General features: G+C 52.8%; 56 protein-coding genes and 1 other RNA gene (1 of these 57 running past the window's edge). 31 read left to right on the top strand and 26 right to left on the bottom strand.

The window, feature by feature from the left end; translation table 11 throughout:
* The 4 genes from sdhA to FFS57_RS15530 form a co-directional block, all read right to left on the bottom strand.
* A protein-coding gene (gene sdhA, locus FFS57_RS15545) for a succinate dehydrogenase flavoprotein subunit (protein ID WP_137938724.1) crosses the window boundary here: on the bottom strand, nucleotides 1-1,132 show its 5' portion. Its footprint begins 635 nt before the window's first position; only the first 1,132 of its 1,767 coding nucleotides appear in the window; its start codon is at nucleotides 1,130-1,132; its stop codon lies off the left edge, out of view.
* Nucleotides 1,132-1,479 carry a succinate dehydrogenase, hydrophobic membrane anchor protein gene (sdhD, locus tag FFS57_RS15540; protein ID WP_137938723.1) on the bottom strand — a complete coding sequence of 116 codons (348 nt, stop codon included), beginning with the start codon at nucleotides 1,477-1,479 and terminating at the stop codon, nucleotides 1,132-1,134. The genes sdhA and sdhD overlap by 1 nt, the downstream gene beginning before the upstream one ends.
* Complete coding sequence (sdhC, locus tag FFS57_RS15535; protein WP_137938722.1) at nucleotides 1,473-1,847, bottom strand: succinate dehydrogenase, cytochrome b556 subunit; 375 nt, start codon at nucleotides 1,845-1,847, stop codon at nucleotides 1,473-1,475. Before sdhC ends, sdhD begins: the two co-directional genes overlap by 7 nt.
* Nucleotides 1,848-2,081: 234 nt before the next feature.
* A complete protein-coding gene (locus tag FFS57_RS15530) occupies nucleotides 2,082-2,798 on the bottom strand; it encodes a GntR family transcriptional regulator (RefSeq protein ID WP_171013983.1) in 717 nt (238 codons plus the stop codon).
* Nucleotides 2,799-3,113: 315 nt separating this feature from the next.
* Here FFS57_RS15530 and FFS57_RS15525 point away from each other — a divergent pair, with 315 nt between their 5' ends.
* The 4 genes from FFS57_RS15525 (at nucleotide 3,114) to FFS57_RS15510 (ending at nucleotide 6,153) form a co-directional block, all read left to right on the top strand.
* Entirely contained in the window at nucleotides 3,114-4,100 is a 987-nt protein-coding gene (locus FFS57_RS15525) for a malate dehydrogenase (RefSeq protein WP_137938720.1), read from the top strand.
* A 148-nt stretch (nucleotides 4,101-4,248) separates the two neighbouring features.
* On the top strand, nucleotides 4,249-5,115 hold the full coding sequence (locus FFS57_RS15520) for an MBL fold metallo-hydrolase (protein ID WP_137938719.1): 867 nt from the start codon (nucleotides 4,249-4,251) through the stop codon (nucleotides 5,113-5,115).
* Nucleotides 5,116-5,275: 160 nt separating this feature from the next.
* Nucleotides 5,276-5,374: signal recognition particle sRNA small type (ffs, locus tag FFS57_RS15515), an RNA gene on the top strand.
* 458 nt (nucleotides 5,375-5,832) lie between these two features.
* Nucleotides 5,833-6,153 carry a helix-turn-helix domain-containing protein gene (locus tag FFS57_RS15510; RefSeq protein ID WP_137938718.1) on the top strand — a complete coding sequence of 107 codons (321 nt, stop codon included), beginning with the start codon at nucleotides 5,833-5,835 and terminating at the stop codon, nucleotides 6,151-6,153.
* A 95-nt stretch (nucleotides 6,154-6,248) separates the two neighbouring features.
* Here the strand turns inward: FFS57_RS15510 and FFS57_RS15505 are convergent, their stop codons facing one another.
* Both FFS57_RS15505 and FFS57_RS15500 read right to left on the bottom strand, forming a co-directional pair.
* Complete coding sequence (locus FFS57_RS15505; protein ID WP_137938717.1) at nucleotides 6,249-7,112, bottom strand: radical SAM protein; 864 nt, start codon at nucleotides 7,110-7,112, stop codon at nucleotides 6,249-6,251.
* A 102-nt stretch (nucleotides 7,113-7,214) separates the two neighbouring features.
* A complete protein-coding gene (locus FFS57_RS15500; protein WP_137938716.1) occupies nucleotides 7,215-7,661 on the bottom strand; it encodes a universal stress protein in 447 nt (148 codons plus the stop codon).
* A gap of 253 nt (nucleotides 7,662-7,914) precedes the next feature.
* Between FFS57_RS15500 and FFS57_RS15495 the strand changes: the two genes are divergently transcribed.
* The 8 genes from FFS57_RS15495 to FFS57_RS15460 all read left to right on the top strand — a co-directional run bounded on the left by FFS57_RS15495 (nucleotide 7,915) and on the right by FFS57_RS15460 (nucleotide 14,037).
* Nucleotides 7,915-8,358: an acyl-CoA thioesterase gene (locus FFS57_RS15495; protein WP_137938715.1), complete on the top strand. Its 444-nt coding sequence runs from the start codon at nucleotides 7,915-7,917 to the stop codon at nucleotides 8,356-8,358.
* Nucleotides 8,355-8,771, top strand: coding sequence for a hypothetical protein (locus FFS57_RS15490; protein WP_137938714.1), 417 nt, complete (start codon nucleotides 8,355-8,357; stop codon nucleotides 8,769-8,771). The genes FFS57_RS15495 and FFS57_RS15490 overlap by 4 nt, the downstream gene beginning before the upstream one ends.
* 97 nt (nucleotides 8,772-8,868) lie before the next feature.
* A complete protein-coding gene (locus tag FFS57_RS15485; protein ID WP_137938713.1) occupies nucleotides 8,869-9,717 on the top strand; it encodes an AAA family ATPase in 849 nt (282 codons plus the stop codon).
* 12 nt (nucleotides 9,718-9,729) lie between these two features.
* Nucleotides 9,730-10,233, top strand: a complete 504-nt coding sequence (locus FFS57_RS15480) for a DNA-deoxyinosine glycosylase (RefSeq protein ID WP_137938712.1) — start codon at nucleotides 9,730-9,732, stop codon at nucleotides 10,231-10,233.
* 133 nt (nucleotides 10,234-10,366) lie between these two features.
* A complete protein-coding gene (locus tag FFS57_RS15475) occupies nucleotides 10,367-11,302 on the top strand; it encodes a DMT family transporter (RefSeq protein WP_137938711.1) in 936 nt (311 codons plus the stop codon).
* A gap of 166 nt (nucleotides 11,303-11,468) precedes the next feature.
* Nucleotides 11,469-12,326 (top strand): HDOD domain-containing protein, encoded by an 858-nt coding sequence (locus tag FFS57_RS15470; protein WP_137938710.1) that lies wholly within the window; start codon nucleotides 11,469-11,471, stop codon nucleotides 12,324-12,326.
* On the top strand, nucleotides 12,323-12,814 hold the full coding sequence (gene mobB, locus FFS57_RS15465; protein WP_137938709.1) for a molybdopterin-guanine dinucleotide biosynthesis protein B: 492 nt from the start codon (nucleotides 12,323-12,325) through the stop codon (nucleotides 12,812-12,814). Before FFS57_RS15470 ends, mobB begins: the two co-directional genes overlap by 4 nt.
* Entirely contained in the window at nucleotides 12,811-14,037 is a 1,227-nt protein-coding gene (locus FFS57_RS15460) for a molybdopterin molybdotransferase MoeA (RefSeq protein ID WP_137938708.1), read from the top strand. Before mobB ends, FFS57_RS15460 begins: the two co-directional genes overlap by 4 nt.
* Before the next feature lie 121 nt (nucleotides 14,038-14,158).
* Here the strand turns inward: FFS57_RS15460 and FFS57_RS15455 are convergent, their stop codons facing one another.
* The 4 genes from FFS57_RS15455 to FFS57_RS15440 all read right to left on the bottom strand — a co-directional run bounded on the left by FFS57_RS15455 (nucleotide 14,159) and on the right by FFS57_RS15440 (nucleotide 20,132).
* A complete protein-coding gene (locus FFS57_RS15455) occupies nucleotides 14,159-14,362 on the bottom strand; it encodes a hypothetical protein (protein WP_137938707.1) in 204 nt (67 codons plus the stop codon).
* A gap of 156 nt (nucleotides 14,363-14,518) precedes the next feature.
* Nucleotides 14,519-16,726, bottom strand: a complete 2,208-nt coding sequence (locus FFS57_RS15450) for a RelA/SpoT family protein (RefSeq protein ID WP_137938746.1) — start codon at nucleotides 16,724-16,726, stop codon at nucleotides 14,519-14,521.
* 180 nt (nucleotides 16,727-16,906) lie between these two features.
* The gene (locus tag FFS57_RS15445) at nucleotides 16,907-17,473 is read right to left on the bottom strand and encodes a phasin family protein (RefSeq protein WP_171013982.1); all 567 of its coding nucleotides are present in this window, start codon (nucleotides 17,471-17,473) and stop codon (nucleotides 16,907-16,909) included.
* A gap of 271 nt (nucleotides 17,474-17,744) precedes the next feature.
* Nucleotides 17,745-20,132 (bottom strand): serine/threonine protein kinase, encoded by a 2,388-nt coding sequence (locus FFS57_RS15440; protein ID WP_137938705.1) that lies wholly within the window; start codon nucleotides 20,130-20,132, stop codon nucleotides 17,745-17,747.
* A gap of 304 nt (nucleotides 20,133-20,436) precedes the next feature.
* On the opposite strand from FFS57_RS15440, the gene FFS57_RS15435 reads away from it, so the two are divergent.
* Entirely contained in the window at nucleotides 20,437-21,231 is a 795-nt protein-coding gene (locus FFS57_RS15435; protein WP_137938704.1) for a CsgG/HfaB family protein, read from the top strand.
* A gap of 89 nt (nucleotides 21,232-21,320) precedes the next feature.
* Here the strand turns inward: FFS57_RS15435 and tssA are convergent, their stop codons facing one another.
* The 10 genes from tssA to FFS57_RS15385 form a co-directional block, all read right to left on the bottom strand.
* Complete coding sequence (gene tssA / locus FFS57_RS15430) at nucleotides 21,321-22,388, bottom strand: type VI secretion system protein TssA (RefSeq protein WP_137938703.1); 1,068 nt, start codon at nucleotides 22,386-22,388, stop codon at nucleotides 21,321-21,323.
* Between the two features lie 66 nt (nucleotides 22,389-22,454).
* Entirely contained in the window at nucleotides 22,455-23,021 is a 567-nt protein-coding gene (locus tag FFS57_RS15425; RefSeq protein ID WP_137938702.1) for a hypothetical protein, read from the bottom strand.
* Between the two features lie 90 nt (nucleotides 23,022-23,111).
* On the bottom strand, nucleotides 23,112-25,808 hold the full coding sequence (gene tssH, locus FFS57_RS15420; RefSeq protein WP_137938701.1) for a type VI secretion system ATPase TssH: 2,697 nt from the start codon (nucleotides 25,806-25,808) through the stop codon (nucleotides 23,112-23,114).
* Nucleotides 25,809-25,868: 60 nt separating this feature from the next.
* Nucleotides 25,869-26,918, bottom strand: coding sequence for a type VI secretion system baseplate subunit TssG (gene tssG / locus FFS57_RS15415; RefSeq protein ID WP_137938700.1), 1,050 nt, complete (start codon nucleotides 26,916-26,918; stop codon nucleotides 25,869-25,871).
* Nucleotides 26,891-28,726: a type VI secretion system baseplate subunit TssF gene (tssF, locus tag FFS57_RS15410; protein WP_137938699.1), complete on the bottom strand. Its 1,836-nt coding sequence runs from the start codon at nucleotides 28,724-28,726 to the stop codon at nucleotides 26,891-26,893. The genes tssG and tssF overlap by 28 nt, the downstream gene beginning before the upstream one ends.
* Before the next feature lie 6 nt (nucleotides 28,727-28,732).
* Nucleotides 28,733-29,221 (bottom strand): type VI secretion system baseplate subunit TssE, encoded by a 489-nt coding sequence (gene tssE / locus FFS57_RS15405; protein WP_137938745.1) that lies wholly within the window; start codon nucleotides 29,219-29,221, stop codon nucleotides 28,733-28,735.
* A 74-nt stretch (nucleotides 29,222-29,295) separates the two neighbouring features.
* On the bottom strand, nucleotides 29,296-29,799 hold the full coding sequence (locus tag FFS57_RS15400) for an Hcp family type VI secretion system effector (RefSeq protein WP_137938698.1): 504 nt from the start codon (nucleotides 29,797-29,799) through the stop codon (nucleotides 29,296-29,298).
* A gap of 39 nt (nucleotides 29,800-29,838) precedes the next feature.
* Nucleotides 29,839-31,329, bottom strand: a complete 1,491-nt coding sequence (tssC, locus tag FFS57_RS15395; RefSeq protein WP_502705919.1) for a type VI secretion system contractile sheath large subunit — start codon at nucleotides 31,327-31,329, stop codon at nucleotides 29,839-29,841.
* The gene (gene tssB / locus FFS57_RS15390; protein ID WP_137938697.1) at nucleotides 31,326-31,841 is read right to left on the bottom strand and encodes a type VI secretion system contractile sheath small subunit; all 516 of its coding nucleotides are present in this window, start codon (nucleotides 31,839-31,841) and stop codon (nucleotides 31,326-31,328) included. The genes tssC and tssB overlap by 4 nt, the downstream gene beginning before the upstream one ends.
* A 39-nt stretch (nucleotides 31,842-31,880) precedes the next feature.
* Nucleotides 31,881-32,540 carry a tetratricopeptide repeat protein gene (locus FFS57_RS15385; RefSeq protein ID WP_137938696.1) on the bottom strand — a complete coding sequence of 220 codons (660 nt, stop codon included), beginning with the start codon at nucleotides 32,538-32,540 and terminating at the stop codon, nucleotides 31,881-31,883.
* 303 nt (nucleotides 32,541-32,843) lie between these two features.
* On the opposite strand from FFS57_RS15385, the gene tssJ reads away from it, so the two are divergent.
* From tssJ to icmH, 3 genes are all read left to right on the top strand, one after another.
* Nucleotides 32,844-33,485: a type VI secretion system lipoprotein TssJ gene (tssJ, locus tag FFS57_RS15380; protein ID WP_137938695.1), complete on the top strand. Its 642-nt coding sequence runs from the start codon at nucleotides 32,844-32,846 to the stop codon at nucleotides 33,483-33,485.
* 76 nt (nucleotides 33,486-33,561) lie between these two features.
* Entirely contained in the window at nucleotides 33,562-34,911 is a 1,350-nt protein-coding gene (gene tssK, locus FFS57_RS15375) for a type VI secretion system baseplate subunit TssK (RefSeq protein ID WP_137938694.1), read from the top strand.
* Nucleotides 34,908-35,693: a type IVB secretion system protein IcmH/DotU gene (gene icmH / locus FFS57_RS15370; protein ID WP_137938693.1), complete on the top strand. Its 786-nt coding sequence runs from the start codon at nucleotides 34,908-34,910 to the stop codon at nucleotides 35,691-35,693. Before tssK ends, icmH begins: the two co-directional genes overlap by 4 nt.
* 160 nt (nucleotides 35,694-35,853) lie before the next feature.
* Here icmH and FFS57_RS15365 read toward each other — a convergent pair whose 3' ends face one another.
* The 3 genes from FFS57_RS15365 to FFS57_RS15355 all read right to left on the bottom strand — a co-directional run bounded on the left by FFS57_RS15365 (nucleotide 35,854) and on the right by FFS57_RS15355 (nucleotide 38,925).
* Nucleotides 35,854-36,681 carry a substrate-binding periplasmic protein gene (locus FFS57_RS15365; protein WP_137938692.1) on the bottom strand — a complete coding sequence of 276 codons (828 nt, stop codon included), beginning with the start codon at nucleotides 36,679-36,681 and terminating at the stop codon, nucleotides 35,854-35,856.
* Nucleotides 36,682-36,819: 138 nt separating this feature from the next.
* Nucleotides 36,820-38,319, bottom strand: a complete 1,500-nt coding sequence (locus FFS57_RS15360; RefSeq protein WP_137938691.1) for an aldehyde dehydrogenase — start codon at nucleotides 38,317-38,319, stop codon at nucleotides 36,820-36,822.
* A gap of 51 nt (nucleotides 38,320-38,370) precedes the next feature.
* On the bottom strand, nucleotides 38,371-38,925 hold the full coding sequence (locus FFS57_RS15355; RefSeq protein ID WP_137938690.1) for a cupin domain-containing protein: 555 nt from the start codon (nucleotides 38,923-38,925) through the stop codon (nucleotides 38,371-38,373).
* On the opposite strand from FFS57_RS15355, the gene FFS57_RS15350 reads away from it, so the two are divergent.
* The 7 genes from FFS57_RS15350 to FFS57_RS15320 all read left to right on the top strand — a co-directional run bounded on the left by FFS57_RS15350 (nucleotide 38,924) and on the right by FFS57_RS15320 (nucleotide 46,420).
* Nucleotides 38,924-39,274: a hypothetical protein gene (locus tag FFS57_RS15350; protein WP_137938689.1), complete on the top strand. Its 351-nt coding sequence runs from the start codon at nucleotides 38,924-38,926 to the stop codon at nucleotides 39,272-39,274. The genes FFS57_RS15355 and FFS57_RS15350 overlap by 2 nt on opposite strands.
* The gene (gene ald, locus FFS57_RS15345; protein WP_137938688.1) at nucleotides 39,237-40,355 is read left to right on the top strand and encodes an alanine dehydrogenase; all 1,119 of its coding nucleotides are present in this window, start codon (nucleotides 39,237-39,239) and stop codon (nucleotides 40,353-40,355) included. The genes FFS57_RS15350 and ald overlap by 38 nt, the downstream gene beginning before the upstream one ends.
* Before the next feature lie 36 nt (nucleotides 40,356-40,391).
* Nucleotides 40,392-41,165 carry a gamma-glutamyl-gamma-aminobutyrate hydrolase family protein gene (locus FFS57_RS15340; protein WP_137938687.1) on the top strand — a complete coding sequence of 258 codons (774 nt, stop codon included), beginning with the start codon at nucleotides 40,392-40,394 and terminating at the stop codon, nucleotides 41,163-41,165.
* 95 nt (nucleotides 41,166-41,260) lie between these two features.
* Complete coding sequence (locus FFS57_RS15335) at nucleotides 41,261-42,595, top strand: glutamine synthetase family protein (RefSeq protein WP_137938686.1); 1,335 nt, start codon at nucleotides 41,261-41,263, stop codon at nucleotides 42,593-42,595.
* 119 nt (nucleotides 42,596-42,714) lie between these two features.
* Nucleotides 42,715-44,094, top strand: coding sequence for an aspartate aminotransferase family protein (locus tag FFS57_RS15330; protein WP_137938685.1), 1,380 nt, complete (start codon nucleotides 42,715-42,717; stop codon nucleotides 44,092-44,094).
* Nucleotides 44,095-44,195: 101 nt separating this feature from the next.
* Entirely contained in the window at nucleotides 44,196-45,128 is a 933-nt protein-coding gene (gene speB / locus FFS57_RS15325) for an agmatinase (protein ID WP_137938684.1), read from the top strand.
* Nucleotides 45,129-45,130: 2 nt separating this feature from the next.
* Nucleotides 45,131-46,420: an NAD(P)/FAD-dependent oxidoreductase gene (locus FFS57_RS15320; protein WP_137938683.1), complete on the top strand. Its 1,290-nt coding sequence runs from the start codon at nucleotides 45,131-45,133 to the stop codon at nucleotides 46,418-46,420.
* 13 nt (nucleotides 46,421-46,433) lie between these two features.
* Here the strand turns inward: FFS57_RS15320 and FFS57_RS15315 are convergent, their stop codons facing one another.
* Complete coding sequence (locus FFS57_RS15315) at nucleotides 46,434-46,730, bottom strand: hypothetical protein (RefSeq protein WP_137938682.1); 297 nt, start codon at nucleotides 46,728-46,730, stop codon at nucleotides 46,434-46,436.
* A 5-nt stretch (nucleotides 46,731-46,735) separates the two neighbouring features.
* On the opposite strand from FFS57_RS15315, the gene argS reads away from it, so the two are divergent.
* The 5 genes from argS to FFS57_RS15290 all read left to right on the top strand — a co-directional run bounded on the left by argS (nucleotide 46,736) and on the right by FFS57_RS15290 (nucleotide 52,895).
* The gene (argS, locus tag FFS57_RS15310; RefSeq protein WP_137938681.1) at nucleotides 46,736-48,460 is read left to right on the top strand and encodes an arginine--tRNA ligase; all 1,725 of its coding nucleotides are present in this window, start codon (nucleotides 46,736-46,738) and stop codon (nucleotides 48,458-48,460) included.
* 281 nt (nucleotides 48,461-48,741) lie between these two features.
* The gene (locus tag FFS57_RS15305; protein ID WP_137938680.1) at nucleotides 48,742-49,839 is read left to right on the top strand and encodes an extracellular solute-binding protein; all 1,098 of its coding nucleotides are present in this window, start codon (nucleotides 48,742-48,744) and stop codon (nucleotides 49,837-49,839) included.
* A gap of 85 nt (nucleotides 49,840-49,924) precedes the next feature.
* Nucleotides 49,925-51,052, top strand: coding sequence for an ABC transporter ATP-binding protein (locus tag FFS57_RS15300; protein WP_249384011.1), 1,128 nt, complete (start codon nucleotides 49,925-49,927; stop codon nucleotides 51,050-51,052).
* Nucleotides 51,049-52,005, top strand: coding sequence for an ABC transporter permease subunit (locus FFS57_RS15295; protein ID WP_137938678.1), 957 nt, complete (start codon nucleotides 51,049-51,051; stop codon nucleotides 52,003-52,005). Before FFS57_RS15300 ends, FFS57_RS15295 begins: the two co-directional genes overlap by 4 nt.
* Nucleotides 52,002-52,895, top strand: a complete 894-nt coding sequence (locus FFS57_RS15290; protein ID WP_249384010.1) for an ABC transporter permease subunit — start codon at nucleotides 52,002-52,004, stop codon at nucleotides 52,893-52,895. Before FFS57_RS15295 ends, FFS57_RS15290 begins: the two co-directional genes overlap by 4 nt.
* 167 nt (nucleotides 52,896-53,062) lie before the next feature.
* On the opposite strand, the gene FFS57_RS15285 is transcribed toward FFS57_RS15290, so the two are convergent.
* Nucleotides 53,063-53,503, bottom strand: a complete 441-nt coding sequence (locus tag FFS57_RS15285) for a hypothetical protein (protein ID WP_137938677.1) — start codon at nucleotides 53,501-53,503, stop codon at nucleotides 53,063-53,065.
* A 407-nt stretch (nucleotides 53,504-53,910) separates the two neighbouring features.
* Here FFS57_RS15285 and FFS57_RS15280 point away from each other — a divergent pair, with 407 nt between their 5' ends.
* The gene (locus FFS57_RS15280; RefSeq protein WP_171013981.1) at nucleotides 53,911-54,306 is read left to right on the top strand and encodes a DUF4430 domain-containing protein; all 396 of its coding nucleotides are present in this window, start codon (nucleotides 53,911-53,913) and stop codon (nucleotides 54,304-54,306) included.
* On the opposite strand, the gene FFS57_RS15275 is transcribed toward FFS57_RS15280, so the two are convergent.
* The gene (locus FFS57_RS15275) at nucleotides 54,303-54,527 is read right to left on the bottom strand and encodes a hypothetical protein (protein ID WP_171013980.1); all 225 of its coding nucleotides are present in this window, start codon (nucleotides 54,525-54,527) and stop codon (nucleotides 54,303-54,305) included. The genes FFS57_RS15280 and FFS57_RS15275 overlap by 4 nt on opposite strands.
* Nucleotides 54,528-54,612: 85 nt before the next feature.
* On the opposite strand from FFS57_RS15275, the gene FFS57_RS15270 reads away from it, so the two are divergent.
* Nucleotides 54,613-55,941 carry a surface lipoprotein assembly modifier gene (locus FFS57_RS15270; RefSeq protein WP_137938674.1) on the top strand — a complete coding sequence of 443 codons (1,329 nt, stop codon included), beginning with the start codon at nucleotides 54,613-54,615 and terminating at the stop codon, nucleotides 55,939-55,941.
* An 18-nt stretch (nucleotides 55,942-55,959) separates the two neighbouring features.
* Nucleotides 55,960-57,671, top strand: a 1,712-nt coding sequence (locus tag FFS57_RS26120; protein ID WP_137938673.1) for a FecR family protein, incomplete at its 3' end; no start/stop codon positions are given.

Here is a 57,671-nt window from a genome sequence, read left to right as displayed (position 1 = left end):
GCGCTTCCGGATTTTCACCCTTTGGCACAATCACTTCACCCAGATAATTGGTTGGGATACCACCCATCTGGTAGTGACAAGTCGGGATAACGGGGATCGGTTCTTTGATCGGATCGACGCCAGCGAATTTGATCGCGATTTCACGGATCGAAGGCAGACGCTGCTTGATGATGTCCGGGCCCAGGTGATCCAGTTTCAGCAGTACGTGGTCTTTTTCCTTACCGGCGCCACGGCCTTCCAGCACTTCCAGTGCCATACAGCGGGAAACGAAGTCACGTGGTGCCAAGTCTTTCAGGTTTGGCGCATAACGTTCCATGAAACGTTCACCATTGGCATTCAACAGAATACCGCCTTCACCGCGCACACCTTCAGTGATCAATACACCTGCACCTGCCACACCGGTTGGGTGGAATTGCCAGAATTCCATGTCTTCCAGTGGGATGCCTGCACGGGCAACCATACCCAAGCCATCACCAGTGTTGATGAATGCGTTGGTCGATGCCGCGAAGATTCGCCCCGCACCACCCGTTGCAAACAACACAGCCTTGGCATGCAGGATCATGATTTCGCCGGTTTCCATTTCCAGCGCAGTCACCCCCACCACGTCACCTTCGCTGTCGCGGATCAGATCCAATGCCATCCACTCGACAAAGAACTGTGTCTTGGCACGAACGTTACGTTGATACAGGGTATGCAACATGGCATGACCAGTCCGGTCAGCAGCAGCACAGGCGCGTTGAACTGGGGTCTTGCCAAAATTGGCGGTATGACCACCGAACGGGCGCTGATAAATTCGGCCGGAATCAACACGATCAAACGGCATGCCGAAGTGTTCCAGCTCAATGACCGCGTCAATCGCATTACGGGTCATGAATTCGATGGCATCTTGGTCACCCAGCCAGTCCGATCCTTTCACGGTGTCGTACATGTGCCATTCCCATTTATCCTCCTGCACGTTACCCAAAGCGGCAGAGATACCACCTTGTGCAGCAACGGTATGGGAGCGAGTAGGGAATACCTTGGACAAGACAACGGTCTTCAGACCGGCCTCAGACAGTTGCAGCGCGGCGCGCAGGCCAGCACCACCACCGCCAACGATGACTGCATCAAATTGACGAATAGCGACGGCCATTACACACCCCACAATACTTTAACGGAATACACAAAACAGCCCACCAGCCACAGGATGGTCAGCACATGCAGTGTCAGACGAACACTGACAGGCTTGACATAGTCCATCCAGATATCGCGGACACCCACCCAGGCATGGTAAAGCAATGCCAACATGGTGACCGTGCTAAACAGGCGTACCCAAGTCTGCTGGAACAAGGCCTTCCAGCCGTCATAGCCCTGACCATTTGCACAGAACAGCAGTACGATCAAAAGCGCCACATACGCCAGCATCAATACCGCAGTAATGCGTTGTGCCAGCCAATCCTTCAGGCCGTAATGTGCCCCCACCACCACACGATTTACCATAGTAAGCCCCCCACAACCACGGTCAGCACCAAGCTGATGCCAATCACCGTCTTGGCTGTATTACGTGCGGTGTGCAGCTCCGTTCCCTTGTGCATATCCAGCAACAGGAAACGTACGCCAGCACAGGCATGATGAATGAAAGCCCACAACAGACCGATCAACATGATTTTGATCAATGGGTGAGCCACTGCAGCTTTGTAAGCTTCAAACTGATCCGCCGAACTTAGCGAACCCTGAAACAGGCAGATGACAAATGGAATGGCAAGGAACATGGCTGCACCACTGATGCGGTGCAAAATCGACACGATCCCCGGGATTGGCAGCCTGATCTTCGGTAGATCGAGGTGCTTGGGTCTTTGTTTTTGCATCGTTGATTCCCTTTTCAACGGCACGCAAGATGCGAACCGAGCTTCCCTCTTAAGTAACGGCGGTGCCGGAGCGACACTGCACCGTTGCCTGCCCCAATGTCATTCGCCTTTGAAGCAAAAACAACCAACAAAAGCAACCTGCATTAAGGCCAAACTATGCAAGTTTAGCAAAAAACGCCATCCCCATTCACCCGGCAGACGGCAATATTTGATGCACCGCATCAATAGAGATTGCTAACTCCCGCTTCCATAAGCATATTTATTCGTACTCATCCAACTCCTGCGCCACTCAACGGGGCGGCGTTCGGCCGCGTACGCCACACGGGTAACACATAACAACGGTGAACCACGCTCCACCCCCATCAACCGCGCCTCATCTGCAGTTGCCGATTCAGCACGAACCTGCTCTGCCGTGCCCACTACCCGGACGCCAAATACACGATGATAAAGCTCATACAAAGCACCGCCGGCCTGCCGAATCTTGCGGCTATCCAAACCGTCAAACAGCTCGGCAGGCAACACCACATCATCCATAGCCATCACCTGACCACCCAAGCGCAGCAACCTTTTGACAAATATGACCGGCGCACCCCGACGAAGCCCCAACGCCATTGCCACCTCTTCACTCGCATTCGCGCGCATGCAAGTCAGCAATTCAGCCGAGACTTGTTCAACCAGCACCTTGCCGCCAAACCCAGGCAACACGAATCCGGTCCGCTCCCATTCATCCTGATAGACAGAAACAAATGTCCCCTTCCCTTGGCGCCGGTACAACACGCGCTCTGCCACTAGCTCGTTCAGTGCTTTTCGGACAGTTCCCTGACTGACACCGAAGCGATCTGCCAACTCAAACTCGCTTGGCAGCATGTCATCATGTAACCACTCACCTGACTCCAATGCCTCTATCAGTAAACCTTTGATCTGCTGATAAAGTGGCAATTTGCGCGGCATGTTTGATTTCATACTGTATGCTTTTTACCATTAGCCATATTTACCGTCTATACAAGTCTTATATAAGATACAAGATAAACCACACCCGCAGTGCAACATTTTGAGTGTGTGCGGGTTTTCCTTTATGTTAGACTTTGATAGATTCCGCACAGCAGGGCCAAGGCGCCCCGCGAAGCAAATCTCCGCTTCGGTATTGAAGTTTGCTGGCTATCAGGCGATTTCCATGCTATGCATCGAAGTAGCCCATGCCGAGCCCCTTACCGCGCAGGACAACTCCCAACCCCACGTTGCCATCTTGTTATCTCAGGAGTAAACATGAAGCGTCCTATCCGTGTTGCCGTCACCGGCGCCGCCGGCCAGATCGGCTACAGCCTGCTGTTCCGCATTGCCAGCGGCGAAATGCTGGGCAAAGATCAACCCGTCATTCTGCAACTAGTCGAAGTTCCGGTCGAGAAAGCCCAACAAGCACTGAAAGGTGTGATGATGGAGCTCGAAGATTGTGCATTCCCACTACTGGCCGGCATGGAGGCCTTCGACAACCCTCGCGAAGGCTTCAAGGACGTTGAAATCGCGCTATTGGTTGGCGCCCGCCCGCGCGGTCCCGGCATGGAACGCAAGGATCTGCTACAAGAAAATGCCAAAATCTTCACGGAACAGGGCAAGGCACTGAACGACGTTGCAGATCGTAATGTCAAGGTTCTGGTTGTCGGCAACCCCGCCAACACCAACGCTTACATTGCCATGAAGAGCGCACCGGATCTGCCAGCCAAGAACTTCACCGCCATGCTGCGCCTGGACCATAACCGCGCGCTGTCGCAACTGGCAGCCAAGGCCAACGTGCCCGTTGCTGACATTGAGAGGCTAGTCGTTTGGGGCAACCACAGCCCGACCATGTATCCCGACTACCGCTTTGCTGCTGTCAACGGCGAGTCGCTGAAGACCAAGATCAACGACGAAGTCTGGAACAAAGACACCTTTATCCCCAAAGTGGGCAAACGTGGTGCCGCCATCATTGAAGCACGCGGCCTATCATCCGCCGCATCAGCAGCCAACGCCGCCATTGACCACATCCGTGACTGGGTACTGGGCACCAATGGCAAGTGGGTCACCATGGGCATTCCGTCTGACGGCTCCTATGACATTCCCGAAGGCATCATGTATGGCGTACCCGTAACATGTGAAAACGGCGAGTACACGCGTGTTGAGGGCTTGGAAGTCGACGCGTTCTCCCGCGAGCGCATGGATTTCACACTGAACGAACTCCTAGAAGAACGCGACGGCGTGAAGCACCTACTACCTTGATCAACAGGTAAGCCGACAAAGCAAAGGCGGATCCAACGATCCGCCTTTTTCTTTGCATTCATCCGCATTTAGTTAGCTGAAACATCAACCGACCTAATCCTGCACAATCCCGCTAAACTAGTCACCATCAACACTTACCGAGGCATCCATGACCGCCAATCCGGCTATTGAGGCATTCTTCGACCCAACCACCTGGACAATCAGTTATGTTGTTTTCGACCACACCAACGGACATGCAGCCATTATCGATCCAGTGCTTGATTTCGATGCCCGCACCGGAAGGATCCACACAACCAACGCTGACAAAATCATTGCCTTCATCCACGAACAGCAATTGACTGTAGACTGGTTACTGGAAACGCACGCACATGCAGATCACCTCTCCGCCAGTCATTACCTGAAGAGTAAACTTGGCGGCAAAACAGGCATTAGCAAACACATCGTCGAAGTTCAGTCGATTTTCAGCCGCCTATTCAATCTACAAACCACCCTGCCCTGCGATGGGAGCCAATTCGATTACCTATTCAACGATGCAGAGCGGTTCTCCATCGGAATATTACAAGCAGCTGTAAGATTTGTCCCTGGACACACCCCAGCCGATCTAGCCTATCACATTGGCGACGCCCTATTCGTTGGCGACACGCTATTCATGCCCGATATTGGCACCGCTCGCTGCGACTTCCCCGGCGGAAACGCCAAGACACTTTATCACTCGATTCACCGTCTGCTCGCCTTACCAGAAGATACTCGCCTATTCATGTGTCACGACTACCCACCAGCAGGCCGATCACCAAAGTGGCAAACCTCCGTGGCAGAACAACGCAAGAGCAATATTCACGTCAACAGTCAAATCACCGAAGCACAGTTTATCGCTATGCGCGAAGCACGTGACCGAACACTGGATGCCCCTGCACTTCTTCTCCCCGCCATCCAGGTCAACATTCGAGCCGGCGAGCTCCCACCCGCAGAATCAAATGGAACGCACTACTTGAAGATACCACTCAATGCAATCTGACCGCATGCAAAATCAGCAAGTTAGGCATCCCCCATCAACACCACCCCGCACTTTTTTGGAAACAAGCTGCAATTCTCACGATTGTTATTGTCCGGATGCGCTACCTCTGGCATAATCCGGCCCTCGTTGCGCAATGCATCAAGCGCGGCGAGCTTTCAATGGCGGGCCTCCCCGCATTGCAAGATGGTGAACTTGGTCAGGTCCGGAAGGAAGCAGCCACAGCCATTTATTGCAAGTGCCGGGGGTCAGGCTCGCCACCCTTCTCTTGTTGCTTATACCCTGACACGCTCAGTCACGGATAGTCATTGACGTTGATTCATCCGAATTAATGTGCACTGACATGGCGCAAGTACTTGCTTTCAAAGCAAGCTCGACAGTGCGAATAGCCAAGGCGCATAATTCTCTGCAGCCAGACAAGTACTTGGCAATTAATTTTTCATATTAAAATTGCTGCTTTCCCTAGCTTTAATTAGAATATTACCAAGTTGGTCATAGCGACGACATCAGATTATGGAATCTGCATAGAAATGCTTGAATCAACTGGCATGCCATATTATCATATGGCAATAAAGGGACATTCAGGCAGGTATATGGCAGATCGGAATACCTGCCCAGTCGGCGTGAGCTGGGTGTTACCTATAAAAAATCCGGTCTGGCAATTTTTGGGAAGCTGTGGCTAGTTTTCCTCATACTTGGATCAACAGGATTGGGCCTACCATGAAACTCTTCGAGAAAATCGTCAACCCGCGCGAGATCCGCCGCAAGCTCGGGCTGAACCAACAAGAATTCTGGACAAAAATCGGCGTTACACAAAGCGGTGGCTCTCGTTACGAGAGTGGCCGCAATATGCCGAAGCCGGTACGCGAATTGCTTCGTTTGGTGCATGTCGAGCAACTGGATCTGACCAAGGTCAGAAAAGAAGATTTCGACATCATCGACTACTTACGCGAAACACATCCGGATCTCTACAAGAGCCTGAAAAAAGCAGTTAAGGCACGCGAGAGCCAACAACCAGTTGCAACAGAAGAGAGTAATTGATTCTGATGTAGCCTGGGCAGAATAGCCGGCACCCAGCCGGCTATTTTATTTGGCCAAGGTAAATTAGCATGCTATCGCCCAGATCAAAAAGTGGATTACACACTCAATCGAACTGATAATCCCAATCGCTCAATCCGGTCAGCCAATACGGCCATCCACTCGACCGGGCACGGGGACAACCGTGCCGCTTCAGGCTGCATCGAAGACCGTGCCAGTCCGTACAATAAAACACCTTTCAGCTGCACCCCATTTTCTTCAACAGCAGACTGGAGCAACGCCAAGTACGAACTTAGCATCTTCTCATCTGGCGGTTCACCATCCATGCAGAACATACAGGTTTGCACCCAGGTCGAGCACCGTTCTGCCGCCAATTTCAAGTGACGTCGCACACGGTCAGGTGACAAATTGATCTGATTGATCGCGGCCATATCAACTGCGCTACCACGGTCGATTTTGAACCACACCTCCCCACCTAGGGTCTGCATGGCCTCCAAACCACGCTGGACAGACAGTCGACTCATCAAGCTGCCATTTGTAATCAACACCAGCTTGATCTGACCAATGAGCCCAAAATCACTCATTACCCGGCCAACCAGCTGCACAACCTGCTCAAAACATGCAGCACTGGTTGGCTCACCATTCCCCGACAAGGCAATGTCATTCAAACGCCTCGCCTCGGGTGGTACCTGAGCCAGCATGAAATCGCCATTCAGAACGTAATCCACGAAATCCCGCAACTCACGCTCCAGCAAAGCTAAATCAATTTCAGGCGCCGCCCCACGCTGCAAGTCCGGCACCTGACAGTACACACAACGCCAATTACAGGCATTATTCGGATTTAGATTGATCCCGATAGAGACCCCTCCGGCACGACGAGATACAACAGGATAGACATATGTCAAGCCAGCCACATTACGATCATGCTGCCTGATGGATAACACAACAGGTTGCTTATTCACACCCGATCAACTCTTTTCTAAATGTTTTCTTAAATCTTCAGAACCATTGAATTCAATTCGCACGCACCAGCATCAACCATATGCGAACCCTACAAGACCGGCTCAATGGTGCGTGCGAATCAGTAATATCGGAATCTGAGTAATTCGGACCACCCCTTCAGCCACACTACCCAGGATTAAGTGATCCAGGCCACTCCAACCATGTGTTCCCATCACAATAATATGAGCCTGCCAACGCGTAGCATCCTCCACGATCAAATTCGCAATACGGCCGCCCCACGTCTCGATCAACCCCGTTTCGGCCTCTATCCCTTGTTTCCTCAACCGATCTTGCGCATCAGCAAGGGTTCGATGACCTGCTTCCCGCAACGAACTTTGCAAGTCAGACGTATCCAGAAACTCCGTACCGCCCCAGCTGAACTGCGCAAGATCCACCACACTGATCAGCCTTACCTGTGCATGCTGATCATTAGCAAATTTGATCGCCTCATCCAATGCACGATGAGAAGTCTCACTATCATCGACCGGAACCAGAATTCGTTGGTACATGACCATCCTCCGGATGAAACATTACATGACATGACTGGACGAATCAGACGTCCCCGCTATGACAGCTTAGCAAACCATTATGGCGCCTGATCACAGGTTGGGGTCAAGCGAGGCCAGCATACCCGCTTAAGCATACGCGCTGCAACGTCAGAATCTCATAAGTCTGCGGTAAATCAACCTATCCTACCTACTGTTGAAAAATGCATGCGCAACTAATACACTGCCAGCATTAGTTCGACTCAGTACCAATCCCATGGCCCGAATCAAGCTGACGCTACCTGAGCGGTTTCAATTTGAGACCCGCGTTAAGTTGCGTATTGGCGACATCAACTACGGCGGCCATCTAGGCAATGATGCTCTACTTGGTTTGATCCACGAGGCTCGAGTACAGTTCATGGCCTCAATGGGCTACACCGAGCTGGACATAGAAGGCTACGGCATCATCCTGGCGGATGCAGCAATCGTCTACCGGGCAGAAGCCTTTTATGGTGACGAACTGGCGATCAAGCTGGCGCTGGATGATTTTAACCGGTATGGATGCGACTTTTTCTATTGCTTGACGGAAACCCGATCCAACAAAGAAATCGCACGCGCCAAAACCAACGTGGTATTTTTTGACTATGCGGCACGCAGACCTGTTGATATTCCGGCTGCGTTCCTAAGCAAACTTTCCCAATCCAAAGGCGAATCAGCATGACCCCTTTCCCGCAAAACAGCCCAGAGGCAATGGCCCGCATCCTTGCCATGCTTATGATTGCCGATGGCAATATGGATGACCGTGAGCTGGAATTGCTCGAAAAACTCAAGCTTTATGATGTACTAGGTCTATCCCGCAAGCAGTTCATCGAAGTCCTGCATCAGTACTGCGAGGAATTGGAACAGTCTGCAGATCCAGATGGCACAATCCACCTTGTGGATCGAGTACGTATCGATGAATTGCTGGATGCTGTCGACGAGCCAAAAAAACGGCTGCTGCTATGCGCCATGGTATTGGATCTATCCAAGGCAGATGCCGATTTCAGTGATGTGGAAATGGCGATATTCACGCACATGCTCGATCATTGGCATTTGACATTGGAAGATCTGCAAACCGCCTTTGCAGACGAATAATCCTGTCTGGGCTACATTCAGTAGCCCTGATGGTTTCTACTTGCTTTACCCTACGCTACAATCAAGCGCTTGTTCGTTTTTTAGATGAAAATCTGCCATGACACGTTTTACCGGTACTGATTCCTACGTTGCAACGCCCGATCTGATGATGGCTGTCAATGCTGCTATTACCCTTCAGCGGCCATTGCTCATCAAAGGTGAACCAGGTACAGGGAAGACCATGTTGGCAGAAGAAGTCGCAGCAGCATTGGGCCTGCCTTTGATTCAATGGCACATCAAATCCACCACCAAGGCACAACAAGGCCTGTATGAGTATGACGCTGTTTCCCGTTTGCGCGACTCTCAACTAGGTGATGAACGGGTCAAAGACATTGGCAACTACATCATCAAAGGTAAGTTGTGGGAAGCCTTTGAAGGAAACCAACAGTCGGTGCTACTGATAGATGAAATTGACAAGGCAGACATTGAATTCCCCAACGACCTGCTGCGCGAACTCGACCGGATGGAGTTCTTTGTCTATGAGACGCGACAGACCGTTGTTGCCCGTACACGCCCGGTCATCATCATCACATCCAATAATGAGAAAGAACTACCGGATGCCTTCTTACGCCGCTGCTTCTTCCATTACATCCGCTTCCCAGACAAGCTCACCATGCAGCAGATCATCTCGGTACATTACCCGCACCTGAAGCAGGATCTACTTAAAGAGGCCCTGGAACTGTTTTTCGCGATTCGTGAGCTGCCAGGCATTAAAAAGAAACCCTCAACATCCGAGCTGCTGGATTGGCTAAAACTATTGATGGCTGAAGATATTCCCGCCGAGATACTGAAAAGCCAGGATTCCGGAATGATCATCCCGCCGTTGGCTGGCGCGCTACTGAAGAACGAGCAGGACGTGAGCCTGTTTGAACGACTGATTTCCATGGTCAAGTCCCGAAAAGGCTGATGCGTTCATTCAGTGCAACGCAAATCTAGCTTCCCGCCCATAATCACATCCGACGCACGACTGCTAATACTTGGCAGTCTGCCCGGTGAAGCCTCGTTGGCGGCCGGGCAGTATTATGCCCACCCACGCAATCAGTTCTGGCTATTGATGGGCGAAGTATTGAGCATACCCCTCCATGAACTTACCTACGCGGACAAGCTGGCAACCCTTCAAGTCAGCCAGATTGCCATATGGGATGTCATCGCAGACGCAATGCGCCAGGGTAGCTTGGACAGCCAAATTCGCGACCATCGCCACAACAATCTGGACACGTTGATTGACCAACTTCCGCAACTCGCCCTAGTGGCCTTCAACGGCAAAACCGCTGGCAAGCAAGCCAAACAAGTCAGTGCTCGCGGGCTGCCTACGCTGATTCTCCCATCTTCCAGCCCTGCCTTGACCATCTCTTTTGAAACAAAACTGAGGCAATGGTTGTTATTGAGAGATGCACTCAGGTCGCCAGTGGCCAGCATTTGACCTCAAGAGTTTTCACTCAATCTGCGAAAGATACTGCATTCAGCATGAATAAACGATAGGCTAATGCCCCTGTCCCACAAAGGGTACAACATGAGCCCGATACCAGGCCATCTGATTGCTACGCAGTATGCACATGAACTCACCCACCTCTGACACCCCCCATCCAACCAACTGGCTACATCAAGTTGATGGCCGCACCTGGGCGATCCTGGCGGCATTTGGATTCTCCATGAAAGCTATCTTCGTAAAACTTGCATATCTGGCAGCATCGATTGATGCCACCACGCTCTTGGTGATGCGCATGATGATTGCTTTCCCATTTTTTGCGTGGATGACGCAGGCGGGCCACTCACCGAAAGCAAGCCCACTCACTTGGCAATTGATGTTACAAATTGCAACTTTGGGTTGCCTGGGCTATTACCTGTCCAGCTGGTTTGATTTTCAAGGCTTGAGATACATCTCAGCTGCCTTGGAACGCTTGATCCTTTACCTATACCCAACCATGGTGTTGTTGATCCAAGCCGTATGGCTCAAGCAGCCACCCAGTAAACGCGCTTGGCAAGCGATTGGACTATGTTACCTGGGCCTGACCATCGCATTTGGCCATGACCTGCAAGCTGGCTCGCTGGAAAAGGCTTGGATTGGTGGCGCCTGGGTGCTGGCCAGCGCCATCACCTATGCTTTCTATTATGTGGGCACCGGTAAAGTGGTCGCCCAGCTTGGCGCCATGAGACTGACCGGCCTAACTGGCGGCACATCCTGCATCATGGTTCTGATTCATTGGGCAGCAACATCATCAAGCCAGTCGCTTACCGACCTCCCACCCATGGTTTGGTGCTATGCCGCAGCAATGGCGATATTCTCCACCGTATTGCCTATCTGGGCACTAGCCCAGGCCATTCGCCGCATGGGTACTTCAGAAGCCGCATCTATTGGCTCACTTGGGCCAGCCTTGACCATGCTGTTTGCGTGGTGGTGGCTGGGAGAGTCATTGTCATCTTGGCAGATCATCGGCATGGTGCTCATCATGGCTGGCGTGTTCAGACTGAAGCCAGCACAGACCAAGTAGACTTGCATCAGCTACACATAACCAAGCGCCAATGACCAAGGTCATGGACTGGCAACACCAAATACGACCCACCTCTTGATGCACCGCAATAAAACGTGCCCTGACATACCCTTTGCGGCATCGATTATGCGTTAGAATTCAACATAGACCATTCGCTGAGCCTGCCATGCAGATTTCGCCCCAAGAATCCGACCAGTTATTGCGAGGTATCGTCATTCCGCCCAGACCCAGCATCATGCTGGCGTTGCTGGAGGCTCAACAATGCAATGATCCGGAACCGACCAAGATTGCCGACATTATCTGCCAGGATGTCGGCCTGTCTGCCGCTATGCTGAAAACCGTGAATTCACCTTTTTTTGGTTTACCACAGCGAGTGTCCTCTGTACCCCATGCAGTGGTATTACTGGGTGTTGACAATGCCGTACAACTAGCATCCAACCTGGCTTTGCGCAATACACTCAGCTACCAAGGCAACTACCATGTCGAGCGTTTTTGGGATATGGCAGCGCTGGATGCTCAAGTCACCGCGTTTCTGGCTACCCAGCTCAACCTATCGATTCGAGAACAAGCCTATACCTTCGGTTTGTTCCAAAACTGTGGCATACCTTTATTGCTGGCGCGTTTCAAGCACTATCGGGATACTTTGGACTTGGCCTATGCTTCACGCAACAAAGCGTTTACTACAGTTGAAATGGAACGACATGGTACGCAACACGCTGCCATTGGGTATCTGGTAGCCCGCTGCTGGTACTTGCCAGATACGATTGCCCAAGGGATTCTGACCCATCACGACGCCACCCTGTTCAGTGAACCCAGCAATGAGATATCTGACGAGGTAAGGACCTTGGTAGCATTGGCAAAGCTGGCGGAGCAGATTGCCCATGGCTTTCTAAATCTGCCACGGGATCAGGAATGGCCACGGATTGGTCGGGCAGTATTGGATCACTTGCATCTGATGAATGATGAATTTGAAGATCTGGGTGATGCCATCCAACAAATGCTGGAACAACAAGGACAGGAATGAAGGTATTTGGCTTTGCCGGCTGGTCCGGCAGTGGCAAAACCACGCTGATTGAGCAATTGCTCCCGCAGCTTGTTGCTTATGGTCTTCGAGTTTCGCTGATCAAACATACGCATCATGACTTTGACCTAGATCAACCTGGCAAAGATAGTTGGCGGCACCGTCAAGCGGGTGCTTCAGAAGTGCTACTCAGTGGAGGCCAACGTTGGGCCTTGTTACATGAACTACGGGAATTCCCTCCCCCTACACTGCAAGAGTTGGTCTCGAAGCTATCTCCCTGCGACTTGGTACTGGTCGAAGGATTTAAACTGGAGCCCATTCCCAAGCTGGAAATCCACCGCGTCAGCCTTGGGAAACCGCTACTACACCCGAACGACCCCAATATTGTGGCGGTCGCAACTGACAGTCGGATCACAATTTCATTGCCACTTTTCGACCTGAATCAGGCAGAAACCATCGCTGCCTTCATCTATTCACAGGTTCAACCATGACACCGAACCCGACATTCCTCACTGTAGACGAAGCACTGGATACCCTGTTAGCTAGTGCTAGGCCGATTCAAGTAGTTGAATCGATACCATTGCAACTGGCAATTCAACGCGTGCTGGCGCGAGACCAAATCTCACCTTTGGATGTCCCCCCTCATGACAACAGCGCCATGGATGGGTTTGCTGTCAGAATGAGCGACCTGACTGCACAAACACTGCCACAACTGCAAGTCACCCAGCGTATTCCCGCTGGCAGCCAAGGCCAGATGCTGCAACAAGGGACAGCAGCGCGTATTTTTACTGGTGCCCCAATACCGGACGGCTGCGATGCAGTTGTAATGCAGGAAGATACGGTCAGCGACGGTGAAACAATCAAGATCATGCAACCAGTGAGGCTGGGTCAACATATTCGCCGACGGGGTGAAGACATATCCCAGGGCAGCATCATTCTGACAGCAGGCACACGACTAGGAGCAGCCCAACTTGGCTTGGCAGCATCGGTTGGCTTACCTAATTTGCCAGTCACAAGTCGCCTGAAGGTGGCCATGCTGTTTACTGGTAATGAACTGGTTACCCCAGGCCACCCCCTGACCGAAGGCCAGATTTACAACTCCAATCGCTATGTACTACATGGCTTATTGACCCAGCTGGGTTGTGAAATTACCGATCTCGGTAATATCCCCGACAATCTGGAAGCCACCCGAGGTGCTTTACGTCAGGTAGCTACCGGGCATGATCTGATCTTGACCTGTGGTGGTGTATCAGTTGGTGAAGAAGACCATGTCAAAGCAGCGGTTCAAGCAGAAGGGAACCTCGCACTCTGGCGCATCGCCATGAAGCCCGGCAAACCCCTTGCCTTCGGCCACATTGGTGACACGCCTTTTATCGGCATGCCTGGCAATCCTGTTTCCACTTTCGTCACATTCTTGCTATTTGTACGGCCATTTATTCTGAAACGCCAAGGCGCCACCGATTACCTCTGTTCACCACTCAAGGTAACCGCGGGTTTCGATTGGCTGAAACCCGATAAACGCCGTGAATTCTTACGCGCTCAACTTAGCACATCTGTTACAGGAACACCCGAAGCAACCCTTTACCCACACCAAGGCTCAGGTGTACTGACCTCTTGCGTATGGGCCGATGGACTAGTAGATGTGCCTTCCGGGCGGGCAATCCAAGCTGGCGACTTGGTGTCGTTCCTACCCTTCAGTACTTTATTGGGGTAAGTGGTGATAGGGATGGTTTTAGGACGAGCAATAGCCCTCCCCTCCACCGAAGAGAGCTGATTACGTTACCTGCCCAGCAGGGTGATGGCAGCACCTTACCAAGGTACATAGATCTCAAGGGTCACACGTAAATATCAATCCGCCCGCGCTGCTCAGCACGGGCGGCCTGATCTTGCAAACGCTGCAGACTGGCATCGGCGATCTGCTGCTTCTTGGCGTCGACCCGATCTGCACCATTTCGAACATCACTGAAAATCTGACTGGTAACCTGTGTCAAGGTTTGGGACATTGATGCATTGAAGCTCTTAAGTCCATTGATATCCATCCATCGCTCTCCTGCCTATTCAAGATTACTACTTGACCTGATTGCCATCATGGGCTGGCATGATGACCGAACAGTCAATCCAATCAGTTACTTCCGATATAGCGCAACCCTACTCAAATCACCAATACATACTGACTATGACGCAAAGTTCAGTCATCAACGGCGGGTTACATCAATGACACCCGGAACATCACGAATCAGCGTGGTAACGCGGCGTAATTGCTCTGCATCGCGGATTTCCACAGTGAAACGCATGAAAGCACGATGATCTTTTGACATGGTATTGGCTGCTGTGATGTTGACCTTGTCCCGCATGATTGCATCCGAGATATCACGTAACAGGCTTTGACGATCGTGCGCTGCCACCTCGATCTCCACCGGGAACACCGTATCCTGTCGCGCGCCCCAACTGGCTTCAATCAGCCGCTCCGGTGCGTTGACCGACAAGCGCTTCAGGGTCAGGCAATGACTACGATGGATACTGATACCACGGCCACGCGTCACAAAACCAATAATGTCATCCGGCGGAACAGGCTTACAACATTTGGCCAACTGAGTCATCAACTTGTCGACACCGACAATCAACACTCCTTGACCATGTCTTGGTGCACGTGGCTGCCGAACCAATTGCGCAGGTTCAACGGGTGCTTCCTGTACCGGTTCTACACAGCTATGTAAGACTGTTGCTAATTGACGAAGACCAATTTCATCATGTCCAAGGGCTTTAAAAAACTCGTCGACATTCGGGTACCCCAACTTATCGGCAATTTGCTCTTGCTTAGGCTGGGTAATTCCTTGGCGAGCCACTTCGCGCTCGAAAACCTGACGCCCTTCATTGATGGCCACATCAATATGCTGAGCACGTATCCACGCCCGCACCTTCTGCATGGCACGCGGGCTTTTCAGGAAGCCACGGTGCAACCAATCGACACTGGGCCCACCTTGTTTGGCGGCCAGGATCTCAATACGCTGGCCGTTCTCCAACGGGGTATCCAGAGGGATGATTTTACCGTCAACCTTAGCACCACGGCAGCGGTGGCCCAGATCGGTATGGACATGGTAGGCAAAATCAACAGGTGTTGAACCCTTGGGCAATGCCACCACCTTGCCTTGCGGGGTTAGCACATAGACACTGTCCTGGAACAGCTCTGTACGGAACTGATGGGCCAAATCACCCACGTCCGCCACTTCATCGCGCCATTCCAGAATCTGCCGTAGCCAAGCGATCTTTTCTTCGTATTTTGGATCCTGCTTGCCACCTTCTTTGTAGCGCCAATGTGCCGCCACACCCAATTCGGCATGGCGGTGCATGTCGAAGGTCCGAATCTGCACCTCAACGGCTTTATCATTTGGACCCACCACAGCGGTATGCAAAGACCGATAAAAATTGCCCTTGGGCTGGGCAATGTAGTCATCAAACTCGCCAGGAATCGGTTGCCAGAGATTATGTACCATGCCCAGCACGGTATAGCAGTCCTTGATGTCCTCCACCAACACACGCACTGCACGCACATCATAGACTTCGGAGAAATCCAAGTTCTTTTTCTGCATCTTTTTGTAGATGCTGTAAATATGCTTGGGACGTCCGGTAACCTCACCATTGATGCCAGCCTTCGCCAATTCCGAGCGCAAGGTAGCCAGCACATCTGCAATGAACTGCTCACGATCCAGTCGCTTCTCATCCAGCAACTTGGCAATTTTCTTGTAAAGCTGCGGCTCCAGATAACGGAAAGCCAGATCCTCCAGCTCCCATTTTATTTGCCATACACCCAAACGATTCGCCAACGGCGCAAACACATCCAGGGTTTCGCGCGCAACCATGCGAGCGGTATCGGCGTCAACTTCGGACAGATAATGCATGGTCTGGGTCCGCCATGCCAGTTTGATCAGTACTGCCCGAATATCCTCCACCATCGCCAGCAGCATTTTGCGCAAAGCCTCAGCCTGTGCGTGGCGTTCATCCTGCTTCAATGACGGAGTATCCAGACGCTGCAATTCCTGGATTTTGCGAACCCGACCAATACCATCGATCAGCTTGGTAACTGTTTCACCAAAAACCTCAATGCATTGCTCACGCCAATTTTCTTCACAATCTGGCCAGGCAAACAGCATAGACGCCACCACGGCATCTGCATCCAGTTTCAGCTGTGCTGTGATCGCTGCCGTACCAAGCGCGTGTGGTAACAAAGCCTCGCCTGTTTCGACAAGGCACATGCCAGCGTAACGCGGGGTAATGATCTCCAGCGCACGATCCAGTTGCGTCAAATCAGTCAGACCATATTGTGCCGACAATTGGGACAGAAACGCCTGGCGATCAGGCTGGACATCCTTGGAAGGAGTAATCGGGCGGGTAACGGAAACCATGCCCGGCATTATGCCACGATTGGGGCCAGAAGAGATTCATGTAGCCAAGGCAGTATGCCGCATCAATGAATCACAGCACTGGCCACCTATTAACCCGACAATACATTCACACAGAGACATGTTAAAAACAATAAACCGGGCTTACGCCCGGTCTATTGAATCATATCCAATCAGCCTAACTCACGCTTCGACCGTCGCGGGTGCTTTCTTACGTGATGCTGCGGATACTTCCTTGGCAGAAGATGTTGCTGCCACCACCCCTGCTTCAGTCAGATCTGTTGTTACACGTTGTGCTGCCTTGGTAACATTGTCGTAAGTCGCAGCAGCAGCAGCAACAGCGGTCTTGATGGCATTGATTGCCACTTCCGAACCAGCCGGAGCGTATTTCTGCAGATTGTCGATCATTTCAGCGACATTCTTGTTGGCGTTGACCACTTCCTCTTCAATGATCTTGGCAAACTCAGCCTGCGTCACAGAAGCGGCTTCGTAAAAGCTTTTGGCCACATCCAGCGCTTTGTCCAACGACGGCTTGGCGGTTTCTTGTTGCAATGATGCCAAGCCTTGTACGTCTTTGATTTTGCCAAGTGACTTGGCCTGTTCGCTAGTTTCGGCGATCAGATTCTTGGTCACTTCCAATTGCAGACTCACCAAACGTTCAATGCCGCTCAGTGCGATGTTTGATACGCGAATCGCCTTGCCCAGATTGATCTCTTGTAATTCGGCTAACTTCTCGGGGGTCATAAACATTGTTAAACCTCTTCCTGTTTCGTTAATCGAAGACTTCTTATTTTGCACTGCATCATCATGCATTCTAAGAGCACTGTGCTTGGTGTCAAGTGCTATTGTGCGATGCACAATAGAAAAACAGAATCAATTTCCCATATCAAAGATTCGCATAGAGTAGTGACAAGATGATGAAGAAACAGTGAAATCCCATCCACACAGGAAGCCACGACAGATTTCAGATATGGCAAACTTGAGATATAAATGCTGCAACGCAACCTAACTAGCTTCTCATTCAGCCAAGTTGTTTTTGACGAATTGCCAACACGGCCTGATTGCGCAAGGTCTTGAGCAAATTTAATTCCTGCGGAGCAATCTTCAACTGATTAGCCGCCGCCTTATCACCGTAGAACAAACCAATGATCTTCTTTTCGATGGCCAACGGCAGCAATATGAAAGTCTGGGCAGGTACCAAGTTACGGTACCATTCCGGAATCCGGTCTCGAATGTTGTCTGCGTCAATGTCTGCTAGAAATACGTCCGCCTGCTTCTCCAACGCTACTTGAAACACATCATGCGATTTGGCCACGGGAACGATGAAGCGCTTCAGCAAGCTATCAACACCTGGGCCAAACCCAATTCGTGCCGGCAAAGTATTGGTGCGAACATCCCGTGTGCACAACATCACCCGATCAAACCCTATTCCACGGTACATGGTTTCAAGAATAATGCGTAGCAGATCATTGAGATTGTATTGCTCTACCAATGAGTTGGTAATGTCTTGAATGCCCGCCAGCAGAATAGCTTTAGCATCTTGCTCCTGAGGGACCTGCATTACCTCAGCAGCTGAATTCTGCGTGGCCTGGAATTGCTGATCGAGTGTATCCTGCACGGCCACCTTGCTGCTGGATGGATCATGACCTGTTCCAACCCACTGCCGAGCATGCCGCAAAGGCTCACTTTGATTGGCATTGATGCCAAACAAGGAAGCTTCGCGCAAGAACTCTTTGATCGTCTCATCCACCAGGCGCGTCATTTCTCCAGCACTGATCGGCACAGCCACGGAAAAATGATCAGCCAACCCAGTCAACGCTTTCCCACGTTCGCCAGCCGGCAAATCCCCGGTAGCCATCATAGTCAACCGATTCGCCAGGCCAGACACCGCGCGCAAACGTTCTTGCCCATTTCTCGGTACTTTGAGCTTGCCCGGCAAAGGTGCCATCGCGTCGATTATCTTGTCTGGAAAGTTCCAGGCACGAGCAATCCCCATGCCCAGCTCAGCATAGGTCAACCCCAATACAGCGATTTCTGCCCGTTCAGAGACCTGACCGTCCTGCCTCACTGCCCGCTGGATTTCCATAGCCTCATCAAACAAGTAAAACGTCCCAAGCAATCGACCCAGATTCTGGAACATTGCACCGATGAAGCTTTCCTCGTGGCTGCGCGAGCCCAGCTTTTGTTCAAGCATACGAGCCATCAGCCCACTGAAAAACGTTCGAATCACTTCATCACGCAGTTGTACTGCTTGGCTGCGATTCTGCAAATGCTCGAACAGAATCAATGTAATCGCCAAGTTACGGACAACCTCGAACCCCAGGATGATAACTGCCCTAGAAATCGTGCTGATGGTGCCGCCAAAATTGCCATAGCTGGCAGAATTGACCAATCGAAGCAACTTATTGGTCAATGAGAAATCCTTCAAAATCACTGCTGACAACGCATGGAGACTTTCTTCATCCGCATTGCTGATCTTGTTGATGGCAGAAATGGCTTGCGACAAGGCAGGGAAGTCACTTTTCAGGCGAATACGCCTGAGTAGAAATTCCAAAGTACCTTGCCCCCCTCCCTCTCCTTCAACCGCTTCCGTCTGAGTGGGGCGGCGAAATTGTTGGAGTGCCATGCGCATTTCATCGGCACTGGCAAAACGATCCGTTGGATCTTTCAGCAACCCTCGCATGACGATATTGTCCAACATTTCGGAAATACCCGTGACTAGTTGAGATGGCGGCTCAAAAGGCTCACTGGCAATGGCATGCATTACCCGAAAGATGTTGTCACCCGTTACAGCAGGGTGACCCGTCAGCATTTCATACAGCACCATGCCCATTGCAAACACATCAGCCGCTTTACCCTGCGCACTGCCTGCAATGGTCTCGGGTGCCATATACGCGGCGGTCCCGGTGGGAAAAGTAGCAGCATCGCCCACGGCACGGGCTATGCCAAAATCCATCAGGCGGGCTACCTTGTTGCTGTCCAGCATGATGTTGGCTGGCTTGATATCACAATGGACAATTTGCTTGCCATGGGCAAAAGCCAAACCATCGAGTATTTGCAATGCAATCTCTACAGCTTCATCAGGCGGCAGTGATTTACTGGTTTTCAATCGCTGCGCCAGTGTCTCGCCTTCGACGTATTCAAACACCAGATACCATTTATCACCCTGCTCCAACATGTCATACAACGTGACGATATTCGGGTGTTGGACTTGACTGACAATCCGCGCCTCATCTAGCAATGCTTGAGTCGCCTGTTGGGACTGCCTTTCGAGCCGAATGGTTTTGATTGCAACCGGTCGCTGCAGCTGTGGATCATGTGCAAAATAGACAGCCCCCTGCCCACCCTTGCCTAACAAGCGAATCAGTTGATAACGGCCCACTTTCGCAGGCATGCCCACATCAGCCATGCTTTATCCTTATTGGCTAGCCGTGGGATCAGCGTTCCCGGGTGCGCAAGCCTATGACTTAGTTATAGCTACAATCGAACAAGCACGATGATGAAAGGGGAACCGCTCATTGCTTGAATAGCAAGCCAAGCAGGCTAAAACATGCAGGCCAACATCATGACAGCCAAGACCATCACAGTACATTGATTAATCAAGTGGATAGCTACTTACGAAACCATACCCAACACTGACTCGCACAGGCATCGATTAATCGCTCGTCATGCGATAGTATTGTCGGCAATCATCACCTTGGAATTTGATCAAAATGACTTTTCGCACTCCCTTGTTTTATCTGTTTTTGGCCAGCGCTTTGGTTGGCTGTAACAAATCGTCGATTGAAACCGGCAATGCCGGCGGGCTGGTAACCGGCGCGGCAGGTCAAAAAGGCTCGTCTGGCGAAACCCGACAGATAGAAAAATGTGATCAGCCGATTGCGACCGTTGGTGTCATCGAAAACCCCAATGGGTATACATATACCGCCAGTCGGGGAAATTTACCTGAATCACCATTGCCATTGGTACGCCTGATGCTGCAGCAAAGTGGCTGTTTCAGGGTAGTCGATCGCAGCCAAGGTCTGCGCGGCACACGTCAGGAACTGGATTTGAAGGAAGAAGGGTTGATTCGTGAGGGCACCACGGTCAATCCACGTAAAAATGTGCTGGAAGCACAGTTTGTCATGACCCCTACGCTGGTCTTCTCGGAGAATGATGCAGGAGGAAGTGTCGGAGGTTTGATGAGCCAGATCCCCATACTGGCCAAGTTTGCCGGTGCGGCCGAGCATGTCAAATTCAAGGAAGCCCAAGTGGTATTGACCATAACCGATGCCCAGACAACAGAACAGCTGGTCATTGCAGAAGGCTCGTCCAAAGCGACTGATCTTGGGGCCGGGGCTATTCTGATTGGTGCGGCAGGTGGCGCGGGTGGCGCAGGTTGGAGCCATACCAATGAAGGAAAAGTAATTGCTGCGGCGTTCTTGGATGCCGTCAACAAATTGATCCCACACGTACGCAATTTGCAAGCCAAATCACTACCACCGGCACCTGCTGTCAAAAAGGGATAATCCCAAACAAAACACAAAAGCCAGCTCAGCTGGCTTTTGTGTTTCTACGATGCGTTGATTGGGATGTCTGCTCGCTTGAGCAACTGTACTCAGCTACGTATACCTAGCAATTCCTGTACCTGGCTAAGTGTCGTACCATCTTTGACCACTTCCTGTAACCATTCATGTAATGGCATATTGCCCCAATCTGCTGCCTTTTGTGCCAGATACGTTACCGGACTATGTGGCTCCGTACGGCGGAAGTACTCCGCAACAGATTCCAGCATCTGGATCGCCTGCTCACGACTCATGATCTGACCTTGCCAATTCCCCTGATATGGCATGGGCTGATGAATTACTTGGTTCGTCATCACAGGTTCTTCTGGTTGAGTAGCAGGACGCTGTTCCTTACCAGAATCATTTGGTAGACCAACACCTGCGTTACGCGTAATACGGGTAAGCAGATTACCCACCTTGTCAAACGCATCTTCCAGCACACCAAAAGAGGGACCATCCACCCCTAAGTGGGCATCAATGCTCCCCGCCAACAATTGCCAGGATTGACGACTAGTGCGAAAACCATCGATCAGGCGTTGATAGAAAGACGTTGGAGTCGCCCGCTGCGCCTCCTGTAGCTGTTCCAACGTAAACTTGCCGGCCGGCATCGAATCTCGCAGATCAGGGTCCTTATCCAGTCTGGACTGAAAAGCAATGGCTGCTTCCTGATCAACATAAGAAAACTTACCTTGTGGGGATTGACACAATGGCATAGTCCGCACCAGCTCAGCCAATTGGCTGACAAAATAAGCCAGCGTACCGATACGCAACTCCATGTCACCGTCGTCCGGTACAGGATGTAATTGATCCCAATAACGGTCCTGCAACTCACGGATGACATCGCAACCTTTGGCCAATCCGGCAAAGCCATCTGTTTTGGCCAACGCTTCGGCATACCAGGCAGCTACCCGCAGATCTTTGGAATAACGTGACAACACCTCTTCACAAATTCGACGTACTTCGTCCCAATCTGCCCTTTTGACATCAGCGACCCAGTCACCTTGCGCCAATGCAGGATCTTCATCACGACGGGCTTCCTTGATCTGGTCGAATTCTGTTGAAAACGACATGTCCTCGCCACATGGGGCATTATCGGAAATGGGGCTGAGCAGTTTATCCATCTCGGCTTTCAATTGGGCATTGCCTTCGTTCTAGGAAAATGCCCTGGTTTTTCGACCAGGGCATGACTACTTCATGCCAGTAATGATGAACTCAATCACATTGGCAAAATCATGTGCCGCCGCCGCGGGCATGATACGGATTCGAGTAGGTTTGTTTGGCAGCAATAACGCCGAGCTTAATTCTCTCGAATCCAGCAAGACAGGTAACCGGACCAAAGCAGGTCCTGTACCAACTTGCTGATCCAGCACCACACACATGCCATGCTCGACCCCTTCAGCACCGCGCAAAGTGGCAATGACGTCCGGCTCCCGCTCCAATGCCGCGGTCAATAATCGCCCCAATACACCTGCAAAACGGCGCAACTGCAACACTTCCTGTTGTACCGATTCCATCATGGGCCGATTGGGAAACACATGCTGCTCCACCAGTCGCAGCGCGCCAGCGTCAACCGACCCGATAGCCATTGCCAGTTGTTCGGCAAACTCCGCAATATCATCACGAAACAGGCGAGCCACCGTTGTTGCAGAACACAACACCACGAAAACCGGGCTCAGATGCTCTCCGGGGCGGGGCTTACGACGAACTGCAAATACTTCGATTGGATGGGTCTGGCGAATGCTGGGGATTCGCATGAATACACTCTTGGTTGTAAGCCTTGATTGGCATGTTATATCACGGCACAGGCCTACGGGAAACAGCCCCGGCAACCTGTGCTCATATGATCAAGTAATCTGGTACTTGATCCGACCGGTTTCATTGGCACTCAGCTTGACCTTCTTCACGGCCTTGCCTTCAGCCAACTTGGCCAGCACGTGTTCCGCGATTTCCGGCAACACACTACCATTCAGAATATGATCAACATTACGTGCGCCACTGTCGACCTCGGTGCATCGATTCAGCACGGTATCTACCAAGCCATCATCATAGATGAACTCAGCCTTGTGATTGCTGGCAATACGCCTGCCAACTCGATCAAGCTTGAGGCGAATGATCAGTTCAAGCGTATCGTCAGAAATTGGGAAATACGGTACCACCTTCATCCGCCCCAGAAAGGCCGGCTTGAATGCCTTGAACAGTTGTGGTCGCAAGTGCTCGACCAAAGCGTCTGCATCCGGAATCTCTTCAGCAGATTTATTCAGGCAAGCTTGCATGATGGTCGATGAGCCAACATTCGAAGTAAGAATGATAATGGTGTTCTTGAAGTCAATCTCACGGCCTTCGGCATCGTCCATCACCCCTTTGTCGAACACTTGAAAAAACATTTCCAACACATCTGGGTGAGCCTTCTCCACTTCGTCCAGCAATACCACGCTGTAGGGTTTTCGCCGCACTGCCTCAGTCAACACGCCGCCTTCCCCATAACCAACATAACCAGGGGGTGATCCTTTCAACGCCGAGACTGTATGTGCCTCCTGATACTCAGACATATTGATGGTGATCAGATTACGCTCACCGCCATAAAGCGAATCAGCCAGGGCCAATGCCGTTTCAGTTTTACCCACACCGCTCGGGCCAACAAACATGAACACGCCTTTGGGTTTATTTGGATCTTCCAGATTTGCCCGTGCTGTACGCACACGCTGTGCGACCTGCTCAATGGCATGGTCCTGACCAATAACCCGTTCCTTTAAGGCTTCACCCAACGCCAATACGGTTTTGATCTCATCCTTGACCATTTTGCCAAGTGGAATACCCGTCCAAGCGGAGATGATTTCAGCAACGACATTGCCATCCACACATACCGGGACCAACGGCTCTTCACCTTGCAGCTCCGCCAGCTGCTTTTTGAGCGCTTCCAGCTTTTCAGCCTTGGGTGACAAAACTGGCTTGCGTCGCTTGCCTTTTTCAGTCGCGGTTTCTGGTGCCGGTGTCGCCTGCAGCTCTGTTTCGATTTCGCCACGTAGAACAGCAATCTCGCCAGCAATCTGCTTTTCCTGCTCCCAGCGCTGTCGGCGTTGTTCAATATCTATCTGCAAAGCAGCCTGTAGCTCTCGCAACTCATCCAAGCGTTTGTAATGATCACCGCCCGTTGCCACTTCACGGTCCAACGAAGCAATTTCCACCTGAATACGTTCAAGCCGTTTCTCTGCCAGTTCAACCGCCTCTGGCTTGGCAGAATTGGCCAAGGCCACACGTGCACATGCAGTATCCAGCACGCTCACGGCCTTATCTGGTAACTGACGACCAGTAATATAGCGGGCAGAAAGGCGGACCGCCTCTACAATTGCTTCATCCATGATCCTGATGGTGAAGTGTTTTTCCATCAGATGGGACATGGCGCGCAACATGTCGCACGCGACTTCCAATGATGGCTCTTCAACTTTCACAACCTGGAACCGGCGAGTCAGGGCCGCATCTTTTTCGAAGTATTTCTTGTATTCACCCCAGGTCGTGGCGGCAATGGTACGCAGCTCGCCACGAGCCAATGCAGGCTTGAGCAGATTGGCCGCATCATTCTGACCAGCTTGGCCACCAGCACCAATCATGGTATGAGCTTCGTCAATGAACAGAATGATTGGATGTGGACTGCGCTTCACTTCGTCAATGACATTCTTCAGTCGATTTTCGAACTCGCCTTTGACGCTGGCACCAGCCTGCAATAACCCCAAGTCAAGCACGTGCAGTGCTACCCCTTGCAACGGTGGCGGCACGTCACCTTTGGCTATCCTCAAGGCCAAACCTTCAACCACAGCAGTCTTCCCTACTCCGGCCTCACCAGTCAGGATCGGGTTGTTCTGCCGACGACGCATCAAAATATCAATAACTTGTCTGATTTCAATATCACGACCAATGACCGGGTCAATCTTGCCATCCAATGCACGCTGCGTCAGATTGGTTGTGAATTGATCCAACGCAGGTGTTTTGCCCAACGCCCCCTGCGGCTGAATTGCTGCGGGCGAGCCAGATTCTGCTTCTCCCTCGACCATGCGAACAGCTTGCCCAGCTTCAGGCCAGTTGGCTGCAATATCGGTCAACTTATGCTTCAGCTCTTCCAGCGGAAACTGCGCATACAGTGATGAAGCACGATGCGCTAGTTGCGACAGCTCTGGTTCGGTCAATAAGGCCAGCAACAAGTGCCCACTGCGAATCCTGCTGGTTTCTGATTCAATTGACGCGAGCAACCATGCCTGCTCCAGCAATTTGGGCAGATGTGGTGAAAAGACTGGGGTGCGGGTATTGCCATTCTTGAACTGTGTCAGCTCTTGCGCGAGATCGCGCTCCAGCTGAGTCTTGCTGATGCCATACTTCTTGCACAACCAGCACAGGTCACTATCGTCATCTTCCAACAATGACAGGATCAAGTGTTCAACATCAACTTCATAATGACCACGCGAGACACACAGGCTGGCCGCGCGTTCAGCAGCACTGCGACTGATTGAGGTCAATTTGGAAATAAGGGCTTTCAGGTTGCCTGACATGGCGCGTCCTTAATCAGTAGACAAAATTTATTGCATTCTTTTTAGATAAGTCAGGTGCCATCAAAACACCAGCTCATAACGTGCTTCACTCATGTCTTGCTCAGCCGCCTTGCTGACCAGAAATGTGTCTCGCCCCAGCATGGTACCCAATCCACTGGCTGAGATTTGCACTGGCTTGACCTCTTCCTTCTTGAGAATTAGCTTGACTTCCCATTCACAGGTATAGCCACACCAATATTTCAACAATTTGGTCATTGCCCGCATGTTTCGGCCATTGGGCAAGAAACAACGAAAGTCATCAATCGTCATCGGCCCAATACACAGCTTTATGCGCTGATCACGCTGCCAGACACGGCCACCACAAAAAGCGCTCACCCCCAGCGTGGCGCAATCGCCGCCTAATCGGGTCACTTGCGTTTCATCCAGCTCAAACCAGCGCCCGACAAACTGTTCAGCCTGAACAACCACATCAAAGTAATCTGCAAGCACCCGCGCCACATTCATGGCTGATACCGGCTGATGACGCAATACACCGGCGTATTCAGCAAATACTTCATCGGACAGTTCGGAACAGAGGTCCTGTCGGTCCGGATCATGGCTATCAAAATGAATGCCGGCCAAGCGCAGCAATTCCGGCAGATAGCCACGACGAGGTTCAATCTCGTGGCGAATAGGAAGACGGTATTTTTGCCATGCTCGAAAGAACAAGGTTGTCATCCGGCTGGAGAACACATCCAGAAACGCCTTTGCTGCACGATCCCGATATATCTGCTCTCGTTCAGCGAGCATTTCGGTGTAGTGCCGTGGCAATACGCCGGTCGGCCCTGTCAGGCCGAAAAAGGTCGGTGTCAACACGTAACGGGCACTGGTGCGACGCACATCCTCTTCGCCTGCCCGAGTCAGGTCATCGAGCTTTTCAACCTCGCTAGGCGGAAAGGTTAGCCGCAACGAATCCTTGAATCGAACTAAATCCCCCACCACCCGTGCGGAAGATAAAGTTTGCTGTCGTGCTAACAGCCCCGTTAGCAACCGCACGGACTGAAAGAACTCGAAACGCTCTGGTTCACCGGTCAATCGATTGATTACAGGAGTGTAATGTCGCCGCTGCATGGTTCACACGTATGAAGTATCTCGCCAGTTGCGGCGTTGACCACGACCACTTGCACAAAATTGTTCAGGTGGACATACAGCCCGAGAAATCGCGACATGATTTGCGCAAACAACCAGACTCCCGTACCGACAAAGTTCCCGGGCAATACGCCAATCCGGACTTCCACCCCTTTAACAAAGGTCGGAAATGGATTACCTGGCATACGTGTCGTCACACCACGTGTACTGACATGCTCAATACCTTCGATCAAACGACGGTTCTGACTGTTGCCAGGGAGATTGTATAAGGACATCACTTCACGCAAGGCATCCCCACTCTCAGATACCAGTGACAGATGATTCAACGACAGCGCGGAAATCAATCGCCAGCTACCGTCACCCGTATGGTTAAACCGATACGTCCCCGTTGGCTTGCGAAGCAATTGGACAACACGCGTGCTAGATCCACCTTCCATGAACAAATCACCTTCGGCTAAGCCGACAGGCATCTGCGAAGGCAAATCGCGATTGGTACAACGTAACTGAATGCTTAATGTTTCTTCCTGCTCAACCGACGGATCGAAATACTCGTCCACCACCATGATTTCGTATTCATGGCCTGGGCTACGCACCGCCACGCGTTCATCCCGTGACAGATGCCAGTAACGACCCTTGGACTGATTTCGTCCATGCTTGAGGGAATAAAACGGTTGAAACGGATTGATCTCGACCCCTGTTGCCGACTCCCTCACCTGCTCCACGGCATCGATCGCGTAAACCTCATAAGCAGATGCACGACGAGCGTCCGGCAAAACTGGGTACTGTACCTTACGGTGATCCACCCGTATCGGCTCGCCACGAAGTTCGAACAGATTCACGACCGGCGTGCAGAATAACTGGAAGTGTGACACATTGACCTGTTCCATCAAGCGTTCGAAGGTATCCGCCTGAGATGCTGTATCCAACAAGAGATGGATCTTAATGCTACGAGCACGCGGCGGAATGATTTTGCGCAGGATGTCCAGATCGAAATCGAAGAAATTGAATTTATCCGGAAAGGTAAAATATTCGATCAATAACCGATAAGCCGCATGCGAACGAGCATCATCATCCAACAGAGATTCATGCTGTTCGAAACCAACGGGCAGACACACTCTGTTTTTGATAATCCGCCAAGGTCCCAGGCCAATCTCTACAGCAACACCGACACACAATTGAAACAACACTTCGCGCAACAAACTGACCAGCGATGGCTCTGCATCGATGAATACCCGCAGCTTGGATAAGTCCAAGGTATCCAATCCGGCTTGGTCCGAGTCGCCCGTCAACGTAAAGGTCAACGAAGCATTGCTACGGGGCGGCAGTGCCGTCCCAGCCGGAGGAGATAGATAAGGCCTGAACAATGCATCGGTCAAACTGATCGGTGCCAAATTGACATCGTAAGTAGTACGGAACTTGACTGGTACACCTTTAATCGGGCGCGAGTTCAGTGTCGTTCCACGGGGCATGCATACCGTCCCAGTCACCTGGCCTGCAGAAGCGGCACTAAAACGGGCAATGGAACAGGCTGGAAAAGGCCGCAAATATTGCGGATACAACACTTCAAACAACGCAGCAGTAAACTCGGGATAGTCATCCTCAAGCTTTTTATGTACACGCGCGGCCAACAATGCAAATGCTTGGATCAGCCGTTCAACATGAGGGTCCTCGACATTTTCACCCGCCATCAATAGGCGGTTGGCAATTTTGGGATATTGCTCGGCAAACTCTCGAGCATGACGCTTCAACAGCGTCAGTTCACTCTCGTAATAAGGTAAAAGGTCATCCATCACGGATTATTGTGCCCGTATACGACGTGCTTGGTTTACAGAATATTGTTGTGTTGTCGGTTGCAGGAATGCATCGAAACTAACTGGCTCCTGCGCCGGATGGACAACCAGCAATGCACTAATCGAAAACACCAGCGAATTGGTACTGCCTTTCGCGGCGTCCAGCGACACCTTGACGTTTTGCAAGCGCATTTCATGCGCATAGATCGTTTCTTCCAAAGCTAGGCAGATTCGATGGCAGTCATCCGGATTGGACAGACTCATACCAACAAAATCAATGATGCCAAAACTTAGAATAGACCGTTTTGCTTGCGGATATGCGTCCAATCCTTCATCAAAGCCACGCCGGCTATTCAATAATGCTTCCAGATCCTTGGCGACTGATTCTTTTAGTTGCTCGACATTCAAGCGACGCAACGGGTTTGCCTCGGATGGCACACGTGGCTCGTCATCAAACAATTTTTCGAACAGTGTCGGTGCGAATCCTCGCTGTATCACATCACACCCAATAGATTGAATAATAAAGAAAAAAGCGGCGCCGAAACGCCGCCTTTTTGTTAACACACTGATTAAACGGTGTACTGGTTGGTGTTCTTGGACAAACTCCAAGCACCATTGGTGTTACCCTTGGCACCACCTTCAACACCTTGAGCAGTGTAGGTCCACTGTACTGCAGCATACTTCAGTGCCAGTGTTTCGCTGGGAATGCCTTCATTGGCAACGCTTGGCGTTACGCTGGAAATGATTACATGCTTCAGCTTGATTTCCAGGTACTTGACGCGGCTACCACCATCTGCACGCATGAAATCAATGGTTACCTCATCAAAGGTATGACCAGCGGAACATGCTTCCCACAGTTTAGGAGAAGTTTGATCCAGGTCTTTAACGAACACCATGTCTCCATGCTCACAACGCTCTGCAGTATGACCGCCCGCACTGGATGCCGTTGCCGACTTGGGCTGGCGAATCATGTGCGACCAGCTCTCGATTTCCAACCACTTATCATGGTCTTTATCGCGTGCTTCGCCATCAATTTTGAACTTACCAGCAAACTTAAGGTATACATCTTTCATTTATTTGATACTCCTGGTTAATAGGATAATTTTCTAAACTTACCTGTTAGCCGATTGTGGTAACTCAGCCACCAGCCGCAGCGAGATTGAAAGCTCATCCAACTGGAAGTGTGGGCGCAGGAATGCAACCGCTTTGTACACCCCAGGTCGTCCCGGCACCTCGACCACTTCAACCGATGCTTCACGCAGCGGGAACTTGGACTTGGCTTCCTGAGACGCACCGTCATCCAGCAGGACATATTGGCTAATCCATTTATTCAGAAAGTCCTGAACGTTGCCGGCCGAAGCGAAACTACCAATCTTGTCGCGCATCATTGCCTTCAGATAATGCGCAATACGCGATACGGCCATGATGTACTGCAATTGCGAAGACAGGACTGCATTGGCATTTGCCGCATCACTGTCGTACTTCTTCGGTTTCTGTGCCGATTGTGCGCCAAAGAACGCCGCGTAGTCAGTGTCTTTACAATGCACCAGCGGGATAAAACCGAGGTCACTCAACTCTTTTTCGCGGCGGTCCGTAATCGCGATTTCCGTTGGGCATTTGAGCGCAATCTCACCATCATCCGTCTTGAAGGTATGACTTGGTAAGTCTTCGACCAACCCCCCCCCCTCTACACCACGAATAGCCGCACACCAACCGTAATTCTCAAACGCATTGGTCAGTCGAGCAGCAAACGCATAGGCCGCATTGACCCACAAGTACTTGCTATGGTCGGTTCCATCAACGTCTTCAACAAAATTGAACCCCTCCACCGCCGTACCATCTTTGGGGTTATACGGCAGTCGCCCAAGGAAATGCGGCAAGGTTAACCCGACGTAGCGGGAATCTTCAGACTCACGAAATGACTTCCACTTAACATATTCGACCGTATCAAAGATTTTGGCCAAATCCCGTGGCTTGCCCATATCAGTGAACGAATCCAGACCAAACAATTCCGGTGAAGCGGAAGAGATGAATGGCGCATGCGCTGCCGCCGCAACATGCGACATCTGCTCAATGAAGTACATGTCGGATGGTTGGCGCGAAATCTCGAAGTCGCCAATCAGCGTGGCAAATGGCGCCCCACCGAAGGTACCGAATTCTTCTTCATACACTTTCTTGAACAAGCTGCTTTGGTCAAAGTCAATAGCAGTCTGGAAGTCTTTGATCAATTCCTTTTTCTGCGCATTGAACATTTTGATCTTGAGCATCGGGCCGGTGGTACTCTGCTTACACAAATACTCCAGTCCCCGCCAGGACGCTTCCATACGCTGAAATTCAGGCGCATGCATCACGACACTCAACTGATCGGAAATCAAAGCATCCAGCTGAGCAACACGTGCATCCAACGTAGCGGCCAAGTTATCCGACATGACTACGGTGCCCTGCATCACTTCTTTGACCAGCTCAGTGATCAGGTCCTTGGCACGGTCATGTTCGCTTTGAGATTTTGCAATACGACTTTCACTGACAATCTGATCCAGCAGGTTGACGCCCTCAACGGTTGTTGATTGTGCCGCCTGTGTTTGGGATTCTTGCATACTCATTCGGATTTTCCTCCGTCATCAACCTGCTTGCTCAGGTTCTGCAGGGCTTCCGTATTCCGTAGCACATCACTCAGAATGTCCTCTAGCTTTTCGCTTCCAGCGATCTTATTGCGCAAATCCGCCAAACGGGCACGCGCTTCAACCAATTTACGAAGTGGCTCTACCTGTTGAACAACCGACTCCGGACGAAAATCTTCCATGGAACGGAAACGCATATCGACAGCAAACTCACCGCGCTCGTCAGACAACTTGTTCTGCACACGATAGGCAGCACGCGGCTCAATCGCGGCCATGACTTCATTGAAGTTATCAACGTCAACATTGACGAACTTCTTGTCTTTCAGCTTGGGTTGCGACACCTCGGACTGACCGGAAAAGTCACCCACCACACCCATTACAAAAGGCAATTCCTTTTGTTCAATGGCATCGCCAATCTCAACATCATAGGTCAGTTGTACACGGGGAGGACGAACACGCTGAAGCTTCTTCTGAATGCTTTCTCGTTTGGACATGATGATTACCTTTTAAACAAATTCGTGACGAATCGACAATTAACGAAGCGCACCAAACGGATCGGCATTCTTATTGGCCGGAGCTGGCTCATTCTTGGGCGGCGCCTTCGGTGGAGTCACCGCAACAGGCACAGTTGCTGGCTGGCTGGCTGGCTGGGCCACCGGGCGGTCAGCCACCTTGGGTGACTGTGCCTGTGGTGGTGTTCCTGTCACCAACGGGCGACGCGGAGACCTTGCCTTACCAGAATCCTCGACAACAGGCGCAACAGAAGAATCGCCTAGCGCTTCACGCATAGCCATTACCAAACGCTCTGCCTCGCCACGACGTTTTGGAACAAACTGATCTTGCTTACGCAGATCTGTCAAGGTCATCGCAGCCAAACGCGCACTGGAAACGAACATAATTGATTTTGCATCAAAATTCGCAGAATCGCGAGCCAAAGCCTCAGCTGCCGCATTGACAGCACGCGGATAGTCTTGTTTATCAAGATAGGCTTGAGCCAACTTGACCCAGACATCCTTATCTGTCGGGCTGCTCTTGGCTACCTGCTCAAGCAATTCAATCGCTTTGTCGTTAGCGCCGGCGGCCAGGGATTCGGTTGCTTCCTGCCTCAGTGCGTCGATGTTGGGCTGGGTTGTTGCACACCCAGTCAACACAGCCATCACGCTCGTCAGAACCACCAATTTAACCTTGTTCATCACAACATCAACCCCTAAATTGAAACGTATCTTCCTGCACAACAATCACGTATGCGACATGACTAGCTATTTGCTATGCTCGAAAAATTATTCATATATTCGACATGTCGGATACGAAAAAGGTTGGCAACTTGTTGCGTCATCGCATTTTGGTATTTTATCAGCAATGGGCATCAGCCATCAGAGTGCATACATGGATGACATTATGTTATTCTAATGGTATATTTTGCAGTTGCTTATTGCAACCGTTTTTTGGTTTAGATATTCACAAATTCAAATCTAATGCACGGATAGCCCCGCAATATGATGTATCTTCATCAACTTGCAGTATTTGCGATACTCGCCGGATTGGCTGGTTGTGCTACAGAGCCCGCCACGCTTGCGAAAGCCGGAGATCCGGAAGTAAGTAAAACGCTGGGCACCAAAATCATGGATGCCGCCAAAGACATGGCGAGCACGGTACTACCAATCAGCAAGGCACCACCAGATCGCACCTTATCCATGCAAATTCATGTTGCCAATGACGCCAATGCAGACGATGCAGGACGTGGTCTTGCAGTTGTTGCGAAAATATACAAGCTGCAAGATGCCGAAGCATTCAATCAGGCATCTCAAGAGCTACTCAGTCAGGCGCCGAAAACCGATCCCGGTGCCAAGCCTGATCAGAATGTCGATGTCCGAGAACGAATTTTGATCCCCGGCAAAAAAATCACATTGTCAGAGAAACTGGGGGCGGACGCCCGCTATGTTGGCATTGCCGTTTTCTTCCGCATCAAGGATTCTCCACGTTGGAAAGTCGCCATTCCGCTGAATGGCGTACTGTCCGACACACCGCTCGTGGTAGGTGTACATCGTTGTGGGATTACTGTGTCAAGCGGTTTGAAAGATGCGAAAATGCAGGCAACACTATCATCTGCAAGGGACGTAGCCTGCCCTCGCGTTTAAGTAACGTTGCCGTCATCAACACTCATATTTTGTTAATGATTGATCCATATCAGGTCAACCCGAAAGACAATCAAGAATGAATCCAGCATCACGTGTACTCTGGGGTGAAGGACTATTCCTGCGTCCGCAGCATTTCCAATTGCAAGATGCCTATCACGACGCTCAACTGGCAGCAACCAGCCGTTTATTGCACCCTTATTGCTGGGGTGTTCGCGCCTTACAGTTGGATTCGGCAGCGTTGGCAGCAGGCGTATTCTCGTTGCAGACCCTTCACGCAGTACTTCCTGATGGCGAATGGCTTTGCGCGCCCGAGTGCGATGATCTGCCGGACGGCCTGAATTTGACCGCAGTTGCAGATCTGCCTGATCAATTCCTTGTTTACATTGCACTGGTACCATTGAAGCCCGGCATTGCCAACGCCGCTCTGCTGAATGAACCCGCAGGCAAATTAACCCGTTTCGAACAGGCCAATGTCGAGGCACAGGATCTTTACACCGGCGCAGTGCCAGCAGAGGTTCAGTTGCTGAAACACAAAGCTGTGCTGCTGACAGATCGACATTCTCATGAGGGCTATATCGTGTTGCCGATTGCCCGTGTTCGCAAATCGCAGACCGGCGGCTTCGATCTGGACAGCAGCTTCATCCCGCCTGCAACTGCAATCGAATCATCAGGAACACTGGTACAACTTTTGCGCCGCCTGCTGGACATTCTGCAGGCCAAGGTCGGCGCGCTGTATGGACATCATCGCGAACCAGGCAAACATGTTATTGAATTCCGCTCCGGCGATGTTGCCTCGTTCTGGCTGCTGCACACAGCAAGCACCGCCTATGCCGGATTGCTGCATTTATATCAGCATCCACAATTGCATCCCGAACGCCTCTATCAGCAATTGCTACAATTGGCCGGCAGCCTAATGACATTCGCAAAGTCGTATACATTGACTGATTTACCCAGTTATTCTCATATGGATTTATCGTCATGCATGTCACGACTGGACATGATCATTCGAGAGTTACTCGAAACTGTAATTTCTGCCCGTTTCTTCAGTATTGTGCTATCCGAGACCAAGCCTTCCTACTGGTTAGGCCGCCTGGACTCGCAAAAGATTGATACCAATACTCGTTTCTATCTTTCCGTTGGCGCTTCGTTACAGGCCAGTGAAATTGTCGATACCGTACCAATCCGCTTCAAGATCGGCTCGCCCGACGATGTGGACAAGCTGGTGCTGTCGGCCATGCCGGGTGTCAGGCTGATTCATGCGGCACAGGTACCGACCGCCATCCCGGTACGTCCCGGCAGCTTCTATTTCGAGCTTGAGCCACGCGGCCCCCTTTACGAGCGTATGTTGCAAGGGCAAGCTGTCAGTATCTATGTGCCTAATGGCTTTACTGATTTGAATCTTGAATTGTTGGCGGTGACATCATGACAAACTCTAACAATGCCCCTTCCCTGTTTGCAAATGGCGCAATTGGTGCCCCTCCAAAAATTGACTTGATCAATCAAGGCGGCAAATCACTTCTGGATTTACTGTATGACGGCTTCTACCTGGTGTTCTTGCTGAGAAGCGGCCACGAGCCCAAAGACGGGTCTTTGCTTCGCCGCAACATTCAGTTGCTGATGGACGAATTCGAGCGTAGTGCGCGACGCATCAATGCGCCCGCTGACGACATCTATGCTGCCAAGTATGCCTACTGTGCCTTGGTGGATGAGACTATTCTGCGCGGCGGATTCAGCATTCGCGATACCTGGGAACGCGAACCCCTACAGTTGGTATTCTTTGGTGACCAACTGGCAGGTGAAAATTTCTTCACCCGCCTGGATACATTGCGCAATCATGGTGCCGCATCCTTACAGGCACTGGAAGTCTTCCACTATTGCTTGCTATTGGGCTTTCAGGGCAAGTATTTGCTGGACGCGCCGGAAAAGCTGTCATATCTGACTGCCCGGCTCGGCGACGAAATTGCCTTTCTTCGCGGCAAACGCAATGCGTTCGCACCATTCTGGGCCATTCCGGATCAGATCCGTCATGCCATCAAAAACGAAGTCCCGCTACCGATTTTGGCAGGTAGCATCATTTTGCTGGGCGCCTTAGCATTCTCAGGTCTAAATTGGATGCTGAGCCGCAATGTCAATCAGACACTGGCTGGTTACTCAAGCTTGATCGGTGCGCCCGCGCAAGCGGCCTACGTCACCATCACCCTGCCTTAACCGCGACACCTTGGCCATCAGATATAGCAGATGGCCAAGGGCAATTTTATCCCCGTCTCCTCCAAATCATCACCGCATCGTACCATCCGTATCTTGTTGCCAGCCCGACATTGCATCCCGCCACGTTACCGTGATGGCATTATCTTCGCTCACCAACTGTCTATTTGGCGTAAAGCTTCAGCAGCCGGTCAACTTCAACTGCCCGCTGCTCCCCGCCATATCGTGCAATGATGGTGTGCAAGGTACCATCATGACGCAACGTGGTAATCAAGGCTGACAGCTGCTGATACTGACGTAGATTCATTCTGTGTTTTGACACCACCAACGCTGCCAGCACCACAGCATCCGGGTCCCAAACATGACCAATTATTTGATCTTGCATATTGGCTTGGCGTATCAGCTCAGCACCGACGCCAGCTGGCGTGATCAAACCATGCACCCTGCCGGCACGCAATCGCTTGATGCCGTCCCCAATGTCTGCCACCTCATCAACCCGCCCCTGTTCACGCAGGCGATCCAGAAAAGCGTCGTAGACGAGTGAGTGTTTGGCACTTTTCAGCACGACTACCCGCAAATCCCCCCGCACTTCAAAATCCGCCAGACTGTTGACACCACCGAGGTCTACAGGTGTAAAGAAGTGGATATAGGTTGCAGCATAGGGAATGAACCAAGCGAACTTCTCGCGTTCAGGCGTAGCGATCCCAGATAAGGTCAAATCCAGCGAACCCACCTCCATTGCCCGCCAGATACGCACTCTGGACTGCATAATCCGTTCAAAGACACAGCCACTTCGCGCCTGTAACGCGTCGATAATATCCTTATCGATACCTGCCGGTTTGCCATCCGCATCCACCCAGTATGCCTTGCCGAATTCGAAAAATGCCACCACCAAAGGACGTGGACAGTCCAGTAGTGGCGCCGCAACCGACGGACATGACGGCACACATAGTATGGCCAGTAACCAGAAGCGATATATCAACCTGTTCATGGAATGAATATAGTTGATCCGTCATATCCTTCTTGTGGATTAAATATGTACTCATTTCATCGCAACTGAATCAACAGACAACAAAAAACGGTCATTGCAGTAATGACCGTTTTTGATGGCGACGCCCAGATGGGGAAATCAGCGCAACCGCACTAGTGTCGATTTCAGTTCAGTGTACTTTTCCAGTGCATGTAATGATTTGTCCCGGCCATTGCCGGACTGCCTGTAACCACCGAATGGGAAATTCATGTCTCCACCTTCGTCATAGCAGTTCACCCACACCGTGCCAGCACGCAGACGACGGGCCGCTTCATGTGCTGTTGTCAGATTGCTGCTCCATACCGCAGCAGCCAAGCCAAACTCGCTGGCATTGGCCAGCTCAATGGCTTGATCCATCGTATCGAAAGTCACCACAGATAACACCGGACCGAAGATTTCTTCCCGGGCAATACGAATAGCCGGGTTTGGAACATCGAACATCGTTGGCTCAACATAAAAGCCACCTGTATCCTGCAGCACCTGCTTGCCACCTGCTAACAAGCGTGCACCGTCTGCATGGCCAGCTTCGATATAGCCCAGCACCCGCTTCATCTGAATATAATCAATGATCGCGCCCATGCTGGTAGCCGGCGCCAACGGATTACTTGGCTGATAGCCGCGGGCCTTATCCAGCAGCTTATCGATGAATGCGTCCTTGATGTCCCGATGCACCAGCAAGCGCGAACCCGCTGTGCACATCTCACCCATGTTGTAGAAAATAGCGCCTGCTGCGGCATTGGCTGCACGATCGAAATCCGGACAGTCTGGCATGACGATATTGGGCGATTTGCCCCCCAGCTCCAGCCAGACACGCTTCAAATTCGATTGACCGGCATACTGCATGATCAATTTACCGACCTGGGTTGAGCCAGTAAACGCCAGACAATCCACGTCCATGTGCAGCGCCAGCAACTTACCCACCGTACCACCTCCCGGCAGCACGTTGAATACACCATCCGGCATGCCAGCCTGTTTGGCCAACTCGGCAATACGAATCGCTGTCAGTGGTGACTTTTCGGACGGCTTGAGAATGACTGAATTACCTGCGGCCAAAGCTGGACCAAGCTTCCACGACGCCATCAACAATGGGAAATTCCATGGCACTACGCATGCCACGACCCCAATCGGCTCACGCGTCACCAGGCCAACCAAATGGTTGTCGGCTGGCACCACCTCCCCTCCGACCTTATCGATTGCTTCCCCATACCATTCAATGCAATAGGCAGCACCGGGAATGTCCACCGTAGTGGTATCGCCAATCGGCTTGCCGGCGTCCAGTGTTTCCAACACGGCCAATTCATCAGCATGTTGGCGAATCAGCTCTGCAAAACGGCACATGACTTTTTTGCGCTTGCGCGGATTGGCCTGTGACCATGCACCTTGATTGAATGCCTGACGCGCCACATGTACGGCAGCATTCACATCCGCCTCATCACAATCGGCGACTTGGGTCAGCACGCGGCCATCAATCGGGCTAATACAGTCAAAGGTTTTACCTGACTGTGCAGTCACATACTGGCCCTGAATGAAAGCACGACCTTCGATGCTGAGGCTGGCAGCAAACTGCTGCCAATCGGCGAGAGATTTGTTACTTGGCATGGGTTGCTCCTGTGGCTTGGGCGCCGGTACCACGCGGGCTATCGACGCAACTCAGAAATTGGGCAACGAGTTGGCACTGACGATTTCGCAGGGTTGATCATCCAGGTTGCGAAATCGGTGTGGCAACTGCGATTCAAAGTAGTAGCCATCGCCTTCATTCAACATTTGCGACTGGCCATCGACGGTCAGTTCGATGCGGCCCTTCACCACCAGTCCGCATTCCTGGCCTTCGTGCTTCAACATATCGCGGCCCGTATCCGCATGCGCTTCATATACTTCGCGCATCATGGTGATCTTGCGATCCTTCAGGCCATGGCCAACCAGAAAAAATGCCACATCGTCACTGCCAATATTGGGCATTTGGTCTTTACTGAAGAAAGGTGATGGCCGGACCGGCTCTTTGACATCAAAAGTGAAAAATTCGGCCAGCGACATCGGAATGCCATCCAGCACTTTCTTGAGCGATGACACCGATGGGCTGACACGGTTTTGTTCGATCAATGAAATGGTGCTGTTGGTCACCCCGGCACGTTTGGCCAACTCACGTTGGGACAAACCGAATTTCTCTCGAATAAGGCGCAGGCGCTGGGCGACCTCGACTGACATGGCTGATTCCTGGCACGGTAAAGCGTTTGATATTCTTTACGGTGATAGTAAACATTTTACAAGCACTCAGCAAAACAAATTTGCAGGAATCATGCCTCAAATTGGTTTAATAATGCACCTCTGCAGTGCAACAAAAATATTTGATGCAGCGCAACGTCAAATATATTTGACACAATTACCTGGGCAGATGTTGAATATATTGGACATTCAGAGCAACAGACCGGCTGCAATCGGTTCAAGATGCATGAAGGAAAACCGATCGCACCACCAGACCCACAAGGCCTGTGATAACGATATTTGGAGACCTCAACATGCTGATTGGCGTACCGAAGGAAATCAAGAATCATGAATACCGCGTTGGCCTGACCCCGGGCGGCGTCAAGGAACTGATCAAACACGGCCATCAGGTCATGGTTCAAACCCAGGCAGGTAGCGCCATCGGTTTTGCTGATGACCAGTATATTGCCGCCGGTGCGCAAATGATCAATGAAGCCAGTGAAATCTTCGCCAAGGCAGACATGATCATCAAGGTCAAAGAGCCACAACCTGTCGAATACCGCATGCTGCGCCCGGGCCAGATTCTTTACACCTACCTTCACCTGGCGCCTGATCCCGAACAAACCAAAGGCTTGATTGACAGCGGTTGTGTTGCCATCGCTTATGAAACGGTGACGGATGACCGTGGTGGATTGCCGCTACTGGCCCCCATGTCGGAAGTGGCCGGCCGGATGTCGATTCAGGCTGCAGCTAGGGCATTGGAGAAAAGCCAGGGTGGGTCCGGTGTATTGCTAGGTGGGGTGCCCGGTGTGGCGCCAGGCCATGTGACGGTGATCGGTGGCGGCGTGGTCGGGTTGAACGCCGCGCGAATGGCGATGGGGCTGGGGGCAGAAGTCTCGATACTCGACCGCTCGTTACCGCGCCTGAAGGAAATCGACAATCTCTATGAAGGCCGCATCAAGACGCTGTATTCCACACAAGATGTCATTGAAAACGAACTGCGTATTGCCGATGCGGTGATCGGCGCGGTATTGATCCCCGGTGCGGCGGCACCCAAGCTGGTCAACCAGGCCATGCTGAAGCTGATGAAGCCAGGTTCGGTGCTGGTGGATGTTGCCATCGATCAAGGTGGTTGCTTTGAAACCTCGCGCCCTACCACCCATGAAAACCCAACCTATGTTGTGGATGGTATTACCCACTATTGCGTCGCCAACATGCCTGGCGGTGTCGCCCGCACGTCAACGATGGCATTGACCAATGCCACCCTGCCCTTCGCAGTGGCGCTGGCCAATAAAGGCTACAAGCAGGCACTCAAGGACGATGCACATTTACGCAACGGCCTGAACGTGTATCAAGGTAAGATCACTTACGAAGCCGTAGCCCGCGACCTGGGCTACACCTATGTGCCGTCACTGACAGCACTGAACGATTGATAACAACAGGCGGGCTACGCCCGCCACCACTGACTTATGATACACAAGCCCGTTGTCGGCATACCTGCCGACCGCCGCATGCTGGGAGCGCATCCGTTCCATTGCATTGGCGAGAAGTACATCACTGCAGTTGTCGATGGCGCAGATGCTTTTGTCATCCTGATTCCATCGCTGGGTGACCGTCAAAGCATCGACCAGATTCTGGCAATGGTGGATGGCCTGTTGTTCACTGGTAGCCCATCCATGGTGCATCCCAAACACTACCGGGGGCCCGAGCTGGAAGAAGGCACTTGGCTCGATCCTGATCGCGACGATACTACTCTGCCGCTGATTCGTCGTGCCATTGCCATCGGTATGCCGGTTTTCGGTATCTGTCGCGGCTTTCAGGAAATGAATGTCGCCTTTGGCGGTACCTTGCTGCAAAAAATCCACGAAACGCCGGGCAAGCTGGATCACCGTGAAGACAAACTGGCAGAGCTAGATGTGCAATACGGCCCAGCCCACCCTGTGGCACTGACCCCTGATGGCTTACTGCACCAGTTGACCCAGTTGGATGAGATCCGGGTGAACTCCATCCATCAACAAGGTGTCGATCAATTAGGGGCTGACTTGCAAGCCGAGGCCATCGCCCCGGATGGCCTGATCGAAGCCTTCACCGTGGCAGGCGCCAAAGGGTTCGCACTGGCCACGCAATGGCATCCGGAATGGAAGTTCCAGACCAATCCCGTCTCCGTCAAGTTATTCCATACATTTGGCGAAGCCTGCCGCGCCTTCAAACGAGAGCGCGGGCTGACCATGAACCCAGAGTAGCGGCGCTCGTCACCCTCAACCGCCATCACCCCAGGCCGTGCGGACAACCCCAGGCCAACCACGGGAACACGATTGAACTACACGAGAGATAAATCATGGAAAGCATCAACGAATTTTTCCGAGAACACCGCATCACTGAAGTCGAGTGCGTCATTCCCGATATGACGGGCGTCGCACGCGGCAAAATCCTGCCGAAAAGCCAGTTTGCATCCGGCGAAAAAATGCGGCTGCCCACCGCAGTATTGATCCAGACCGTGACTGGCGATTATCCAGACGATGACAACATTACCGGCCCCACCGATCCGGACATGGTCTGCGTACCGGATGCCAGTACCGTTACACTGGTACCCTGGGCAGAAGACCCGACTGCACTGGTCATTCACGACTGTGTCCACTTTGATGGTTCCCCAGTCGATATCTCACCACGCCATGTTCTGCGCCGGATGATTGATCTTTATGCGCAGCGGGGCTGGAAGCCAGTTGTCGCACCCGAACTTGAGTTCTACCTGATCGAGCGTAATACCGATCCCAACGAACCCCTGCGCCCGCCTATCGGCCGTACGGGTCGCCCGGAAACAGGGCGTCAGTCTTACAGTATCGATGCAGTGAACGAATTCGACCCGTTCTTTGAGGATGTCTATGACTACTGCGACGCCATGCAGTTGGACATCGATACGCTGATTCACGAGGTCGGCGCCGCGCAGATGGAAATCAACTTTCTGCACGGTGACGCATTGAACCTGGCTGACCGGGTGTTCCTGTTCAAGCGGGTAGTACGCGAAACAGCTTTCCGTCATAACATCTACGCCACCTTCATGGCCAAGCCGATGCAGGACGAACCCGGCAGCGCCATGCACGTACACCAGAGCGTGGTGGATGCCCAGACCGGCCGCAATGTGTTTTCCAACACCGATGGCAGCCCATCGGATCTGTTCCTCTCCTATGTGGCCGGCCTACAGACCTACATGCCAGCCGTGATGCCGATCATGGCCCCTTATGTGAATTCCTATCGTCGTCTCAGCCGTCACACCGCAGCGCCCATCAACCTGCAGTGGGGCTATGACAACCGCACCGTTGGCATGCGCGTACCGAACAGCAACCCGGAAAACCGTCGCGTCGAGAACCGCGTAGCGGGCGTGGACGTAAACCCTTACCTGGCCATGGCGGCCACGTTGGCGTGCGGTTACCTTGGCATGGTGCAGGGTCTGCGCCCGAAACCGCCCATGAGCACCAGCGCCTATGATCTGGATTATGAACTGCCCCGCCATCTGGAAGATGCGGTGGAGGTCATGCGCGAGAACAGAGATATCGGCAAAACACTGGGTGAAGCCTTCGTCCACGCCTATTGCTCGGTGAAGGAAAAGGAATACGACACCTACTTCCGCGTGATCAGCAGTTGGGAACGCAAGCACCTGCTATTGCATGTGTAGTGGCCGTGCCAGCTGCATGGCTTGCAGACGAGGCATGACCGATTGCATCAGGATGGATCGCAATACGAATTGATACAAGGCCGGGCTCAGATACATCGGCCGCAGTGGAGAGTAGAATCATGACCAGCAATTTCGCCCAACGCACTACTGCCGAATGGCAGCAACTGGACGCCGCCCACCATATCCACCCCTTCTCGGACATGGGGGCATTGAACAAGGTGGGCAGTCGCGTCATCACCCGCGCCGAAGGCGTATACCTGTGGGATTCAGACGGCAACAAGATTATCGACGGCATGGCTGGGTTATGGTGTGTCAACGTTGGTTACGGCCGCAAGGATCTGGCCGAGGCAGCCTACCGTCAAATGCTGGAGCTGCCCTACTACAATACCTTCTTCAAGACCACCCACCCGCCGGTCATCGAATTGTCCAAGCTACTGGCCGAAGTAGCCCCTGACGGGTTCGAGCATTTTTTCTATTGCAATTCCGGATCAGAAGGGAACGACACCACGCTGCGGGTGGTTTACCAGTATTGGGCCGCCATGGGCAAGCCCGGCAAGAAATACGTGATCTCCCGCAGGAATGGCTACCATGGCTCCACCATAGCTGGCGCCACGTTGGGTGGCATGGATTACATGCATGAGCAGATGCCATCCAAAGTAGAACACATCGTTCACATCAACCAACCTTACTGGTTTGGTGAAGGTGGGGAGCTGACGCCAGAAGCCTTTGGCAAACAATGTGCGAAGGAATTGGAAGCAAAGATTCTGGAATTGGGTGCCGACAACGTCGCTGCCTTCATCGGCGAGCCCTTCCAGGGCGCAGGTGGTGTCATTTTCCCACCTGAAAGCTACTGGCCCGAAATCCAGCGCATTTGCCATCAGTACGACATCCTATTATGTGCCGATGAAGTGATTGGTGGCTTTGGCCGCACTGGCGAATGGTTTGCCCATCAACACTTTGGCTTCGAACCCGACACCATGACCTTGGCCAAAGGCCTGACTTCTGGCTATGTGCCGATGGGCGCAGTGGCACTACACAAACGGATTGCCGAACCCTTGATTGCCTGTGGCGATTTCAACCACGGACTGACCTATTCCGGCCACCCGGTCGCCGCCGCCGTTGCTGTTGCCAATATTCGCATACTGCGTGATCAGGGTGTGGTAGATCAGGTCAAAACCGATACCGGCCCCTACTTTCAAAAGAGCTTGCGCGACGCACTGGCCGACAACCCGTTGGTTGGCGAAGTTGTCGGGCAGGGCATGGTCGCTGGCATGCAATTGACTGCCGATCGTGCCACACGCAAACGCTTTGCAAATGGCGGCGAAGTCGGTCTGACATGCCGTGACTACTGCTTCAAGAACAATCTGATCATGCGCGCCACGGGTGACCGTATGCTGCTGTCGCCGCCACTGGTGATGACGCGCAGCGAAATCGACGAATTGGTCAGCAAGGCCAAGCATTGCCTTGCACTGACCGCCAAAGATCTGGGCATGATGTGATATCTGGGGGGTGATCCCCCTCTTCGTTTCCCCCGCAATACATGAGGTACTGTGGCATGCGGCCACAGTGAGCCGACGGCTTGCTTGAAAAAGGGTGTTTTGTGGCTGATTTTGATTTCCCTTATCTGCATAAAACTGGTTTTCTGGGTGCGCCACTCCATGACGCCAGCCAGCCCTTCGCGGTGGCTGGCATCCCGTTCGATAGCGCCGTCACCAATCGCCCCGGTGCCCGCTTTGGCCCACAAGCCATTCGACAGGCCAGTCATATGTTGTGCGATGGCATCCATCCTTGGTTTGAGGTCACCCCACTGGGGCAATTGACGGACCTGGGCGACATAGCTACGCCCAACACCGCCTTGGCCGATGCCCGTAGCGTATTGCAGGCTGCAGTCACCCCATTGCTGGCCCGCCACCACTTGGCGTGGTTGGGTGGTGACCACTCGGTCACCCTCGCCTTGCTGCGGGCCTATCGTGATCATTACGGCCAGCCACTGGCACTGATTCACTTCGACGCCCATTGCGACACCTGGCAAGACCACTTCGGTGAGCCTTCTGGCCATGGGACCTGGACTTACGAAGCCATTCAGGAAGGATTGGTGATCCCACAGGCCACGGTCCAGATCGGCATTCGCTCGGCCGGTGACAAGGCAGCGCGGGAATACGTCAACAGCATCGGTGGCCGGATATTCACCGCACGTGAGCTGCGTGGTCGCGAATCCAGCGAGCAACTGGCCCCACTGCTGGCTGATGTTCGCCAGCGAATTCGTACGGCCGGCAATCCACCTACCTACCTGACGCTGGACATCGACTGCCTGGACCCCGCTTTCGCCCCGGGTACCGGCACCCCGGAACCCGGTGGGATGAGTACGAATCAGGTGCTGTCGATTCTGGAATCGCTGGTAGACATACCGTTTGTGGGCATGGATTGCGTGGAAGTCTCGCCCCCCTATGACCATGCCGCGTTGACAGCCAATGCCGCAGCGGTGTTTGTCTGGACCTATCTTTGTCAACGTATCGCCGCCAACGGGCAGTAACCATGTTCAAACAGGACGACCAACTCAACAACCGCTCCTATTACGAGGCCACAGTACTGCGGGATGCTGCCAAGCCCCTCTTGAGGGGTAGCCTGGATGTCGACGTGTGTGTGGTGGGTGGTGGGTTGGCTGGGTTGTCATCCGCGATTGAACTGGCCAAACGCGGTTATCGCGTGGCAATACTGGAGGCACGCCGCATCGGCTGGGGCGCATCAGGCCGCAATGGCGGGCAGATGATCGCCGGGTTTGCCTGCGACAACAACATCTTTGAACGGGAGTTGGGACTGGAAGGCGCCCGCGCAGCCTGGCAGATGTCCGTCGAAGCCACAGAGCTGATCCGCGAGCGCATTGCCGAATTCAACATCGACTGCGACTTCGTACCCGGCTATATGACAGTCTCCGTCAAACCCAGCAAAACGTGCGACCTGCGTGCAGGGTTTGAGGAACTGACACAGAAATACCATTACCCACATTTGCAATTCATCGAACCCAACGAACTGCCGGACTGGATTGCCAGCCCACGCTATCACGCTGGCTTGTTTGATGCCGGCAGCGGACATCTTCACCCATTGAAATATACCTTGGGCCTGGCACGGGCGGCTGAGCAGCTTGGCGTGCAACTGTATGAGCATTCGCCCGTCACCCATTTTCGGGCGGGCGAACCCGCTATCGTCGAGACACAGGAAGGCAGTATCCGCGCCCGCTTTGTGGTGCTGGCTGGCAATGTCTACCTGGGCCAGCTCGCTCCGCAAATCGAGCCCCATATCATGCCGGTCGGTACCTATATCATTGCCACCGAACCCCTGGACCCAACGACGGCCAATACGCTGATCCGTGATCGCGTCGCCGTGTGCGACAACAATTTCGTCCTGGATTATTTCCGCACCACCGTCGACCATCGCATGCTGTTTGGTGGCCGGGTCAGCTATTCCACCCTGACCCCACCCAATCTGCCGAATGTGATGCGCGGCAATATGTTGCGCGCCTTCCCACAGTTGCAACAGGCCAAGGTAGAGTACTGCTGGGGCGGGTTTGTGGACATTTCGATGAATCGCGCACCAGATTTTGGCCGCTTGGCCCCCAACCTCTATTATCTGCAAGGGTTTTCCGGGCATGGGCTTGCGGCCACAGGGCTGGCTGGTAAGCTGGCAGCAGAAGCGATTGCCGGTCAAGCCGAGCGATTTGATCTGATGGCACGGGTGAAGCACCGCCCGTTTCCGGGCGGCCGGTTGCTACGTACCCCCGCACTGGTGCTAGGTATGTTGTATTACCGCTTGCGGGACATGTTATGAGCACCTTGCCACATTACGCCAACACCATGGCGACGCAACGCAACATTCGGTTTGCCCTAAGCCACGCCTGCGCAGTAAAATGGCCGGTTCTTCCGGGCGTTGCAACAACGTCTTCCATCCCGCTTTCCCGATATTCCCGATCCGGTGACATGCAGGGCTTGGCCGTAAGCCAGGCACGCAGGGCAGTCATTGGGCGCGGCATCTCGATTGCCGGGGCGGACAGGCGCATTGCAACGTTGATACAGCATGATGCCCAGTACGGTGGCGTGGCATGGGCCTCGCACCGGGCAGGCAAACCGAATCGGGACATTTGACATGACCTTGTTGCAACTGCTCACCCAACGTTTCGAAGCCGCACTGGCCGCCGCCGGCGCGCCGGGCGCACAGCCACTGGTTCAGCCAGCAGGCAAGCCGGAATTCGGCGACTACCAGGTCAACGGCGTCATGGCCGCTGCCAAACAGCTGAAGATGAATCCGCGAGAACTGGCACAAAAGGTCGTGGATCACGCTCAGGTCAGCGATCTGGTGGCCAAGCTGGACATTGCCGGCCCTGGCTTCATCAATCTGCACCTTGACCCAGCCTATCTCGCCAGACGGGTCGAGCAAGCCTTGGCAGACCCCAAGCTGGGCGTGCCCCCTCAGCCCAAGCGCAAGGTCATGGTGGAATACTCGTCCCCCAACGTTGCCAAGGAAATGCACGTCGGCCACTTGCGCTCAACCATCATTGGTGATGCACTGGCCCGTGTGCAGGCCTTTCTGGGTCACGAAGTACTGCGTGCCAACCATGTTGGCGACTGGGGTACCCAGTTTGGCATGTTGACGGCCTATCTGCTGGAAGTGAAGCAAGGCGCAGCCGGCGATGCCGACATGGCGTTGAACGACCTGGAGGAATTCTATCGTCAGGCCAAGACCCACTTTGATGCCGATGCCGCCTTCGCAACCCGTGCCCGCGAATATGTGGTCAAGCTGCAATCCGGCGATCCGGAAGTGCTCGCGCTATGGCGTCAATTCGTCGATATCTCGCTGTCACATTGTGAGGCGGTTTATCGCAAGCTGAACGTACAGCTGGGGCGTGACGATGTACGTGGTGAAAGCACCTATAACGATGACTTGCCTGTTGTCGTGAACGATTTACGCCAGCAAGGCCTGCTGACCGAAGACCAAGGGGCGCAGGTCGTATTTCTGGATGAATTCAAGAACAAGGAAGGCGAAGCACTCGCCTGCATCATCCAGAAATCGGATGGTGGTTACCTGTATGCGACGACCGATTTGTCGGCTGTACGCTATCGCCACAATACCCTGAATCTCGACCGGGTGATGTATGTCGTGGATGCACGTCAGGGGCTTCATTTCCAGCAAATCTTCACCATTGCCCGCAAAGCCGGTTACGCACCGGAGAACATGGTGCTGGAGCATGTTGCATTCGGCACCATGATGGGTGAAGACGGCAAGCCATTCAAAACCCGTTCGGGCGGTACGGTGAAGCTGGTTGAGCTGCTGGATGAAGCGGAGGAACGTGCTTACCAGTTGGTGACCGACAAGAATCCGGCCTTGAGTGAAGCAACCCGGCGCCAGATTGCTGGCAAAGTGGGGATTGGCGCGGTCAAGTATGCGGATTTGTCCAAGCATCGTACTTCAGACTACATATTCAGCTGGGATTCGATGCTCGCATTTGAAGGTAATACCGCACCGTATCTGCAATACGCCTATACGCGGATTCGCAGCATCTTCGGCAAGGGTGTCGCGCTGGATGCCAACGCAGCCATCATACTGACCGAACCGGCAGAACGTGCGCTGGCATTGCAACTGGCCCAGTTTGCCGATGCGGTCTATACCGTGGCACGTGATGCCGTGCCACATCTGATGTGCCTGTATCTGTATCAGCTGGCTACCCAGTTCATGCGCTTCTACGAAGCCTGCCCGGTACTGAAGAGTGAAGGCAGCGTGCAGCAAAGCCGTCTGAAGCTGTGTGACCTGACCGCCAAGGTGATGGAGGCCGGTCTGGACATGTTAGGTATTGAAGTCATGGAAGCCATGTAACACCGCCACCCAACTGGCGTTTTGGCACAGCCTTGCATACGCTGCGCCACAATCGGGCCGAATACCGTAAAATCCGCGCCCGGCCAGTTGATCGATCGCTTGATCAACTTACGGTCAAGTTGCAGCGCAGCATACCCACGAAAGTGCTTGTATGCTGTAATGGCGCCTATCGGCGAGAGGGGATTTTGACGTCGATTGGCCTTGTGCTGATCCCGTACTACGAAAAATTGGCAGCGGGATCAGTGCCACGTGATTCGGAAACCGAACGGGAGTGTATATCCATGAAGAAGCAACAACTTGCAGTCAAGCTGGCAGCCGTGGTGATGGGGTTGTCCGTAGCAGGCGCGTTTGCCGCCGGTAAGGTCAATATCTACAACTGGCAGGATTACATTGCCGACAACACCACCAAGGATTTCCAGAAGGAAACCAGCATTACCCCGAAGTATGACGTGTATGACAGCAACGAAACCCTGCAGGCCAAGTTGCTGACCGGCAAAAGCGGTTATGACGTCGTGCATCCATCAATGGACTTTGCCGCCAAGCAGATCAAATCCGGTATCTACATGAAGCTGGACAAGACCAAGCTACCGAACTTGGCCAATCTGAACCCGACCATGCTAGAAAAGCTGAAGGCAGCTGATCCGACCGGTGAATACCTGCTGCCTTACATGTGGGGTACCGCTGCGTTCGGCATCAACGTCGACAAAGTGAAGAAAGCACTGGGTAGCGAGCCAATGCCTGCTGATATGTGGGAGTTGGTCTTCAACCCGAAATACACCTCAAAGTTGAAGAGTTGCGGTATTTCCTTCATGGAGAGCGCATCAGATGTGTACGCCATGTACAACATCTACAAGGGTCGTGACATGATGGACTTCTCCAAGGAAACACTGGAAGCCAACAACAAGGAACTGGCTGCCGTCCGTAAGGACATCAAGGTATTCATCCAGGCGCCGATCGATCTGCTCGCCAATGGCGACGTGTGTGTAGCCATGGGCTTCAACGGCGATGTCTACATTGCCCGTGACCGTGCCAAGGAAGCCAAGAAACCGCAGAACATCGAGTATGTGGTGCCCAACAAAGGTACACAGTTGTGGATCGACGTAATGGCGATCCCCAAAGATTCCAAGAATGTGGCCGAAGCTCATCAGTGGATCAATTACATCATGAAGCCGGAAGTGGTGGCTGCGATCTCCAACAAAGTCAATTATGCCAATCCGAACACCAAGGCAACACCAATGGTGGACAAGAAGCTGAGAGATGATCCGAAGATCTATCTGAGCGACGAAGCACTGGGCAAACTGCAGCCGAAGAAACCCATGGAAGCAGACACCCAGAAACGCGTCACAGCCGCCTTCAACAAGTTCAAGACCAGCAAGTAATCAGTATGGAAGTCGGCGGGTCGACCCGCCGACTATTTTTCGGGCGTTGCAGGCCATCCTGCAGAGTGTTTAGGAGTAGCTCATTGTGGCGGTAGACAATGCTGCGGCCGGAAAAACCGGCAGCAAACAGGCCTATCTCGAAATCCGTGGGGTCACCAAAAAGTTTGGTGATTTCATCGCGGTTGACGATGTCGAATTGCACGTTCCCAGAAACGAGATCTTTGCCCTGTTGGGCAGTTCCGGTTCCGGCAAATCCACCTTGTTGCGCATGCTGGCAGGGATGGACAAACCCACCGAAGGCCGCTTGATACTCGATGGCGAGGATATCACCGACCTGCCGCCTTATGCCCGTCCAATCAATATGATGTTCCAGTCATATGCCCTATTCCCGCATATGACCGTAGAAGACAATGTGGCATTCGGCCTGAAACAGGACAAACTCCCTAAAGGCGAAATTACCGAACGTGTTGCACAAATGCTGGATCTGGTCCAGATGCGCAAATACGCCAAACGCAAACCACATCAACTTTCCGGAGGCCAACAGCAGCGTGTGGCCCTGGCCCGTTCGTTGGCCAAACGTCCCAAGTTGCTACTTCTGGATGAACCACTCGGCGCACTGGATAAAAAATTGCGTATGCAAACGCAGATCGAGCTGGTGAATGTCATTGAAAAAGTCGGCGTGACCTGCATCATGGTAACCCATGATCAGGAAGAAGCCATGACCATGTCCAGCCGCATTGGCATCATGTCCGAAGGCAAGCTGTTACAGGTCGGCGGCCCGCGCGAGATCTACAACCATCCCAACTGCGTGTTCACAGCCGAATTCATCGGCTCGACCAATACCATTGAAGGCAAGCTGGTGGTCGATGAATCCAGCCACATCGTGATCGAGGCGCCCGAGCTGCACAATCGCATCTATGTCAATCACGGCGTCACCGGTACCCTTGGGCAGACCATGTGGTTCACCGTTCGCCCCGAACGTGTCACTGTCTGCCGCGAACAACCTGCTGTTGAATTCAACTGGTGTAGCGGCGAAGTAGCAGAAATTGCCTACCTGGGCAGTTATTCGATCTATCACGTCAAGCTACCCAGCGGCCGCGTGATCATGGCCCATGTACCTTCCACTCACTGGGGCGAATCCGACCCCCCCACCTGGGGTGACAGAGTATTCGTGAAGTGGGCTGACAACGCTGGCGTGGTGCTGACATCATGATCAAGGGCCTTCTGATGCGCTGCTTGCCCAAAGGCAGAACATTGGTGACAGCAGTGCCTTATGGTTGGCTGCTGCTGTTTTTCCTGTTGCCGTTCTTCTTCGTGTTGAAGATCAGCTTCACCGAGCCCGATATTTCGCAACCACCCTATACATCAATTGTTCAGCAGGAAGACAACAAGACCATCATCACCCTGAACACCAGCAAGTACCACACCATTCTGGATGAAGCGAAAGCCTTCGTTGAAAAGGGCTGGGATGAAGCCGCTGGCGACAGCCAGTACATCGTTTCGTACTGGAACTCACTGAAACTGGCCTTCTTCACTACCCTGCTGTGCCTGGCCATCGGTTACCCGATTGCCTACAACATTGCACGCAGCGACGAGGCCACCCGCAATACGCTGCTGATGCTGGTCATGCTGCCGTTCTGGACATCATTCCTGCTCCGGGTCTACGCGTGGATCGGCATCCTCAAGGACAACGGCGTGCTCAACAACATCCTCATGAGCCTGGGGCTGATCAATGAGCCGATCCAGATGCTGTATAACCAGTTTTCGGTCATTGTCGGCATGGTCTACAGCTATCTGCCGTTCATGATCCTGCCTCTTTACTCGCACTTGGTGAAGCTGGATGGCCGCCTGCTGGAAGCGGCTGCTGACCTGGGCGCCAAACCCTGGGACGCCTTCTTCAAGATCACGCTGCCACTTTCCAAGGGTGGCATGATTGCTGGATCCATGATGGTATTCATTCCGGCAGTCGGCGAATACGTCATCCCCGAGCTGTTGGGTGGTGGCGAGGTATTGATGATCGGCAAACGCTTGATGGATGACTTCGGCGCCAATATGGATTGGCCACAGGCATCGGCTGTCACCGTGATCATGATGATTCTGCTGATTGCCCCCATCGTCTGGTTCCATCGTTTTGAAGCCAAGCAAATGGAGGCCAGCAAATCATGAATGGCAAAAAGATGCCGCTCGGCAACAAACTCTATATGTTGCTTGGCTTTTTCTTCCTGTACGCCCCCATCATCAGCCTGGTCATCTATTCGTTCAACGAATCGCGACTGGTGACAGTTTGGGGCGGTTTTTCACTGAAATGGTACCAGGTCCTATTCAACGATGAAGCCGTCATCGCCGCTGCCAAGCTGAGCTTCAAGATCGCCTTCCTGACTGCAACATTGGCGGTTGTACTGGGAACCATTGCTGGTTTCGTGCTGGCACGCTTTGGCCGCTTCCGCAGCAGCTCACTGTTTGCCGGCATGGTGACGGCTCCAATGGTTATGCCTGAAGTCATTGTCGGTTTGTCGATGCTGCTGTTATTTGTGGCACTACAAACCGCCATCGGTTGCGATGGCGAAGCCACCAGCATGCTGAAAACAGCTGGCTGCTATGCCTTCGGTGAGCGAGGCATGATCACCATCTGGATCGGCCATACCACGCTTTGCATGGCATATGTGGCTGTGCTGGTGCAATCACGCCTGCGCGAGATGGATCGTTCATTGGAAGATGCCGCAATGGACCTGGGCTGCCGCCCTTGGAAGGTCTTCTTCGTCATCACTATTCCGCTGATCTCGCAAGCATTGGTATCGGGTTGGCTGTTGTCCTTTACGCTGTCGCTGGACGACTATGTGTTGACTGCATTCCTATCAGGCCCGGGCTCCACCACCCTGCCGCAATGGATCTTCTCGTCCATTCGACTAGGGCTGACGCCAGAGATCAACGCACTGGCAACCATCATCATCGTATTCGTCACGGTATTCGTGGTGATTTCGAATCGCCTGATGGTCTCCGCCCAGTCCAAGCGGGATAAGGCAATTCAACAAGCGGTTGCACAAACCGGACACTGATCCCAGTCCAAACATAGGATCGAGTAGGAGGCGGGGTTACCCCCGCCCTCTCACGTCACCATACATATCCCATGGCAGTCACCTGCTTGACTTCAAGTCTGACCCCCCATCCGAATAATCAGCAGCATGTGCTTTGCTATAACTTTCCCCAACATCTGACAACGAACTCACCCAACCACCCAGGCTGGACGTGAACGTGCTTCACGGCGAGATTCCCGTTGGCATGTGGGCTTGAATGGCCGACGGTTGAACATGGGGGTACGCAGACGGATAGCATATTCAAGGATGCCATGGCGAGCAATCTGCCAGCTGGCTCCCAGTGCAGGCATGCCTGCCGCACCAGCCACACGCCAGCTACGGTTCAGGCAATATACGGCACCACCAGCAACAACCGCCACGCTGCTCAGTACCAATCCAATCAACAAGACATCTGCGCGCTCATGGTTCAACATTGCCAGCCAGGCACTGCTGACATCCAGCATGACCACAATCAGCAGCGTGCCAATGGCCAAATGTATCAGTGCTTCGCCCCAACGCAGTTGAAGCGTCAGCGGACGGCTTGACAAGACATCACCAGACACTTGACGAGATACGGTACGGCTATCCATGACACGCTCCTTCGCTTGGCACTGTTAATATCAACAGTTTACTGTATCTACTTACAGCCAACAAGCAATTTATTGTGTCATGTGCTTGAAAAGAAAGCGAAGAATAAGCACTGGCGTGACTTCCGCCGCTTTTCCACGTCATGCCGATCGAACTTTGGGGGCGGCGCCCGACAATTCCCCACACACCGAAATAGGTTGGCATGTACGGAATTGAGGATGTTGATTCAGCAGGCGTACACTGATTTTGTCTGCCGGATACCTGAACTGGATCGGTATGCAATCCATACCTCCTGACCGTCCCCGATCTTTATCATCATTTGTCTTGGAAATGCATGGCAGGAGGACTGGCCGGCATGCGACTTGGCCAAACTTTTTTGTCCGTGGCTGCATTCATGAGGAGTCATATCATGGGAACACCCAACACCGTTCAAGTCAGTATTCTAGGTGGGCCAAGTGTCAGCGTGCCCTGGTTCAGCGGAATGAACGCTCAACAAGCGCTGGAAGGCGCGTATGGCCAGATCAATAATAGCAGTCGATTGACTTATGCCTTGCAGTACTACGGCAGCAGTCTGGGATATTTGGTGATGATGATCAACGAAACCTATGACTCGTTTGCCGCCTCGGCAGCCCCGTTTTTCTATTGGGAATTTCTGCTCAATGGTGCGCCAGCCTCTGTTGGTATCGATCAGGCCATTCTCAACGCAGGAGATACAGTGGGCTTTACCTTTGTCCGGTATGACCCAAGTGAACCCAAAGCCGGTACAGTACAGGCGAAGCACATCTACCACACTACGCAGACCTAGTCACCATCAACCCTTGTCATAGCAACATGGGGAAGAGTATTGCACCCTTTCCCCGTTGCATCCGCCCATTGCAATGACAATTCGGTTTCCATCTCTGTTGGCAATTGTGCTCCACCTTCCCAGTCTGCATGCACATCACCTGATTGCAAGATATCGATCATGATGCTGCCGCTCACAATCCCGGTTTCTCGGCCTATAGTGAACATCAGGGCAGCGATCAATGATGCCCTCCGGTGGGTCTGAAGTGGAAGGCAAGGTGGTATCGAGAACAGGTGAACGAGGTTGCTCAATACAGGGAGGCGCGTTATGGCAGGCGTGGTTTCACGATGTGCCATCGGTCTGTTGCTGTATGCTGCCATGGCAAGTAATGCCTGGGCAGCCGATGAATTGAAACGTGCGGCGGCATTGCTGGCTGAGGGCAAGGCCAAACAGGCCTACACACTGTTGACCCCGCTTGAGGCGGAACGAGCAGGCGATGACGAGTTCGATTATTTGCTGGGTACAGCCGCCATCGATAGTGGACAACCCGCACGCGGCACCCTGGCACTGGAACGTCTGATCCAGCGTGATCCCAATCACGCCGGGGCACGGTTGGAAATGGGCCGTGCCTATTTTCTGATGGGCGACGACACTCGGGCCAAAGCGGAATTTGATGCCTTGCTACAGCTCAACCCGCCGCCTATTGCCCGACAGGCCATGACCCAGTATCTGCAGGCCATCGAACAACGCAATCGAAGTCGTGGCACCCAATGGTCTGGTTATGTGTCAGCTGGATTGGGGCATGATACCAATGTTAATGCAGCCACCGACAAGACCAAGATCTTTGTCCCGATTTTTGGTGGCGACCTGATTCTGACTGATACCAGCACCAGCAAGTCGGATAACTTGCTATTTGCTGCAGCCGGTACCGATTTCAGCCATCCGTTAACGGAAAATGTGCGTTTGCTGGCCGGGGCGGACCTCCGATACCGTCATTACCACCACCAGCATGACTTCAGCTTTGGCACATTGGCAGCTCGCGGCGGGGTCGCAATTGGATCGGCCGGCAATCAACTGCGACTAGGTACCCAACTGGATTACCTGCGACAAGATCATCAAGCCAATCGGCGCAACCTCAATGGCACCATAGAATGGCGCAAGGCACTGGGCGATAGCCAGCAAGTCAACCTTTTTGGCCAGTTCGGCCAGATCCGCTATCAACGGCCAGAATATCGGATCAACGACGCCAATCAGACATTGTTGGGTGGTAGTTGGCTGGGGCTCATTCTGCCAGCACACAACGGGGTCACGCTGGCAACCTTGTTCGGTGGCCGGGAACGGGCCCGTGAGGACCGCGCCGACGGTGATAAACGTATGCTGGGCGCAAGGGCCACTTGGCAGTTCAACCCGATCGATGATGGCGAATTGTGGGTAAGTGCGGGCTGGCAGCAGGGCCATTATTGCCAGGAAAACTTTCTGTTTGCCACGCGCCGGCACGATCGGTTGACGGACATCGGGCTGGGATTCAACTGGCGTATCGGTGGCGCGTGGTCATTGCGTCCAGCCATCAATCACTCCCGCAATCGTTCCAATATCGCTATCAACGAATACCGACGTACCGACTACACTCTCGCCGTGCAGCACGATTTTCGCTAGTTACTTAAGGAGGCCACCATGACTCACCCGCGCCCTCGCCTCACTACCATCAATCTGCTGAATCTGTCACCTTGCCTGCTGGCTTTGTACGTGCCACTTACCTGGGCTGGCTCTGCGGGTAAGGTTCAGTTCATTCATGGCGAGGTCACAGTCCAGGACGTGGCTGGCACCAATCGGACCATTACCAAGGGTGACACAATCAACGAGGGCGATGTCATCAGCACTGGCGCCAACGGCAACACCCAGATCCGCATGACCGATGGCAGCATTGTCGCGGTACGCCCCAACAGCCGGTTGCGAATCGATGCGTTTCAATACCGCGGCAAACAGGATGGCAGCGAGCGTGGCTTTTTCTCATTGCTGAAAGGTGGCTTTCGGGCTGTCACCGGTGCTGTCGGCCAGGTCAATAAAGATAACTACAAGGTCACTACCCCAACTGCCACCATTGGCATTCGCGGTACAGATCATGAGCCATTTTTCGTACCGATCGGTAGTCAGGAATTTGGCGCAGCCGAGCCAGGCACCTATGACAAGGTAAATACCGGTCAGGTGGTGATGCAGACCAACCGGGGCATGACCCTGGTCAACCCGAATCAGATTGGATTTGTCGGCCATGCCAACCTGCCACCAGCCTTGCTGCCACGGCTGCCAAGCTTCTACCGCGCCACCAGCGAACCAACCGCCTCAACATCCAGTACCGACACGGGGAGTGGAACCAGTACCACCTCGACCTCCACCGGTACCAGCCCATCTAAAACGCAGGCGACCGATACGTCTGCCAATTCCACTACAATTACGACGACTACCGGTACCGGTACCAGCCCCACTCCCAGCAATAGTGACCGTCCGGTTGAAGGCACGCTGGCCAGCAATACCAGCACCGTCATCAACCTGACCAGTCAACAGGCAACCGATGCCACTGGTACCACCGTCAATCTGACCCAGGCCCCATTACCTGGCATCCCGGTTGCTGTGGGGGCCAATATTGAACAGACCAATGGCTTTTGGCACGCCGGTGCAGGGTCTGCCAGTGGAACCGAGTTGCGGTTGGCTGACGACAAAAGCTTATTGGCAGCCACGGAAAGCGAAGGGGATGTATTTCGTGTCGGCACTGCCATCCAGGCCGATCGTGGCAGGGCTTCGCTGGTATTTGGCGACACCACCTTGCCAGTGGAATGGGGGCGCTGGGATGAAGTGCCGCCTGGGCAGGTCTATGAATCCTTTGATAATGGGCAGATAAGACCTCATCTAGGATCACTGCATTACATCTACAGCACCGGCCTGACACCCATCGCCAATCTGACAGCGGCGGCATTCGGTTCCGCCGCGGCACGTTATCAGGTAAGTGGCGGCACCAGACCAACTTCAGAGAAAAATGGTGAGGTCGGCACGTTGGTCGATATGCAGATGGTGATCAATTTTTCTGCACAAACGGTTGATGGCTATCATGTTGAAGCACGCTTTGCTGATCGCACCTTTATCGCCGACAATACAGCCCAGGTTCCGCTAGCTCCGATTGTCGACATCGATCTGGCTGGCAAATGCAGTGGTTGCAGCGCTGTCAGTGAAGCGATCAGCGGCGAAGCTTCCACTGTACTGATCGGCCCTAACGGCAATGCAGCCCTCAGCAGCTTTGGCCTGACCAGCGCACAAACACAACGCAGTGCGATTGGTACCGGCCTTCTGCAAATTGTCGAGCGCTACGCCACCCCACCGCTCCCCCCCACCCC

This window comes from Chitinivorax sp. B (assembly GCF_005503445.1).
Lineage (GTDB): Bacteria > Pseudomonadota > Gammaproteobacteria > Burkholderiales > SCOH01 > Chitinivorax.
Note: the sequence above shows the minus strand (reverse complement) of the source record. Positions and strands in the feature narration are given on the sequence as shown.

Bases quoted from the DNA above. Each gene is read 5' to 3' on its own strand.
- sdhD (WP_137938723.1), bottom strand. From the start codon at position 1,479: ATGGTAAATCGTGTGGTGGTGGGGGCACATTACGGCCTGAAGGATTGG.
- sdhC (WP_137938722.1), bottom strand. From the start codon at position 1,847: ATGCAAAAACAAAGACCCAAGCACCTCGATCTACCGAAGATCAGGCTG.
- FFS57_RS15530 (WP_171013983.1), bottom strand. From the start codon at position 2,798: ATGCCGCGCAAATTGCCACTTTATCAGCAGATCAAAGGTTTACTGATA.
- FFS57_RS15525 (WP_137938720.1), top strand. From the start codon at position 3,114: ATGAAGCGTCCTATCCGTGTTGCCGTCACCGGCGCCGCCGGCCAGATC.
- FFS57_RS15520 (WP_137938719.1), top strand. From the start codon at position 4,249: ATGACCGCCAATCCGGCTATTGAGGCATTCTTCGACCCAACCACCTGG.
- FFS57_RS15510 (WP_137938718.1), top strand. From the start codon at position 5,833: ATGAAACTCTTCGAGAAAATCGTCAACCCGCGCGAGATCCGCCGCAAG.
- FFS57_RS15500 (WP_137938716.1), bottom strand. From the start codon at position 7,661: ATGTACCAACGAATTCTGGTTCCGGTCGATGATAGTGAGACTTCTCAT.
- FFS57_RS15495 (WP_137938715.1), top strand. From the start codon at position 7,915: ATGGCCCGAATCAAGCTGACGCTACCTGAGCGGTTTCAATTTGAGACC.
- FFS57_RS15490 (WP_137938714.1), top strand. From the start codon at position 8,355: ATGACCCCTTTCCCGCAAAACAGCCCAGAGGCAATGGCCCGCATCCTT.
- FFS57_RS15485 (WP_137938713.1), top strand. From the start codon at position 8,869: ATGACACGTTTTACCGGTACTGATTCCTACGTTGCAACGCCCGATCTG.
- FFS57_RS15475 (WP_137938711.1), top strand. From the start codon at position 10,367: ATGAACTCACCCACCTCTGACACCCCCCATCCAACCAACTGGCTACAT.
- FFS57_RS15470 (WP_137938710.1), top strand. From the start codon at position 11,469: ATGCAGATTTCGCCCCAAGAATCCGACCAGTTATTGCGAGGTATCGTC.
- mobB (WP_137938709.1), top strand. From the start codon at position 12,323: ATGAAGGTATTTGGCTTTGCCGGCTGGTCCGGCAGTGGCAAAACCACG.
- FFS57_RS15460 (WP_137938708.1), top strand. From the start codon at position 12,811: ATGACACCGAACCCGACATTCCTCACTGTAGACGAAGCACTGGATACC.
- FFS57_RS15455 (WP_137938707.1), bottom strand. From the start codon at position 14,362: ATGGATATCAATGGACTTAAGAGCTTCAATGCATCAATGTCCCAAACC.
- FFS57_RS15450 (WP_137938746.1), bottom strand. From the start codon at position 16,726: ATGGTTTCCGTTACCCGCCCGATTACTCCTTCCAAGGATGTCCAGCCT.
- FFS57_RS15445 (WP_171013982.1), bottom strand. From the start codon at position 17,473: ATGTTTATGACCCCCGAGAAGTTAGCCGAATTACAAGAGATCAATCTG.
- FFS57_RS15440 (WP_137938705.1), bottom strand. From the start codon at position 20,132: ATGGCTGATGTGGGCATGCCTGCGAAAGTGGGCCGTTATCAACTGATT.
- FFS57_RS15435 (WP_137938704.1), top strand. From the start codon at position 20,437: ATGACTTTTCGCACTCCCTTGTTTTATCTGTTTTTGGCCAGCGCTTTG.
- tssA (WP_137938703.1), bottom strand. From the start codon at position 22,388: ATGGATAAACTGCTCAGCCCCATTTCCGATAATGCCCCATGTGGCGAG.
- FFS57_RS15425 (WP_137938702.1), bottom strand. From the start codon at position 23,021: ATGCGAATCCCCAGCATTCGCCAGACCCATCCAATCGAAGTATTTGCA.
- tssH (WP_137938701.1), bottom strand. From the start codon at position 25,808: ATGTCAGGCAACCTGAAAGCCCTTATTTCCAAATTGACCTCAATCAGT.
- tssG (WP_137938700.1), bottom strand. From the start codon at position 26,918: ATGCAGCGGCGACATTACACTCCTGTAATCAATCGATTGACCGGTGAA.
- tssF (WP_137938699.1), bottom strand. From the start codon at position 28,726: ATGGATGACCTTTTACCTTATTACGAGAGTGAACTGACGCTGTTGAAG.
- FFS57_RS15400 (WP_137938698.1), bottom strand. From the start codon at position 29,799: ATGAAAGATGTATACCTTAAGTTTGCTGGTAAGTTCAAAATTGATGGC.
- tssC (WP_502705919.1), bottom strand. From the start codon at position 31,329: ATGAGTATGCAAGAATCCCAAACACAGGCGGCACAATCAACAACCGTT.
- tssB (WP_137938697.1), bottom strand. From the start codon at position 31,841: ATGTCCAAACGAGAAAGCATTCAGAAGAAGCTTCAGCGTGTTCGTCCT.
- FFS57_RS15385 (WP_137938696.1), bottom strand. From the start codon at position 32,540: ATGAACAAGGTTAAATTGGTGGTTCTGACGAGCGTGATGGCTGTGTTG.
- tssJ (WP_137938695.1), top strand. From the start codon at position 32,844: ATGATGTATCTTCATCAACTTGCAGTATTTGCGATACTCGCCGGATTG.
- tssK (WP_137938694.1), top strand. From the start codon at position 33,562: ATGAATCCAGCATCACGTGTACTCTGGGGTGAAGGACTATTCCTGCGT.
- icmH (WP_137938693.1), top strand. From the start codon at position 34,908: ATGACAAACTCTAACAATGCCCCTTCCCTGTTTGCAAATGGCGCAATT.
- FFS57_RS15365 (WP_137938692.1), bottom strand. From the start codon at position 36,681: ATGAACAGGTTGATATATCGCTTCTGGTTACTGGCCATACTATGTGTG.
- FFS57_RS15360 (WP_137938691.1), bottom strand. From the start codon at position 38,319: ATGCCAAGTAACAAATCTCTCGCCGATTGGCAGCAGTTTGCTGCCAGC.
- FFS57_RS15350 (WP_137938689.1), top strand. From the start codon at position 38,924: ATGGCTGATTCCTGGCACGGTAAAGCGTTTGATATTCTTTACGGTGAT.
- FFS57_RS15355 (WP_137938690.1), bottom strand. From the start codon at position 38,925: ATGTCAGTCGAGGTCGCCCAGCGCCTGCGCCTTATTCGAGAGAAATTC.
- ald (WP_137938688.1), top strand. From the start codon at position 39,237: ATGCTGATTGGCGTACCGAAGGAAATCAAGAATCATGAATACCGCGTT.
- FFS57_RS15340 (WP_137938687.1), top strand. From the start codon at position 40,392: ATGATACACAAGCCCGTTGTCGGCATACCTGCCGACCGCCGCATGCTG.
- FFS57_RS15335 (WP_137938686.1), top strand. From the start codon at position 41,261: ATGGAAAGCATCAACGAATTTTTCCGAGAACACCGCATCACTGAAGTC.
- FFS57_RS15330 (WP_137938685.1), top strand. From the start codon at position 42,715: ATGACCAGCAATTTCGCCCAACGCACTACTGCCGAATGGCAGCAACTG.
- FFS57_RS15320 (WP_137938683.1), top strand. From the start codon at position 45,131: ATGTTCAAACAGGACGACCAACTCAACAACCGCTCCTATTACGAGGCC.
- FFS57_RS15315 (WP_137938682.1), bottom strand. From the start codon at position 46,730: ATGTCCCGATTCGGTTTGCCTGCCCGGTGCGAGGCCCATGCCACGCCA.
- argS (WP_137938681.1), top strand. From the start codon at position 46,736: ATGACCTTGTTGCAACTGCTCACCCAACGTTTCGAAGCCGCACTGGCC.
- FFS57_RS15305 (WP_137938680.1), top strand. From the start codon at position 48,742: ATGAAGAAGCAACAACTTGCAGTCAAGCTGGCAGCCGTGGTGATGGGG.
- FFS57_RS15295 (WP_137938678.1), top strand. From the start codon at position 51,049: ATGATCAAGGGCCTTCTGATGCGCTGCTTGCCCAAAGGCAGAACATTG.
- FFS57_RS15290 (WP_249384010.1), top strand. From the start codon at position 52,002: ATGAATGGCAAAAAGATGCCGCTCGGCAACAAACTCTATATGTTGCTT.
- FFS57_RS15285 (WP_137938677.1), bottom strand. From the start codon at position 53,503: ATGGATAGCCGTACCGTATCTCGTCAAGTGTCTGGTGATGTCTTGTCA.
- FFS57_RS15280 (WP_171013981.1), top strand. From the start codon at position 53,911: ATGGGAACACCCAACACCGTTCAAGTCAGTATTCTAGGTGGGCCAAGT.
- FFS57_RS15270 (WP_137938674.1), top strand. From the start codon at position 54,613: ATGGCAGGCGTGGTTTCACGATGTGCCATCGGTCTGTTGCTGTATGCT.